Annotated in this window: 40 protein-coding genes and 1 other RNA gene; 26 read left to right on the top strand and 15 right to left on the bottom strand. The window is 40.7% G+C overall.

Annotated elements, in window-relative coordinates; all coding sequences use genetic code 11:
* Positions 1–229 precede the first annotated feature (229 nt).
* A complete protein-coding gene (gene olsF / locus CWB60_RS17100; RefSeq protein WP_138579983.1) occupies positions 230–1,936 on the bottom strand; it encodes a bifunctional ornithine lipid synthase OlsF in 1,707 nt (568 codons plus the stop codon).
* A gap of 162 nt (positions 1,937–2,098) precedes the next feature.
* Here olsF and CWB60_RS17095 point away from each other — a divergent pair, with 162 nt between their 5' ends.
* Complete coding sequence (locus CWB60_RS17095) at positions 2,099–3,019, top strand: 2-hydroxyacid dehydrogenase (RefSeq protein ID WP_138579984.1); 921 nt, start codon at positions 2,099–2,101, stop codon at positions 3,017–3,019.
* A gap of 96 nt (positions 3,020–3,115) precedes the next feature.
* A complete protein-coding gene (locus CWB60_RS20770) occupies positions 3,116–3,256 on the top strand; it encodes a hypothetical protein (RefSeq protein WP_024032281.1) in 141 nt (46 codons plus the stop codon).
* A gap of 148 nt (positions 3,257–3,404) precedes the next feature.
* On the opposite strand, the gene smrA is transcribed toward CWB60_RS20770, so the two are convergent.
* The 3 genes from smrA to CWB60_RS17080 form a co-directional block, all read right to left on the bottom strand.
* On the bottom strand, positions 3,405–3,986 hold the full coding sequence (smrA, locus tag CWB60_RS17090) for a DNA endonuclease SmrA (RefSeq protein ID WP_138579985.1): 582 nt from the start codon (positions 3,984–3,986) through the stop codon (positions 3,405–3,407).
* A gap of 129 nt (positions 3,987–4,115) precedes the next feature.
* Positions 4,116–4,361 (bottom strand): hypothetical protein, encoded by a 246-nt coding sequence (locus CWB60_RS21020; RefSeq protein WP_083901815.1) that lies wholly within the window; start codon positions 4,359–4,361, stop codon positions 4,116–4,118.
* A 106-nt stretch (positions 4,362–4,467) separates the two neighbouring features.
* Positions 4,468–4,905 (bottom strand): hypothetical protein, encoded by a 438-nt coding sequence (locus tag CWB60_RS17080; RefSeq protein WP_138579986.1) that lies wholly within the window; start codon positions 4,903–4,905, stop codon positions 4,468–4,470.
* 102 nt (positions 4,906–5,007) lie between these two features.
* On the opposite strand from CWB60_RS17080, the gene CWB60_RS17075 reads away from it, so the two are divergent.
* Positions 5,008–5,391: a response regulator gene (locus CWB60_RS17075; protein WP_004588354.1), complete on the top strand. Its 384-nt coding sequence runs from the start codon at positions 5,008–5,010 to the stop codon at positions 5,389–5,391.
* 111 nt (positions 5,392–5,502) lie between these two features.
* Here CWB60_RS17075 and rpsT read toward each other — a convergent pair whose 3' ends face one another.
* Entirely contained in the window at positions 5,503–5,763 is a 261-nt protein-coding gene (rpsT, locus tag CWB60_RS17070; RefSeq protein WP_004588355.1) for a 30S ribosomal protein S20, read from the bottom strand.
* A 294-nt stretch (positions 5,764–6,057) separates the two neighbouring features.
* On the opposite strand from rpsT, the gene murJ reads away from it, so the two are divergent.
* The 13 genes from murJ to CWB60_RS17005 all read left to right on the top strand — a co-directional run bounded on the left by murJ (position 6,058) and on the right by CWB60_RS17005 (position 21,092).
* A complete protein-coding gene (gene murJ, locus CWB60_RS17065; RefSeq protein ID WP_443197872.1) occupies positions 6,058–7,596 on the top strand; it encodes a murein biosynthesis integral membrane protein MurJ in 1,539 nt (512 codons plus the stop codon).
* Positions 7,597–7,680: 84 nt separating this feature from the next.
* On the top strand, positions 7,681–8,607 hold the full coding sequence (gene ribF / locus CWB60_RS17060; protein WP_024032277.1) for a bifunctional riboflavin kinase/FAD synthetase: 927 nt from the start codon (positions 7,681–7,683) through the stop codon (positions 8,605–8,607).
* A gap of 29 nt (positions 8,608–8,636) precedes the next feature.
* Positions 8,637–11,465 (top strand): isoleucine--tRNA ligase, encoded by a 2,829-nt coding sequence (gene ileS, locus CWB60_RS17055; protein WP_138579987.1) that lies wholly within the window; start codon positions 8,637–8,639, stop codon positions 11,463–11,465.
* A 12-nt stretch (positions 11,466–11,477) separates the two neighbouring features.
* The gene (gene lspA, locus CWB60_RS17050; protein WP_138579988.1) at positions 11,478–11,978 is read left to right on the top strand and encodes a signal peptidase II; all 501 of its coding nucleotides are present in this window, start codon (positions 11,478–11,480) and stop codon (positions 11,976–11,978) included.
* Positions 11,975–12,415 (top strand): FKBP-type peptidyl-prolyl cis-trans isomerase, encoded by a 441-nt coding sequence (gene fkpB / locus CWB60_RS17045; RefSeq protein ID WP_004588360.1) that lies wholly within the window; start codon positions 11,975–11,977, stop codon positions 12,413–12,415. The genes lspA and fkpB overlap by 4 nt, the downstream gene beginning before the upstream one ends.
* Positions 12,415–13,344, top strand: coding sequence for a 4-hydroxy-3-methylbut-2-enyl diphosphate reductase (gene ispH, locus CWB60_RS17040; RefSeq protein ID WP_029774112.1), 930 nt, complete (start codon positions 12,415–12,417; stop codon positions 13,342–13,344). The genes fkpB and ispH overlap by 1 nt, the downstream gene beginning before the upstream one ends.
* 40 nt (positions 13,345–13,384) lie before the next feature.
* A complete protein-coding gene (locus tag CWB60_RS17035; protein ID WP_138579989.1) occupies positions 13,385–14,419 on the top strand; it encodes a sensor histidine kinase in 1,035 nt (344 codons plus the stop codon).
* On the top strand, positions 14,416–15,120 hold the full coding sequence (locus CWB60_RS17030; protein WP_138579990.1) for a LytR/AlgR family response regulator transcription factor: 705 nt from the start codon (positions 14,416–14,418) through the stop codon (positions 15,118–15,120). The genes CWB60_RS17035 and CWB60_RS17030 overlap by 4 nt, the downstream gene beginning before the upstream one ends.
* 265 nt (positions 15,121–15,385) lie before the next feature.
* Positions 15,386–15,946, top strand: coding sequence for a type IV pilus modification protein PilV (pilV, locus tag CWB60_RS17025; RefSeq protein ID WP_024032271.1), 561 nt, complete (start codon positions 15,386–15,388; stop codon positions 15,944–15,946).
* 1 nt (position 15,947) lies between these two features.
* Positions 15,948–16,943, top strand: coding sequence for a PilW family protein (locus CWB60_RS17020; RefSeq protein ID WP_138579991.1), 996 nt, complete (start codon positions 15,948–15,950; stop codon positions 16,941–16,943).
* Complete coding sequence (locus CWB60_RS17015) at positions 16,931–17,434, top strand: hypothetical protein (RefSeq protein ID WP_029774108.1); 504 nt, start codon at positions 16,931–16,933, stop codon at positions 17,432–17,434. The genes CWB60_RS17020 and CWB60_RS17015 overlap by 13 nt, the downstream gene beginning before the upstream one ends.
* Before the next feature lies 1 nt (position 17,435).
* Positions 17,436–20,660 carry a PilC/PilY family type IV pilus protein gene (locus CWB60_RS17010; protein ID WP_138579992.1) on the top strand — a complete coding sequence of 1,075 codons (3,225 nt, stop codon included), beginning with the start codon at positions 17,436–17,438 and terminating at the stop codon, positions 20,658–20,660.
* A gap of 9 nt (positions 20,661–20,669) precedes the next feature.
* Positions 20,670–21,092, top strand: coding sequence for a type IV pilin protein (locus tag CWB60_RS17005; RefSeq protein ID WP_024032268.1), 423 nt, complete (start codon positions 20,670–20,672; stop codon positions 21,090–21,092).
* A 14-nt stretch (positions 21,093–21,106) separates the two neighbouring features.
* Here the strand turns inward: CWB60_RS17005 and CWB60_RS17000 are convergent, their stop codons facing one another.
* Positions 21,107–21,637: a GspH/FimT family pseudopilin gene (locus tag CWB60_RS17000; protein WP_096041389.1), complete on the bottom strand. Its 531-nt coding sequence runs from the start codon at positions 21,635–21,637 to the stop codon at positions 21,107–21,109.
* A 79-nt stretch (positions 21,638–21,716) separates the two neighbouring features.
* Positions 21,717–22,268, bottom strand: coding sequence for a GspH/FimT family pseudopilin (locus CWB60_RS16995; RefSeq protein ID WP_029774106.1), 552 nt, complete (start codon positions 22,266–22,268; stop codon positions 21,717–21,719).
* 179 nt (positions 22,269–22,447) lie between these two features.
* On the opposite strand from CWB60_RS16995, the gene CWB60_RS16990 reads away from it, so the two are divergent.
* Complete coding sequence (locus CWB60_RS16990; protein ID WP_004588371.1) at positions 22,448–22,786, top strand: P-II family nitrogen regulator; 339 nt, start codon at positions 22,448–22,450, stop codon at positions 22,784–22,786.
* 237 nt (positions 22,787–23,023) lie between these two features.
* On the opposite strand, the gene CWB60_RS16985 is transcribed toward CWB60_RS16990, so the two are convergent.
* A complete protein-coding gene (locus CWB60_RS16985; RefSeq protein ID WP_024032265.1) occupies positions 23,024–23,392 on the bottom strand; it encodes a hypothetical protein in 369 nt (122 codons plus the stop codon).
* A 57-nt stretch (positions 23,393–23,449) separates the two neighbouring features.
* Between CWB60_RS16985 and CWB60_RS16980 the strand changes: the two genes are divergently transcribed.
* Together CWB60_RS16980 and ggt are read left to right on the top strand one after the other, a co-directional pair.
* Positions 23,450–23,986, top strand: coding sequence for a GNAT family N-acetyltransferase (locus CWB60_RS16980; protein ID WP_138579993.1), 537 nt, complete (start codon positions 23,450–23,452; stop codon positions 23,984–23,986).
* Positions 23,987–24,081: 95 nt separating this feature from the next.
* Positions 24,082–25,755, top strand: a complete 1,674-nt coding sequence (ggt, locus tag CWB60_RS16975) for a gamma-glutamyltransferase (RefSeq protein ID WP_138579994.1) — start codon at positions 24,082–24,084, stop codon at positions 25,753–25,755.
* 44 nt (positions 25,756–25,799) lie between these two features.
* On the opposite strand, the gene CWB60_RS16970 is transcribed toward ggt, so the two are convergent.
* On the bottom strand, positions 25,800–27,002 hold the full coding sequence (locus CWB60_RS16970) for an aromatic amino acid transport family protein (protein ID WP_024032262.1): 1,203 nt from the start codon (positions 27,000–27,002) through the stop codon (positions 25,800–25,802).
* Positions 27,003–27,208: 206 nt separating this feature from the next.
* On the opposite strand from CWB60_RS16970, the gene CWB60_RS16965 reads away from it, so the two are divergent.
* Entirely contained in the window at positions 27,209–28,096 is an 888-nt protein-coding gene (locus CWB60_RS16965; protein ID WP_138579995.1) for a DMT family transporter, read from the top strand.
* 13 nt (positions 28,097–28,109) lie between these two features.
* On the opposite strand, the gene CWB60_RS16960 is transcribed toward CWB60_RS16965, so the two are convergent.
* Positions 28,110–28,988 (bottom strand): flagellar protein MotY, encoded by an 879-nt coding sequence (locus tag CWB60_RS16960; protein WP_138579996.1) that lies wholly within the window; start codon positions 28,986–28,988, stop codon positions 28,110–28,112.
* Positions 28,989–29,351: 363 nt separating this feature from the next.
* Here CWB60_RS16960 and rnt point away from each other — a divergent pair, with 363 nt between their 5' ends.
* A complete protein-coding gene (gene rnt, locus CWB60_RS16955) occupies positions 29,352–30,044 on the top strand; it encodes a ribonuclease T (RefSeq protein ID WP_138579997.1) in 693 nt (230 codons plus the stop codon).
* Here the strand turns inward: rnt and CWB60_RS16950 are convergent.
* Entirely contained in the window at positions 30,028–31,653 is a 1,626-nt protein-coding gene (locus CWB60_RS16950; protein WP_055253134.1) for a flagellar assembly protein A, read from the bottom strand. The two genes, rnt and CWB60_RS16950, sit on opposite strands and share 17 nt — an antisense overlap.
* A gap of 266 nt (positions 31,654–31,919) precedes the next feature.
* Here CWB60_RS16950 and ssrA point away from each other — a divergent pair.
* Positions 31,920–32,276: a transfer-messenger RNA gene (gene ssrA, locus CWB60_RS16945) on the top strand.
* 90 nt (positions 32,277–32,366) lie between these two features.
* On the opposite strand, the gene CWB60_RS16940 is transcribed toward ssrA, so the two are convergent.
* From CWB60_RS16940 to mnmC, 4 genes are all read right to left on the bottom strand, one after another.
* Positions 32,367–33,431, bottom strand: coding sequence for a hypothetical protein (locus CWB60_RS16940; RefSeq protein WP_138579998.1), 1,065 nt, complete (start codon positions 33,429–33,431; stop codon positions 32,367–32,369).
* A 355-nt stretch (positions 33,432–33,786) separates the two neighbouring features.
* Complete coding sequence (locus CWB60_RS16935; RefSeq protein WP_004588390.1) at positions 33,787–34,422, bottom strand: SDR family oxidoreductase; 636 nt, start codon at positions 34,420–34,422, stop codon at positions 33,787–33,789.
* Between the two features lie 169 nt (positions 34,423–34,591).
* Positions 34,592–34,915, bottom strand: coding sequence for a hypothetical protein (locus CWB60_RS16930; protein ID WP_138579999.1), 324 nt, complete (start codon positions 34,913–34,915; stop codon positions 34,592–34,594).
* A 269-nt stretch (positions 34,916–35,184) separates the two neighbouring features.
* Positions 35,185–37,194, bottom strand: a complete 2,010-nt coding sequence (gene mnmC, locus CWB60_RS16925) for a bifunctional tRNA (5-methylaminomethyl-2-thiouridine)(34)-methyltransferase MnmC2/FAD-dependent 5-carboxymethylaminomethyl-2-thiouridine(34) oxidoreductase MnmC1 (RefSeq protein WP_138580000.1) — start codon at positions 37,192–37,194, stop codon at positions 35,185–35,187.
* A 181-nt stretch (positions 37,195–37,375) separates the two neighbouring features.
* Here mnmC and fabB point away from each other — a divergent pair, with 181 nt between their 5' ends.
* The 4 genes from fabB to CWB60_RS16900 all read left to right on the top strand — a co-directional run.
* Entirely contained in the window at positions 37,376–38,590 is a 1,215-nt protein-coding gene (gene fabB / locus CWB60_RS16920; RefSeq protein WP_004588393.1) for a beta-ketoacyl-ACP synthase I, read from the top strand.
* Between the two features lie 112 nt (positions 38,591–38,702).
* Entirely contained in the window at positions 38,703–39,824 is a 1,122-nt protein-coding gene (locus CWB60_RS16915) for a 4-phosphoerythronate dehydrogenase (RefSeq protein ID WP_138580001.1), read from the top strand.
* A gap of 45 nt (positions 39,825–39,869) precedes the next feature.
* Positions 39,870–40,886 carry an aspartate-semialdehyde dehydrogenase gene (locus tag CWB60_RS16910; protein ID WP_004588395.1) on the top strand — a complete coding sequence of 339 codons (1,017 nt, stop codon included), beginning with the start codon at positions 39,870–39,872 and terminating at the stop codon, positions 40,884–40,886.
* 352 nt (positions 40,887–41,238) lie between these two features.
* Positions 41,239–42,739, top strand: a 1,501-nt coding sequence (locus tag CWB60_RS16900; protein ID WP_283234875.1) for a FimV/HubP family polar landmark protein, incomplete at its 3' end; no start/stop codon positions are given.

Below are 42,739 nucleotides of genomic sequence, written 5' to 3'. Positions count from 1 at the left end.
CACACTATATAGGCGATAACGCAGCATAAATGCCAAACATGCGCTGCCCTTCGGGTTCTGCCTAGGGGCGATAAACTCTTTGTTGCTCGGTTTTTACTTATTCTTACAGGGATGTAAGTCATTAGAATAACGCAGGAGCAGTTATCGAGCCCACTAGGTTACAAACCTCGCGCCGCGATTAAATCGCCCCTAGATTGAACAAATTTCAATCCGTAAAGTTCAACACGCCCTAACCTAAATAGCGCTTGGCTTTATTTTCTTTTACGTTTTGTAAATCTACCAGCACTAACCCATCAATACAGTTGTTAAAGTCGGGGTCGATACTAAAGCTTAAAAACTTTACGCCGCCAGGCTTGCACAGCTCAGTATATTGCTTAAATAGCGTAGGAACTTGTGCCCCCATATTGGCCAGTACATGTTTTAATTCTACAAAGTCTTCTTTTACATCGTTGCCACTAAAAACAGTTTCACACTGAGTGAGTTGTTGCTCGCTTAATTTAAACTCGTTATTGGGGGTGGCGAGGTGTTGCTCTGATTTATAATAATGTTGATAGTAATGCACGAGCATGGCTTTTGCCTGTTCAGGCAAGGCGTTAGAAACGCTCACCGCGCCAAATAAGTAACGATATTGCGGGTAGTTTTTAATAAATGCGCCAATACCGTACCATAAGTAGTCTAAGCTTTTACGCCCCCAATATTTAGGTTGCACAAAGCTGCGGCCAAGTTCTATACCTTGCTCTAAATACGGTTTCATTGCTTGTGTGTAACTAAATAAACTATCGGTGTATAAGCCTTCTCGGCCATGTTTCTCTATTATTTCCTTTGCACAAGCAAGGCGATATGCACCCACTAATTCTAGCTGCGTAGGATCCCATAGCACTAAGTGTTGATAATCCATATCATATTTGTCGATGTCGCGGCGTTTTCCGCTGCCTTCACCTACCGCTCTAAAGGCAATTTCTCTCAGTCGTCCAAGCTCTCTAAACACTGGAGAGCTACCAGTGTACTGGTATAAATGAATATGCATGCCATCTTGTGTTTTACCTAATAACTGACAACTCTCTATGGCTTTTTTAAGCTCTTTGCGGCACTCAGGTATTGCAATAGGGGTTTGGGTTTTAAGAGGAAGGGGCTTTTTAGTGGTAAGGCGATAAAGTTGTTTGCGAATGAGATTAACGATTTCTTTATCTTTTAAGTTTTCGATTAAATATGACTCAGGCGGAATGGAAGCACCAATTTCAAACTCTAATGACTTTTGTCGCTGCTTAAACATTTCTTTTACTAATAATAAGCTCGCAAGTGGTTTGTAAATCATTGAGGTGCCATAAAAAAGCGGGCTGTTTTTGGCCTTTATATAAATAGGTAAAACAGGGCTGTTTGCTTTTTTAGCCATGCGTAAAAAGCCACTGTTCCACTTGCAATCTTTAATACCGGTAGGGCTTAAACGCGAGACCTCTCCCGCAGGAAAAATAAGTAACGCACCTTCATCTTTTAAGTGTCTTTGTATATTACTTAATTCTTGTTTTTTACTGGTTCCCGATAAATTATCTACTGGCAACAGCAATGAATGCATAGGGGTGACCGACATTAGCATGCGATTGGCAACCACTTTTAAATCTTGCCTAACGCTGGAAAGTACTTTTATCAGCGCAAGTGCGTCGAGCGAGCCAATGGGATGGTTAGCCACAATAACCAACTTACCTTCGCTGGGTATGTTTTCAATTTGTTTTGGTTTGTAGCGGGTATCAAAGTCAAGCTCATCAAGCACTTGTTCAACAAACTCTAGCCCTTGTAAATGGGGGTAAGCATCGCCAAAGGCGACAAATTCTTGTTCATGTAATAAGTAGCCTAGCCCCTTTTTAACTAAACCTTTTACTTTAGGGGAGTTCTCTAATTGTGGTAAGTTTGCTGCTATTACTTTATCAACGCTTATCATATTAACCTCATTTACAATTTGGCCTATTCACCATCCTGTTTAGAGTAAAAAAAGGGTGTGACATTTACTTTGCAGTTGTGTGACTTTTTAAAGAGCACATAACGAGCTGCTCAGTTGTTTATTAGTGTAGATAAAATTTATTTAATAAAATTAGGAGCTTCTATGTCGGTATTAGTAGCCATTACCGGGCGAGATAATACAAAGCTAATTGCAAAGCTAAAAGAGCTATTACCCAATGAAGAGATAATGCAATGGCCAGAGTGTAAAAAGCTCAACAATGTAGAGTTTGTATTAGCCTGGAATGCACCAGATGATTTGTGGCAGCAATTACCTAACTTAAAAGCGGTGTCATCGTTTGGGGCGGGTGTAGATAGTATTAATATGTCTTTATTGCCTAAAGAGGTAGACGTGGTTCGCATTGTTGATACTGAGCTTGCTCAAGATATGGCAGAGTACGTGCTAGGCCATGTACTTGCGCACAAGCTGCGTTTAAAAGAGTATTTTGTTAAGCAATCACAATGCAATTATAAACCTAAGCGCGCATATAAATTTAATCACGTGGGTATTTTAGGGTTTGGTGAGCTAGGTAAAGCGTGCGCCAAAAAACTAACCCTGAATGGCTTTACGGTAAGCGCTTGGTCAAAAACTGAAAAAAGCGATGAGCAGGTGCGTCTATATTCTCAGCAGCAAGGCCTTAATGAAATGCTGCCTACAATTGACTACTTGGTATGCCTACTGCCGCTAACAAAAGATACTAAGGGTATTATTAATGCCGATTTATTAGCTAAGTTACCGGCCCATGCCTGTGTAATTAACGTTGCCAGAGGAGAGCACCTAGTAGAGCAAGATTTAATAAACGCACTTAACAGTGAAATGTTAAGGGCTGCCACGCTCGATGTATTTACCCAAGAGCCGCTACCGCACGACCACCCATTTTGGCATAACGCTAAAATAACGATTACACCACACTGCGCCGCGTTATCTGATTTAAATAGCGTAACAGCGCAAATTGCAGAAAATATTAATCGCCTAAAAAGCGGCCTTACATTAAATAATCGGGTTAATAGAACAAAAGGTTATTAATAGATAGCAAAACAGTTTAACAAACAGCTTGTTAACATTTGTAATTTTAATTATTGTGAAGTTTAGTCACTAAAATAAAAATAATAAGAGTAACGTATGAAATCAAGTCAAGGCGGAGTAAAACTAAGTTTAGTAGTGGTTTCTATTATAGTGCTAGGCGTGTCTGCTTGGTTTAACCAAGCAAGTGCCGATCAAGTGCCACAAAGCAAAAGTTCACAAACTTCACAAAGTGAATAAGTGCACTTGTAGACACATTATAAAAAGTGGGCTCTATTAATTTGTTTTTGGCTTAATAAAGCCAGATCATTAAAGAGTACCCACTTTTCATTAGGCCATTTAATTACTAAAGTGCGCTTCGTTACTGGTATTTAGTAAAATAAGTTAATTAGTACCGTTTAGCATGGATCTCTCGGTTTTCATGCTTTTTCTCATCACTTTTTTTAAGTAACACATATGTTGCGCCACTGCCACCATGGTGCTTTAAAGCGGTATGATACGCTAATACCTCGGGTAGAGCCTGTAGCCACTTATTAACATAGCTCTTTAGTATACCGGGCTTAGCTTTATTTTTTATACCAATGCCATGGCGAACTAATACAACGCGAATGTTTCGCTGGTGGCAATCAGTAATAAAGTTAAATAATGTTGTGCGTGCGTTTTTAAGTAATTGGCCATGCAAATCTAATGTGGCATCAACTTGGTATTTAGCTAAGCGTAAGTTTTTAAATACTGCGCTTTGTACGCCATCTTTTTTAAAACTGAGTAATGCATGCGGGTCTAAAAGCTCTACATGCTCAGATTGTAAGTAATTTTCGTCATTTGCAAGGCTAAGCTCGGCAGCTTTGCGTTTTTCTTGTTGGGCAAGAGTGGCACTGGGATTACTTGCAAGGGGAGTTACAGTATCGTGGTTTATAGGTTTTACATCTTCCATAGAAGATAAAAATAAATCGAAATCAGATAAAGACATAGTAAGACCTAAATGAGGATTAATACGAGATAAATCTTATCTTAGTTCAATCTGTTCCCCAAGCCTTTTAATTTTTTCAAATAAAAAAGCCCAGCAAGGCTGGGCTATAAAATATTCTAAGGAGAAATGTTAACTCTGCGTTACATTAAATTGTCCAAACGTATATACTTTGAACAAGTAAAATGTATTGATCAACACTAAACTCATATTCGAAATAACACTCGACGACATTAAATCCAAGCTAAAAGACAAAAATAACAGACCACATGCACTAATCGCTGCAACACGCAGTATTGTTATGTGGTTAATAAAGAATGCACCTAAACCTAGTGCAAGTAATACAGTGTTTAAAAGCCAATCTAGCTCGTTTAGCATGGTCGTTTCAATAGTTCAGTTGTTGAAAAAAGGAGCGCCATTATGTTGATCTTTTGCACACCTTTCAACCAAGTAATTTTAAATTTTCAGATTAGTTTTTTTAATGCTAAATGTAGCTAGCTAGTGCTGCAAAAAAGCCATTATTTTTTATTAGTTGGTACTTTTGACAGCTTTGCGGCGCCTTCATATCTGCGCATAAATAAAGGGCATTGCGCTTCTCGTCTAGCTGCGGGTGTAAGTTTGAATCAAGTAATGTACGGCCATACCCAAAGACCCCAGGCCAATAAATACTTTCGCTCACTAACCCTAATTTTTTATAGGTGAGCAAAGTAGGTTTTGGAAAAATAATGGCTACGGCAAAAATGATAGCCAGCGTAATAAGTAACCCTTTTTTAGATTTTACAGGCTGCTCTGCTGGGGTTGATGTTGGGTTAGCTGAAGATTGCGGTGCTGTTTGCGGCCTATTGCGGGGCTTTTTTACAGTTTTTTTTCTTTTTTGTGGTGTTTTACCAAGCAATGATTGTTTTTTTGTGTTGTTTGACATAAAGCAAATCTGGCCTTTTGAGCGTAGGTCTCTATAATAAAATGATTAAATATCTAGTTATATAATAACTTATACAATGCTTTTAGCCTACGAGGAAGATACATGGATACGCAGCTATCAATTTTAATAGTAGATGATGTTAGCACAGTGCGTAGTTTTTTGAGCCAAACGCTCATGCACTTAGGAATAGAAAACGTTAAAGAGGCTTCAACGGCTAAACAATGCATTAGCGAGTGCCAAGCAGCTAATTACAATATGATTTTTTTAGATATTGAACTGCCTGACGGCGATGGTAAAGAGTTAATCGCGCAAATTAATGATATTAACCCTGAAACTAATGTGGTGATGGTGTCGGCCCATTCAGCAGTAGAAAATGTTAAAGAAGCCATTGATAAAGGTGCTAAAGGATTTGTGGTTAAGCCATTTACGCCTAAAAAAATTGCGGCCATGTTGAAAAAGTTTTATCCCGATTTGGAAAACGTTTAACCAGCTTTAATAGTAATGCGTTAAATTAGCTTAAAGTTTAGCGGATTGCTAAATACCAAATTTTAGATATAAAAAAACCGGCCTAGGCCGGTTTTTTAATCATAAAACAAATTATAGCGCTTTAATTTTAGCTGCTAAACGGCTCTTATGACGAGCTGCTTTGTTTTTATGAATTAGACCCTTAGTTGCGTAACGGTCTAGGATAGGTGTAGCAACAGAGAAAGCTTGCTGTGCAGCTTCTTTATCGCCAGCTTCAATAGCAGCGGTTACTTTTTTGAAGTAAGTACGCATCATTGAACGACGGCTTGCGTTGTGCTGACGGTTTTTTTCGCTAGTGATAGCGCGTTTTTTTGCAGACTTGATGTTAGCCAAGGTTTGCTCCTAACAATCTTAAATAAAGCTTAAATTAAAGGCCGTGGAATATGCCTGTTTTTATCATGAATGTCAATTTAAATTTAACAACTCAAGAAAAACTGCTCCTTATAACGAACATCAATTTGCCGCTTTAGCAGTTAATATCGCTATTGTAACAAAGCACAGACGCCCAGCCTAGTGCTTTAAAGCGATTTATAAAAAAGACTGTGGCATAATTGCGCTAACTAAAGGTTTTTAAGTAGGTTTAAGGTGTCAAAAGGATTATTTCGCTCCGGTATGATTGTAAGTTGTATGACAATGATATCGCGTATTTTAGGGTTAGTACGAGACGCTGTCGTTGCAAACTTATTAGGTGCTAGTGCAGCTGCTGATGTTTTTTTGTTTGCTAACCGTATTCCCAATTTTTTACGCCGACTATTTGCTGAGGGGGCCTTTGCTCAGGCATTTGTGCCTGTACTTAGCGAAATTAAAGAACACCATGGCGATGATAAAGTTAAGTTATTTGTAGCACAGGCTGCCGGTACGCTGGGCACTATTTTGCTTTGCGTGACTATTTTTGGCGTTATTGCCTCGCCTGTTATTGCCGCGTTATTTGGTACTGGCTGGTTTATAGATTGGTGGCAAGGTGGCCCCAATGCAGAAAAGTTTGTGCTGGCAAGCTCCTTATTAAAGTTAACTTTTCCGTATTTGTTATTTGTTAGTTTGGTAGCACTTAGCGGTGCGGTAATGAATGTGTATAACCGCTTTGCAGTGGCTGCTTTTACGCCCGTATTACTTAATGTTTCAATTATTACCTGCGCCATTTTATTGCACGACAAATTTAGCGTGGGGGCGTATGCGTTAGCCATTGGTGTATTTGTGGGCGGGGTGGTGCAATTGTTGTTTCAGTTACCATTTTTATACCGAGCAAAAATGCTGGCTCGTCCTCGCTGGGCGTGGCAAGACGAGAACGTTAAAAAAGTGCGTAAGCTTATGCTACCGGCATTATTTGGTGTTTCAATAAGCCAAATTAACCTACTGCTCGACACCATGATTGCCTCGCTATTAATGACGGGCTCTATCGCATGGCTTTATTACTCCGATAGGTTAATTGAGTTTCCACTTGGTTTATTTGGTATTGGTATTGCCACTGTTATTTTACCCGCACTTTCTAAATTGCATAGCAGTAAAAAGCTCAGTGATTTTCAGCATACGTTAGATTGGGGTGTGCGTTTTGTGATTTTTTTAGGCATACCCGCCATGGTTGGTTTAATGGTTATAAGCCCGCTTATCATTACTGTGTTATTTGATCACGGTGCATTTAAAGACGCTGATGTTGATCATGTTAAAGCGGTAAGCTTAGGGGTGGTTGCCTACTCGGTAGGGTTAGTTAGCTTTATGCTTATTAAAGTATTAGCGCCGGGTTTTTACTCGCGCCAAGATACCAAAACACCTGTGCGCATTGGTATTATTACGCTGGTGCTTAATATGGTATTTAATATTATGTTAGCCCCGTTTATAGGATATTTAGGGCTTGCTTTAGCAACGTCTATGTCGGCCAGCTGCAATGCTTTTTTACTTTACAGGCAACTTAAAAAAGAAAACGTGTATCAGTTTTCTGCAATGAGCCTGCGCTTTAGCGTAAAGTGCATAGTAGCAAGCTTGGTAATGGGCGCTTTAACGTGGTACGTCAGCAGCCTTTATTATTGGGCTACATGGCATTTTTATGAGCAAGTAATGTTGTTAATTGTATTGCTAGTGATTGCTGCAATAAGTTACTTTGCGGTGCTGTTTTTACTTGGTGTAAGACTAAATACGATAAAAAGTGTAGCAACTACTGAATCAAACTAAAAAAAAGATTATAATCGGCAGCCCTGTGGTTTTGAACGATTTTAAAGTCGTTAATAATACTCGCTGAAAAAGGCATTAGGTGGCATGGAGTTAATTAGAGGTATACACAATATTCGAGCGCAACATTATGGTTGTGTGTTGACTATTGGTAATTTTGACGGTGTGCATTTAGGCCATGGCGAAGTATTAAAAGGGCTGTTAACAGATGCCAAAGCACATAACTTACCCAGTACTGTGATGTTATTTGAGCCGCAGCCGCAAGAGTTTTTTGCTAAAAACAATGCGCCAGCTCGACTTACTCGGTTACGCGACAAACTCAGATTACTAAGTAACTTAGGTATTGAGCGGGTTATTTGTATTAGCTTTAACCAACAATTTGCCAATATGCACGCTGAGCAATTTGTTAGTGATATTTTAATTAAAAAGCTAGGCGTTAAAGCACTCACAGTAGGTGATGATTTTAAATTTGGTAAACAGCGCCAAGGGAATTTTAATTTACTGCTCAGTATGGGCAAACAAGCGGGCATGGATGTAAAAAGCACCGCGAGTTTTCGCCAATTAAATGCTAGAGTAAGCAGCACACTAATACGTGAAGCATTAGCCGCAGGCGACTTAGAAAATGCTAAGTTAATGCTAGGGCATAATTATGCTATTTCAGGGCGTGTAATACATGGTTGGAAAAGAGGGCGAGAGCTTGGTTTTCGAACTGCAAATATAGCGCTTAAACGCCAAGTTTGCCCTGTAAATGGGGTGTTTGCCGTAAAAGCAAACATTGCCGGAAAACACGTTTATGGGGTAGCCAATATTGGTAACAAGCCCACTTTTAATGGAACTCGTGCTTTGTTAGAAGTTCATCTTTTTGACTTTGCACAAGATATATATGGACAGTTTATGCACGTGGAGTTAATAAAAAAACTTCGCGATGAGAAAAAATTCGAGACATTAACACAGTTAACGGCACAAATTGCAACCGATGTTGCCGCCGCAAAACAGTGTTTTGGTTTAAATTAGGTAGCCGATAGATACGGAAAGTAGGATTAATGAGCGACTACAAACATACTTTGAATTTACCGGAAACACAGTTTCCAATGCGTGGCAATTTGGCACAACGTGAACCAAAAATGCTTAAAGCATGGTATGAAGACGACCTGTACGGTCAAATTCGCAGCGCTAAAAAAGGTAAAAAGACCTTTATTTTGCATGACGGCCCTCCGTATGCAAACGGCGATATCCATTTAGGCCACTCAGTAAATAAAATTTTAAAAGACATAATTGTTAAGTCTAAAACTTTATCTGACTTTGATGCACCTTATGTGCCTGGTTGGGACTGTCATGGTTTGCCAATTGAGTTAATGGTTGAGAAAAAAGTAGGCAAGCCAGGCGTTAAAGTAACCGCGAGCGAGTTTCGTGAAAAATGCCGTGCTTACGCTAAAAAGCAAGTTGAAGGTCAAAAAGTAGACTTTAAACGTTTAGGTGTGTTTGGCGATTGGGACAAACCTTACTTAACAATGAACTATGACTTTGAAGCAAACGCTATTCGCGTGCTTAGTCGTATTATTAAAAATGGCCACCTTCATAAAGGTGCAAAGCCTGTGCATTGGTGTACAGACTGTGGCTCTGCATTAGCAGAGGCCGAAGTAGAGTACCAAGATAAGCAATCTCCAGCGATTGACGTACGTTTTACATTTGCAGATCAAGACGCAGTTGTTAACGCCTTTGATTTAGCCGATGGCCATAAAGGCCAAGGCAGTGTAGGTACTGTTATTTGGACTACAACACCGTGGACCTTACCCGCTAACCGTGCGGTAGCAGTGCATGCAGATTTAGAGTACGCCTTAGTACAAGTAGATGATGAAGGCTCACAGCAACGTTTAATTTTAGGCTCAGAGCTTGTTAAAGATGCAATGGACCGTTATGGCTTTAATCATTTCCACGTACTAGGTTATGTTAAAGGTGCAGCACTTGAAAACTTACACGTTGCTCACCCATTTTACGATTTTGATGTACCGGTAATTGTAGCTGACCATGTTACTACTGACTCAGGTACGGGTGTGGTACATACCGCGCCAGGCCATGGTCAAGAAGATTTCGCGGCAGGCTTAAATTACAATCTTGAAGTAGCAAACCCTGTGGGCGCGAATGGCGTTTACCTGCCTGATACAGAATTATTTGCTGGTCAGCATGTATTTAAAGCAAATGCCAGTGTAATTGACGTACTAACAGAGCGCGGTGCTTTAATGCATCATCATGCGCTTACGCATAGCTACCCGCATTGTTGGCGCCACAAAACGCCTATTATTTTCCGTGCTACACCGCAGTGGTTTGTAAGCATGGATCAGGCTAACTTACGTCAAGACTCGTTAAGCGAAATTAAAAACACCCAATGGTTGCCAGAGTGGGGCGAAAGCCGCATTGCGAACATGGTTGAAGGTCGCCCAGATTGGTGTATTTCACGCCAACGTACTTGGGGTGTGCCAATTGCTTTATTTGTTGATAAAGACACTGGTGCTTTACACCCAAATACGCAAGCGCTTATTGAGCAAGCTGCAGAGCTGGTAGAAAAATCAGGCATTCAAGCATGGTATGACCTAGAGCCTGCCACCTTGTTAGGCGAAGAAGATGCCAAGCAATACATGAAAGTACAAGATACGTTAGATGTATGGTTTGATTCGGGCGTAACACATGCGTGTGTTGTTGATGCACGTGAAGAGTTAGTTGGCCCAGCCGATTTATACCTAGAAGGTTCTGATCAGCACCGTGGTTGGTTTATGTCATCAATGATGACCTCAGTTGCTATTAACGGTCACGCACCTTACAAGCAAGTACTAACGCACGGCTTTACCGTAGATGAAAACGGCCGCAAAATGTCAAAATCGTTAGGCAACGTTATTTCACCACAAAACGTGATGAATAAACTTGGCGCTGACATTTTACGTTTATGGGTAGCTTCTACCGATTACACCGCCGAAATGACGGTATCGGATGAAATATTTAAACGCTCTGCAGATCGTTACCGCCGTATTCGTAACACTAGCCGTTACTTGTTAGCTAACTTAAGTGGTTTTGATCCAAAAACAGACCAAGTTGCTGTTGATGATATGGTTGAGCTTGATAAGTGGATTGTTGGCCGTGCAGCCCAATTACAAGAAGAAATTTTAGCAGCTTACGATAGCTACCAAATGCTATTAGTAACGCAAAAGCTAATGAACTTCTGTACAGGTGAGCTTGGTTCGTTCTACTTAGATGTAATTAAAGACCGCCAGTACACAGCAAAAAGCGACAGTCATGCACGTCGTTCTTGTCAAACTGCGCTTTATCATATTGCTGAAGCAATGACTCGTTGGATGGCGCCAATTATGAGTTTTACAGCTCAAGAAATTTGGGAAGCACTACCGGGCGAGCGTAGCGATTACGTATTTACATCGGTATGGTACGACGGTTTACATGCACCGACAAACAGCCAATTTAGCAACGATGACTGGCAAGCGATTCTAAATGTACGTGACGAAGTAAACCGCGTACTAGAAGCAGCCCGAAAAGAAGAAGTGATTGGTGCAACATTACAAGCAAGCGTTAACTTATACGCCGAAAAAGCACTGGCTGATAAGTTAGCAGCATTAGGTGATGAACTGCGTTTTGTATTACTAACGTCTGCGGTCACTGTATCTGCAGTAGATAGCCAGCCAAGTGATACACAAACAACCGAAATTGAAGGTTTGTACATTAGCGTAGCAGCCACAGATGCAACTAAATGTGAGCGTTGTTGGCATTACAGCGATGATGTAGGTTCAGAGCCTGCACACCCTGAAATTTGTGGTCGTTGTGTAAGCAATGTTGACGGCGAAGGTGAAAAGCGTCAATTCGCTTAGGAGCTTTACTCAGTGAGCAAACTAGCCCAAAAAAGTGGTTTAGTGTGGCTTTGGTTAAGTCTATTACTGCTTGTAATAGACTTTGCCACTAAAACACTTGTTGTAAATACCATGGCTTATCAAGAGTCGATTAATTTACTGCCTGTTTTTAGTATTACCTACGTACATAACTATGGAGCGGCCTACAGCTTTTTAAGTGAAGCGGGTGGCTGGCAACGTTGGTTTTTAAGTTTTATTGCCATTGCTATTAGTGCGCTATTAGTGTGGTGGTTAAAGCGTTTACCAGCGACAAATAAAATATTATGTAGTGCTTATGCGTTAGTGCTTGCTGGCGCTATTGGTAATTTACATGACCGTGTTGCTTATGGTTATGTAATTGACTTTATACATGTGTTTTATAAAAACTCGCATTTTCCAGTATTTAATATTGCCGACTGTGCAATTTGTATTGGTGCCGCATTATTATTATTTGATGCCTTTACAGGCGAAAGTCCGAAGGAGCATAAAGCATGAGCCAAGCTGTAATTGGTGAAAACTCAGAGGTTATTTTTCACTTTTCTATTAAACTAGAAGATGGCTCTGCCGCAGACTCAACCAAGGTGCATAATAAACCAGCCAAGTTAACGATGGGTGATGGCAGCTTAACGGCTAATTTTGAAAAGTGCTTACTAGGTTTAAGTGCAGGCGAAAGCAAAACGTTTGAGTTAGAACCAGAAGACGCCTTTGGCCAACCTAATCCAGATAATATTTACTATGTAGAACGCAGTAAATTTGGTGCAGAAACGCCAGCTAAAGTCGGCGCAATTATTGCCTTTACTCAGCCTGATGGTACTGAGCTGCCAGGACTGGTACGCGAAGTACAAGGTGAGTCGGTTACTATAGATTTTAATCATCCGTTAGCAGGTCAACGTTTAACGTTTGAAGTAGATATTATTGAGGTGCAAGGCTAATGGATATTTTATTAGCGAACCCGCGAGGCTTTTGTGCAGGGGTAGACCGTGCAATTAGCATAGTAGAGCGCGCTTTAGATATTTTTGAAAAGCCAATTTACGTACGCCACGAGGTCGTTCATAACCGCTACGTAGTAGATGGTTTAAAAAACCGTGGTGCTGTATTTGTTGAAGAGCTAGACCAAGTACCTGATGACAGCATTGTTATTTTTAGCGCCCACGGTGTATCGCAAGCGGTACGCTCAGAAGCTAAGCGCCGCGATTTAAAAGTATTTGATGCAACATGTCCATTAGTTACTAAAGTGCATATGGAAGTAACGCGTGCGAGCCGTAAAGGTATTGAGTGTATTTTAATTGGTCACCATGGACACCCAGAAGTTGAGGGTACTATGGGGCAGTATGACAATAACGACGGTGGTATTTACCTTGTAGAAACCGCAGAAGATGTTGCCAAACTTAACGTTAAAAATGCTGATAACCTATTTTATTGTAGCCAAACAACGCTTTCGGTAGATGACACTGCAGATGTAATTGATGCGCTGCGCGAAAAATTCCCAGCAATTGATGGCCCGCGCAAAGATGACATTTGCTATGCGACACAAAATCGTCAAGATGCTGTGCGTGATTTAGCAGACAAGGTAGATGTGCTATTAGTTGTGGGGGCAAAAAACAGCTCTAACTCTAACCGTTTACGTGAACTTGCAGATAAAATGGGCACAACCGCTTATTTAATCGATGATGCAACAAATGTTGAAGCACAGTGGTTTGGTGAAACTAACGCTGTGGGAGTAACTGCGGGGGCTTCTGCGCCAGAAGTGCTGGTACAACAAGTTATTGCACGCTTAAAAGAGCTAGGCGGCAAGCAGGTAGTTGAAAACCCAGGTGAAGAAGAGAATATCGTATTTGCCGTTCCTGTTGAGCTGCGTTAATCTATATAAATTAATTATTTAGATTACAAGGAGAGCCGTTATGAGCAAGTTGCCGCAAGGTGAAACATTGCTTTTTTCGGCTCTTTTTAATGAGCGCGGGGTACTTGCCACGCTTATTGTTACCCAAGTTGTAGCTACCATCTTAGCGTTTGCTCCTTTTGTTGAAGGGGATAGCTGGCAAAGCCTTGGCGTAATTAGTTTATTTTCTCATATGACCGTTTTGGTCAGTATTTCTGCTTTATACTCTTTTCGGGGGGGTTTACAAAAAAAGCCGCAAACCACCCAACTTTTTGCTTTTTTTATTTCCTTTTTAGTCAGTACCGCTTTATTTAGTGTGCTGTGTGCCCGCTATTTTTTAGATATTACAAATAATGAAACGAGTTTTTATTTTGTATTACGAAACTGCTTAATTGTTTTTTTGATCACGGCTTTATTTGTACAGTTTTTACTGATTTATTTTGAAAAAGAGCAGCAAACAAAAGCGCTCGCGCGCGCGGAGCTTGATGCTTTGCAAGCCAGAATTCGTCCTCATTTTTTGTACAATAGCCTTAATACCGCCGCCGAGCTAACACATCATGATGCCGATGCTGCAGAGCAAGCAATACTTGCGCTTGCGGCGCTGTCGCAAGCGGCTATGCGCTCGGGGCAGCGCGTTTCTCTCGAAGATGAGCTGACCTTGTCAAAACAGTATGTTGCGCTGGAAACATGGCGCTTTGGCAGTCGTTTAAAGCTTAATTGGCAAGTGCCTGCTGATTTACCAGATATTAGTATTCCGTGCTTAACCCTTCAGCCGTTAATAGAAAATGCGGTGTGTCATGGGGTAGAGCCCAGTGAAACAGGGGCCGTTATTAGTGTAGAGCTACACGTCACAACAGGGTATTTAACATTGATTGTTTCTAACCCTATCACTCATAATGAGGCGTTAAAAAGACCAAATAACGGCATGGCACTTGAAAATATTCGCCAGCGATTGTTTATATATTACAAAGAAAAAGCACAACTAACGATCACACAAAAAGAGGATGTATTTAGAGTGAAAGTGGTGATCCCTAAGCAGTTTGAGAACCCCCAATGAATGTTGTAATTATTGATGATGAACCGCTAGCTCGCGCTAGAATAAAGCGGCTACTGCAGCACAACGAGCATATTTTAGTTAAAGGCGAAGGTGATAACGGCGCGCAGGGGCTTGCCATTATCAAGCAGGTTCATCCCGATTTGGTTTTTTTAGACATAGATATGCCGGGTATTAATGGCCTAGAAGTAGCACAGCAACTAAATACGCTGAGCGTGCCACCGGCAATAGTATTCGTAACGGCTTACCCCGAGCATGCACTTGATGCGCTACAGCTCAGTGCCGCAGGATACTTAGTAAAACCCGTTACTGAACAGGCATTAAATAAAGTGTTAGCGCAAGTAGGGCGTTTAAATAAAGCGCATATGCAAAAGCAGCAATCTACAAAAATTAGTTATCAGCTTGGTGGCACAATAAAAAGTATTGAACTTGATCAAGTGTATTACTTTATTGCCCAAGAAAAATACACCAATATGGTATTTAAAGAGGGCGAGGCCCTAATTGAACAAAGCTTAAAACAACTTGAGCAACGCTTCCCAACGCAATTATTACGTATTCACAGAAACACGCTCATAAACAAACAAAAGCTTGTTGCCTTGCATACTCAAAGCCCTGGTGTACATAGCGTAGAACTAGCCGGATGTAAGGAGCAATTAAGCGTAAGTAGGCGAGAGCTAAAAACAGTAAAAAATGCGCTAAGTTAGAGCCTGTTATGTTTTAGGTTGAATTTTTAGTAGGTTGCTTGGCTTTTTAAGTAAGGCAGAGGCCGCTATTGAGCCCACTAAATTAGCAGCATTGCGCTGGAGTTTAATCACTTCTAGATAGAGTAATTTTAATCATCAATTAGCTCAATTGGCTTGATGCTGTTAACCGTTTATCAACAAATTTAACCGCTTGTCCTAGTATATATTGCATCTACATTTTCAATGCATAAACTTATAATCAGATAAAATTTATTTGGTTTTTACTATGCATTCACCTCACAAAAAACCTCAAAAAGGCTTTACCTTAATTGAAGTGCTGATTGCGTTTATTATTTTAAGCTTTGGCTTATTAGGCGCTGTTGCACTGCAAGCAAAAGCTAAGCAGGCAAGCTTTGACTCTATGCAGCGCGCAGCCGCGGTGGCGTTAGGAAATGATATTATTCAGCGCATTAGAGCAAATGATACCGCACAGCTAGTTGCTTTATATACGCAAACTTTTACCAGTAAAACATCAACGTCTACCTCTACGGCTTGTTTTAGTGGGTCATGCACTGCAGCGCAAGTTGCAGCCCTTGATTTACAGCAATGGAAACGCGCCATTCGTGCACGCGAAAACACCGGCTCTCTCGATGATGCCACTGTATGTATAAACCCTACGGCTGCAGCAGGTACGGGTGGGCGTGGGTTCAATATTGAAGTAATAGTGTCTTGGCAAGGCCGCCAAGAGTTTAATGCCAATGATGAAACCAAAGCGCTTAAATGCGGTACTGACGATAAAAAACGCCGTTTGGTTGCATTAAATAGCTATATATACCTAAGGAGCTAACATGAGAGATAAAGGTTTTACACTAATAGAAATGATGATTTCATTATTTATTGGTGGGCTTATTTTAGGTGGGGTGATGTTTACCTATATTGGCATGAAAGTAACCACAAAAGACACAATGACAATAGGCGAGTTACAAGAGTCAGGCCGCTTAGCCATTAATATTATGCAGCGTGATATAGAGCAGGTGGGCTTTTGGGGAACTTATTATGATGATTCGTTTACTGCAGCAAACACACAAACGTTAGCTAACCCTGGTGGTGATTGCTTCGAAGGGCTTAATAACGGCAGCTTTCCAGATTTAGCATCTTCTAGCAATTTCAGAACTATTTATGCAAAAGAAGCCAGTTCAACAAGTGAGCTTAACTGTATAAGTAAGCCAATTGCAGGGACTGACATTTTACAAATCAAGTTTTTACAAGGTGAGCAGCTCACGGTAGATGGCGCCACTAACGAAACACAAGCGGATGAAAACTATTTTATAGCTGAGCAAGAAAGCGCAGAATTTACCCGAGGCGTTGTAGCTGCGGGTAGTTTAAACGTTAATGCCACGGTGTGGCCTTATAGCCATCATGTTTATTACCTCGCAGAGCAAACTTATACGGTAAATAATAAAAGCCTTACAGTACCAGCATTAATGCGTAAACGCTTAAATGGCGCCAACATGAAGGCCGAAACCATAATGGAGGGCGTTGAAAACATGCGCTTTGTATTTGGTTTAGATACAGACAGTGATAGCCGTGTTGATTCGTACCGAAGCATTGAGGACATGCAGCACTCTGACTGGGAAAACCGCAAAAGTATTCTAACAGTGCAGGTTTTTTTATTAGTTAGAGCATTGCAACCAGATCCGGGCCTTAAAATAAAAAATCAAACATATATTTTAGGTGAAGATGAAGACTCCCGAGAGCTTACTTTTACCGATACTTACAGAAGAACAGTATTTACCACCACCATTCGTTTAAATAACGTGGGAGCAAATTTATGGCGTATCTAAGTAAACACGCAAATAAACAACAAGGTGTTGTGCTTATTACAGCCCTTATTATGGTTATTGCTGTAACGGGAATTGCCGTTACACTAATGAGCAGCAGTAGTGTAGATATAAAAATTACCAATGCAGCTCAAGAGCGAGAAGTCGCTGAAAATGAGCTTATTGGAGAAGTACAGCGAATGATTTCTGATGAGGCAAGCAAAGGTGCTGCTAATCAGTTTTTTTTAACGCCAGATGAAGTATCAACTCATGCAGGCGCAGATGATGAAGGGATGGTAATAGCCACGCACGACGATATGCAAAGCAAAATGGTAAACCTAAATCAGGGGGCGCTTGATTTAGAATGCCCACGCCGATTTAATTTTACTGCCGGTATATCGTGTAACATGTTGCAAGTTTCTACCACTATTCAATATGGCTCTAAAGCAAAGCACGAACTTACAATTGTAACAGGTGTAGCTCAAGAAATGGCCAGTATAAGTAAGGGGATTTAGAATGAAATTTAATCTTAATAAGCCATTGGTCTCTTTACTTGGTTTAGCACTGAGCGCCTCAGTAGTTGCTGAAGATATAGAGCTTTATGTAAATCATGATTTAGATTTAGATGAGAAACCAAGGGTTTTACTCATATTTGATACATCAGGCAGTATGGCGTTTTCATCCTCTAATGGTAATAGTTGTGGCTTTAGCAACCAAACTGGTTACTACTTATGTGCAGATAGTCGCCTTGCGGCAGCACAATTTGCAATGACAAAAGTGGTATCAGATAACGAAGACTCTATTGATTTTGGTTTGATGCGATTTAAAAGTGATTCTGAGGGCGGCTATGTTGTGAATGGTGTAGGCAGTGATGCTGCAGTAGTGCGCAGCTCCATCGCAGCTCTCCCAGCCAATGGTGGCACACCACTGACAGAGACACTTTGGGAAGCATATTTATATATTACTGGGCAGAAGCTTGAATATGGTGAAGACGCTTCAACTGTAGAGCGTGATACAAATGTAGAGTTACGTACAGGTAGCCAATGGACAGATGTTGAGTGTGATTGGGTTTGGAATCGCCGTCGAGGTTGGGTGTATGAATGTGAAAATATAGTGAGAGATAATTACGAGTATACTTATATATCGCCCTTTGCAGACAGTGAAGCTGAAGCGGCTCGTTGCGATAATTCAATCAACATTATTTATATGACTGATGGCGATCCGTCAAACGATAACGGCAGCGATAGTGATATTAGTGATGAACACGAAAAGTACTTTGGAGAGCCATTAAACTGGAATACCGATAGTTATTACAGTAACTACTTACACCAAATGGCTAAAATTATTCATGGTACAAGTGATGTTACCGTTGATTTATATCCTGCCACTGCCGATATCCACGAAACAGGGCGCTTATACACTATAGGCTTTGGTTCAGGCATGAGTGCAAGCGGGCAAGAACTGTTAAGACGTGCTGCCTTATTGGGTGGCGGTGAAAACTTACCAGCAAGCACCCCAGATGAGCTTTCTAACTCGCTCAATAGTGCTATTTCTCGTATTCGTGAAGTAAACGATAGCTTCTCTTCGCCTTCGGTAGCAAGTAACAACGTAGACCAAACACGTAGTCGTGATGCCATTTACTTTGCCATGTTTTACCCAGAAACAAACACCCGGTGGGGTGGGAATTTAAAAAAATTAAAAGTATCAGGCAGTGAAATAGTTGACTCTGCAGATAATACAGCGCTTGATTCTGATGGTTTAATCGACACCGATGCTAAAACATTTTGGTTGCCAGATGGCCAGTCTGCCGATGGTAACTTAGTTGCACAAGGGGGTGTAAACTATCATTTAGCTACACTCACGGGGACTCCAGCTGAAGACAGGCGCAACCTCTATACAGATAAGCAAGGCGATATAGTTGAGTTTACTACTAATATTGTGAGCGATATTTTAGATTTAGTCACCAATAACCCGATTAGCCTAGCTAGTTCAGATATAAAATGGGCAATGGGGATAGATGTTGACGATGAAGACAACGATGGCTCAAACACCGATCAACGCAGCGATATTTTTGGCGACCCTTTACATTCTAAGCCAGTGGCAATCGACTATGGCAATGACGACATACGTATATTGATTGGTACTAATGCCGGCTTTTTACATATGTTTAAAGACGATGATACCAATAACCAAGTGAGCGAAAGCTGGGCGTTCATTCCCTCTGATCTTTACGATATAATTCAGCCTTTACGCAATGAAGACACCGGTAAACTCTACGGGATGGACGGCCCAATCAGTGTTTACTTTAGTGATAAAAGCTTAAATGACGAAGGCATTAACGATGGTATTGTTGATGCAAGCGATGGTGATGACGTGTGGGCATTTGCAGGTATGCGCCGTGGTGGAAAAAACTATTACGCCTTTGATATTACTAACCCCGATCAGCCTAAAAAACTATGGGATAACCCTATAGAAGGCGGTACTGGCGATTTTAAAGAGCTAGCTCAAACGTGGTCAAAACCCCAAATAGCGTATATAAAAGCATTTGGCGATAAGCCATTACTCGTTTTTGGTGCAGGGTACGATACAAATAAAGATGCCGTGGTTAGAAGTGAAGACTCTGTTGGTCGCGGTATTTATATAGTAGAAGCTGAAACAGGTAAAAAAGTGTGGGCTTTAACGCCAAACGAAAATGGATTTAAAGGTAAGCACTCGATTGCAGCAAATGTTTCTACGCTTGATTCAGATTACGATGGTTACATTGACAGAATTTATGCTGCCGATACCGGGGGCGATATTTGGCGTATAGACATGCCAGGCACAAGCACCAGTAATTTTACGCACTTTAAACTTGCAGAGCTAGGTAGCAGTTTAGCAAGCCAAGACCGTCGCTTTTTTTACCAGCCGTTAGTGGCACGTACACTTTATAGCAAAGTAAGTGAAACAACGATTAATGGTGAAACAGTGATTACACGTTTAGATACGCCGTATGACGCTATTGTAATAGGCAGCGGAAATCGCTCAAAACCAACAGGTACAAATGAAGACGATCAGCTGTTTATGATAAGAGATGAAAATACAGTAACTCAGTCATTCACTAGCGCCCCTACAGCGATTAAACCAGCAGATTTAATGCTAATGAACAGCGACCCGTTTGGTAATGCACTTGATGATGTAGATGAGTTTGTTGATTTAGAAGTCGATTTAGCTAAATTTAAAGGCTGGCGCTATGAATTAGGCACCGGTGAAAAATCTTTAGCAGCAGCCACAGTGGTGGGCGGTGTCGCTTACTATACAAGCTTTACTCCATCATCAGAAACCTCTACAGAGAACCAATGTTCGTTAAGTGGCGGTGGCGGCTCGTTGTATGCGTTCCATTTACATTATGGCACCAAGGTATATGACGACTTAAAGTTTACCACTAGCTATGATGTACCTGATACACCACAATTGTACTTTGGTGAAGGCCCTTCTTGTGCCGATGGAAATGGCGACGGCTTTTGTGATGATAACCCAACCATTGAAGTGACCGAAGAAAGCCAGTTTTACCTAATTGGGCCGGGAATAAAAGGCGAAGATGCACAAAACCCAATGAAACCAGTAGAAATAATGGGCCCAGGCTTAACGGTTGTAGATGGTACCGTACAATTAGTGAATGACGATGATAGTGTAGGGTTTGGCTTTAAAACCCAACAAACCTATATTTATAAACGTGAAGAAAATGATGAAATTGATGATTAAGGAATATTAATGAATAAACAAGCACGCGGATTCACGTTGATAGAGTTAATGATAGCCGTAGCTATTGTAGGTATTCTAGCCTCAATAGCACTGCCTAATTATACTGAGTATGTAAAACGCTCTTCTCGAGCCGAGGCCGCAGCGGCGCTTTTAGACGCTGCAAACAAACAAGAGCAGTACTTCGTAGATAATCGTGAGTACACAGAGACATTCTCAGACTTAGGTATACAAGAGACCACAGAAAATGGCCATTTTGAGCTGTCGATTGATGTGGATGATGACGATAATACGTTTACAATTACTGCAAAACCTATTGCGGGTGCTGTAAAAGGCGACGGTGACTGCACGCAAATTACAATTACTGACACAGGCTATAAAGGCGCAAAAGGCAGTAAAGGTAATTCAGATGTTGAGTATTGCTGGGGACGTTAACTTAATCGGGTTAACTAGTCGCTCTGACATTTGTCGGTTGATTTAATTCGTATACGGCCTGTTTGACTGACAGATAAAGCCAGCCCCTCAAGGTTGGCTTTATCTTTATTTGGGCAATATATAAATGTTCCATTTTGAAAACCATTTAAAGAGCCATCGGGCCGAAAGGTAATTGCACTTCGGGGGTATTGCATAGAATCTGCATCATGGATTTTTTCAAATGTGCTTATTAATAAGTCGTCGGTGTCTAATGACGTAGACTTGTCGTTATCAATAAACAGCGACATTTGCCCATCCCACTCATCTTTAGTGCATTGATTATCTTTTAAAGCACACAAAGTAACATAAGTGCCATTTTCAATGGCGTAAAGGCGGCCATAATTAATGTTTCTGTGCAGCAAACTTACATGATTATCGGCTCGGTTTTTCGCTAAAAAGTCAGGAAAAACCGATAGAGAAATTTGGCTAACAATACTCACAATAGCAATAGATGCCATTAATTCTAAAAGCGTATAGCCAGCCTGAGTTTGGGTAGATAACCTCATCCCTGAAGCCCTGAGTCAAAAAATGTATTAGCTCAGTGTAGTAAATGATAAAAATATGACAACTTAAATTGTATGTTTTTTAACCGCATTTAAGTGCGCTGTCACCGGCATAAAAAGCAGTACCTGATTGAGATAAAGTAAGCGCTTTATTATTTTCAGTGCCACCATTGGGGCAAAAAACAAAGTCACCTGGGTTTGTGGTAATTCGTCCACTGGTATTAAAACGCAAGCGACGCTCATTTCCTGTAAAGGTTAACTTGTCGTTATCTGATATTTCTTCCATGACTCTAAGCAGTGTATCGGAAGCGCCATTATAGTGCCCATCGTTATCTACATCGATAAATACAACTATAATTTTATTCTCATCCCACTTTTTGTTGCAGTTGAAAGTGTCTCTGCTGTTTTTAATCTTACCTTGGCCAGTAGGGCACAAAACAACAATTTCATCTGTACTGGCAGCTTGTGAGCGAGCAAAGCTAATATTGCGCTTTAGTTCAAGCAAGAAGTTCTCAGCGCGGTTTTCTTCAAGCATATCGCTACTGTCCCAAAGAGCTATAGAGGCGATAATACCGACTATGGCTACTGCCACCATGAGCTCTAATAAAGTTAAACCGGTTTGGAATTTTTTCATATTATTTATACCTACTACATTTGTTATTATTATAGCTAGTTGAGAAAGATTTATAATTCAGACTTATAAGTAATTATACCACGCTTGGTTGTTTTATCATCGAATTCAATTGCTTTGTTTGCTATGAACTCCATGATTGTCTAAAATCGAGGCAACTAAAGCTTTAATAAGTAGTGAGCATGAAAAAAATAGAAGCAATCATCAAACCGTTTAAGTTAGACGACGTACGCGAAGCCCTATCAGATGTAGGTATTACGGGTATGACTGTAAGTGAAGTAAAAGGTTTTGGTCGTCAAAAAGGTCACACAGAACTTTACCGTGGCGCTGAGTACATGGTGGATTTTTTACCTAAGGTAAAACTTGATATTGTGCTAACCGATGAAGATGTTGAACGCGCTATAGAAGTAATAGTAAAAACAGCGCAAACAGGAAAAATTGGTGATGGTAAAATATTTGTCACAGATGTTGAGCGTGTAGTACGTATACGCACCGCAGAAGAAGACGAAGAAGCGATTTAATTATAGTAATAAGCGCATAAATAAAAAGGCTGCAAATAATGTTATTTGCAGCCTTTTTTTGTAAATACTATTTAATACCAATCAGCAATAATAATTAAGTATTTTAAGGGGCTAAGCCTCACACTAAGTGCGTTAAAACCGCTTGTTAAGAACACCTAAATAGCAATTTTTTACTTACTAAACGATGTTTTTACCCCAAAGCAAATTACTTAATTAAATGAATTAGTATCAATAATATTACTGTTTTTCAGCATGTTCTTCACGCGCTTCTTCAATTTCTTCAGCGATTTCTTGCGCTTTTTGCTTTGTTTTTTCGGTTAATTCACCGGCTGCTTCTTTGCTTTTTATCCATGCATCAACGGCAATTTCTTTGCCATCGTCGTACATGTCTAAGCCCATTGCTTTACTTTGTTCAAGCAGCTCATTTAATGACTCATCATTTTTAAGCTCTGTGGCTTTATCTTTTACATCGTTCCATGTATCACCAAGCTGCTCTTGCATTTGCGCGCTTTTATCTTTTGCATCTTCTTGTACTTCCTGAGCATCTTCACAGCCCGTTAGTGTAATTAAAGTGCCTAATAAAGCTAAACCTGCTAATTTGTTCATGTGCTATCTCTCCTTAGAGACAAATAATTAATTCCACTTAATAATAGAACAGCGAAGATGAACACACCTGTAACAACACGCTTAAATTTCAAATTAATGAATGAACACGATTGGCCGCTGCTGCATGAACTAGATCAAGACCCCGCGGTAATGAAATACATAAACCGAGGAACGCCTTCGACATTAAAACAAATTAAAGAAATAGGGATCCCCAGAATGCTTGCCTATAAAAATGCATACAAAGGCTGGGGGCTGTGGAAAATCACCCTTAAAAAAGAGGACTCTTTTATAGGGTGGGTGCTTGTTAGGCCTATGCACTTTTTTACTCAAACTCCCGATTTTACAAATATTGAAATAGGGTGGCGCTTTAAGCAATCTAGTTGGGGACAGGGTTATGCAACGGAGGCGGCTAGTGCATTATGTAACGCCTTAAAAATGCAGCCAGAGATAAAAACACTATCGGCAATGGCACTGGCCGATAATAAAGCTTCAATTAGCGTCATGCAAAAGCTGGGGTTTACCTGGGTTAAAAACTATATACACACTGATGAACAAGGCGATTTGGATGCCGTTTTATACGCAAAGGCGTTATAGCATACAAAAAATTACTTGTATAAACATTGACCTAACATTCTATGGTATGCATAAATGAGCCAAGCGAGATTCAAATAATAAAGTAAGGATGTTTTATGGGGTTATTCTTTCGACCAAGCAGGCTCATTGTTAAGAGTGTGTTGATTGCACAATTTTGTATATTTAGCGTGCAGGCGGAGCAAGTTACTAAAAGCGCTGTCGCAATGCCTGACTCGTTTAGTGCAGATACAGCACAAGCTATTTTAGAACAAGGTGGAAATGCTGTTGATGCGGCTATTGCTGCGCAATTTGTATTAGCGGTAACGCTTCCCGAAGCCGGAAATATTGGCGGGGGAGGCTTTATGCTTATACAAAAAGAGGGAAAAGGGGACTTTATAGACTATCGCGAAACGGCTCCCCAAGCAGCGCACAGAGATATGTATTTAGATGCCAAGGGCGATGTAATTAAAAACAAGTCAATTTATGGTATTCACGCAAGTGGTGTACCAGGGAGCGTAGCCGGTATGTGGCTGGCCCATCAAAAACACGGCACCTTAAAATGGCAAACATTAGTACAGCCAGCGGTTACCTTAGCAGAGCAAGGCTTTAAAGTGCCGCCCAAATTGGCTCAAGGGGTCGCACAATACATTGCTCATCTAGACAAACAAAATATAAATGTAAATTTTAAACACTATTTTGCAGATATAAAAGCAAATCAGATTTTTAAACAGCCCGAGCTAGCCGCTACTTTAAAACGCATAAGAGATAACGGCCAAGACGGGTTTTATAAAGGCGAAACAGCCCGCATTATTGCCAACTTTATGCACCAGCACGGCGGCATTATTAACCAAACTGATTTGGCTAATTACACGGCTGTGTCGCGCACGCCGATTAAAGCTAACTGGAACGGTTATGAAGTATTAACCTCTCCACCACCAAGCTCTGGCGGAATAGCTATTTTGCAGTGGCTAAAAATGTTTGAGCTTAAAAAAAGCGAAATGGGGCTGGTACATAACTCTACTCAATATGTACATTTACTTGCTGAAATAGGTAAACGTGTGTTTGCCGATAGAGCAGAGTACTTGGGCGATCCGGACTTTTTTGATGTACCAGTGACTGAGCTTACTCATATTGATTACCTAAAAGCGCGCAGTAAAGATATTTCTTTAACAGCTATTTCAACCACCGAAAACATAAAACCAGGCCTCAAAGAAAGTGAACAAACCACGCATTTTTCTATTATTGATAAAATGGGTAATGCAGTGGCCAATACCACAACGATCAATTTAAGCTTTGGTAGTGGCGTTGTGGTTGAAGGTGCAGGCTTTATATTAAATGACGAAATGGACGACTTTAGCGCTAAACCTGGGGTAATGAACGCCTTTGGTGCGCTCGGCGGTAAAGCCAATGAAATTCAGCCACAAAAGCGTATGCTTAGCTCAATGTCGCCAACCATACTGCTCAAAAACAACAGCGTTAAAATGGTCACAGGCTCGCCTGGGGGCACAACAATTATTAGCTCGGTGTATCAATCTATTTTAAATGCGGTTGAATTTAACATGGGCGCCAACGATATTGTTAATAGCACGCGGTTTCATCATCAGTTATGGCCTAAAAACGTGATCAGAACACACGCAGGGCTCAGTGAAAACACTCAAGCTGAACTTATAAAAATGGGCTACACACTGGATGAGCGCCGTTTTGGCGATTTGCAGGTTATTGTAAATAAAGACGGTGAGCTACAAGCAGCTTCTCAGGCTACAGGCCGTGGTGAGTCTCGGGTATTTTAACATTTTTAACTAACCCCTTTAAGCTAAAGGGGTTAGTTTTGTTATTAACCAATAGCGGGTACTAATCCCAACATTTGCATAAATTGGGCGACAATAATTACAACGCCGCACAGCCCTGCCACCGCTAAACCCATATTACCACTTCGCACTTGGTATCCCGTTTGAGGGCCCGATTTACGCTGCTTATACACCATAGAAACCGGTAAAAATATTGCTAATACCACAAGGGCGATGGCTGCATAGCCTAGCGCCATTATAAATCCCTGAGGGTAAAATAACGCAAACCCTAAAGGGGGAATAAAAGTAATTAGTGCGGTTTTTATTCTTTCTGATTTGGTGTCGCCTTTATTAAATGCATCAGCAAAAAAATCAAATAACCCTAAGCTAACACCTAAAAAAGAGGTGGCCAATGCTAAGTCGGCAAACAGTGTAACAGCGCTTGTTACCTGCGGATTATGCGCAATACTTGCCACACTCTCTACAAAGCCTGTTAAGCCATTACTATTGAGTAAATCACTTTGCTGCATAATCCCTTGGCTAAGCAGTTGCCAAAAAATATAAATCACTAAAGGTAAAGCAGCCCCTGCAATCATTACCTTACGCAATACTTTTGTTTCTAGCCCCACATACTTAACAATTGACGGAATAGAGCCATGAAAACCAAATGAGGTAAAAATAACGGGTAAGGCAGATAAAATCAGCCCTTGCTCAACGGGCATTTCAAGTAAGTGCTTACCTTGTACATAGGGTGTAAGCATATAAAACAAGCTGCCTAGTACTAAAATTTTAATCGTAAATAACACGCGGTTAAGTTTATCTACTTTACTGGTGCCTAAAGTAACCACGCTACCTATTACAATGGCCAAAACAATAGAGGCAATTTGCGGCGCTATGTTTATGCTCAAATCACTACTAATACGCGACTGCAACTGCGCGCCACCCCCGGCTATATAGGCTGCGCACAGGGCGTAAAACAAAAATATCATCGAAAAGTTAGCAACGTACTGGCCGCGTTTTCCTAACCAGCGCTTTGCTAAGGTGTTTAACGTTGCATCTCTAGGGGCGTATTGGTGGAGCTCTAGCATTAATAAAGCGGTGTAGGTCATCAGTAACCAGCTGGCTATTATCAGTGCAAGCGCGGTATTAAACCCAAGTCCTGCAGAGGCTATTGGCAATGCCAGCATACCTGCGCCTATGGTGGTGCCTGCAACAATTAACATGCTGCCTATTGTTTTATTTTTAAGCACTTAACTATCCTAAAATGTGTGAGAGGCACTCAAGATATAACTAGTTACTTAAAACATAAATAGTTTTGTAATAAATGCCGGTAAATAATAATGTAACTATGAATTTACAGCTGTATTTAGACGTTTATATATGTACTGCGTATTACTTTCGCGCGTATAATTTACTTTAATAGGGTTTCTACCTCCTCAGTGCAAAGGAATGGCGTGTGCCAGTTAAATTATCTTATTTACTACTTGTCATTATTTGGTGTACTACGCCATTAGGTATTGTATGGAGCAGTGAAACTGTAGCACCAACCCTCGCCGTTTTAATGCGCATGATTATAGGCTTATTTGTTGCTGGGTTAATTGTTGCTATAGCCAATATTCGTGTCCCTTGGAGCAAAAACGCGTGCACGTTATATGCATACTCCAGTTTGGGTATTTTTGGTGGTATGTCATTAAGTTACATGGCTGCTACCACAGTACCTTCAGGTATTATTTCATTAGTGTTTGGCCTTGCGCCTATTCTCTCTGGTTTTTTAGCACAAAGGTTACTTAATGAGCCTAAATTTAGCCCTATTAAATTAATAGCGCTGAGCTGTGCATTAATAGGCCTTTATTTTGTAAGTTATAACCAGCTACAAACCTCACAAACTCAGGGCATAGGGCTGATGTATGTGTTAATGGCGGTTACTTTATTTAGTCTTAGTGGGGTGATGATCAAACGTGTAAAAATTGCTATTCACCCTATGGCAACCACTTTTGGAGCGCTGGTTTTTGTTACTCCTTTATTTGGGCTGCTGTGGTGGCTGGTAGATGGGCAAATAAGTATGGATTATTGGAGTGCTCGCTCGTTATGGAGTATTGCGTATTTAGGTATTTTTGGCTCGATTGTAGGGGCTTTAGCGTATTTTCATGTATTACAAAAGTTAAACGCCAGTACTGTAGCCTTAAGTAGTTTAATTACACCAAGTTTTGCATTAGCGCTAGGCGCATTACTTAATAACGAGCCTTTAAGTCAGGAGCTTATTATAGGAGCCATAATTACATTTTTGAGTCTAACGTTTTTTCAGTTTGGCGATAAGCTCATAAAGCGGCGCAGCGGTAGTTAGCAGTTTAGGGCGGTTACATTTTTGCTATTTGAATAATTAAACGACGGTTTTTATTTCGCCCTAAAATATTTTCGTTAGTATCAACAAAACGTTTTTCACCTAGGCCTGTGGTTTCTACTTTGCTCTCATCAACACCTAAGCTGACCATATAATCTTTTATAGCTTTAGCACGCTTACGCGATAAATCTAAGTTATTCCAACGGCCACCGTAGCTATCGGTATACGAATCAATACTTATAGACTCAATACTGGTATCATTTTTTAAATACTCAGCAATTTTATCTAAGCGCTTTTGCGACTCTTTAGTGAGCTTACTGCTATTTGATTGGTAGTTCATTACAGTAAATGAAATATCTTCAAAGCTGTATGGTAAAAGTTCATCGCGGCACTGCAAAAACGCCCAATAGGCTTGTTTAAAATTAACGCTTGAAATACCAACGGCAATTTTGTCGGCACTATTTTGCCAGTCCTGGTAGTAAAAGGTAGGATGAAACCCTTTTTCAAGTTCAGTTAGCATTTCCCATGCGGTTTTATTACCAAGCTCACCATCAAACTTTTTAAGTAACTTCATCGTGGTCATATCACGCGCGGGCAGGCCTGAACGCCATGCTGGTGGCACCGCCTTTAAACCGGCTATATCGTAATTGTCGGGGCGCACAACCATATCTAGATTAAAAGTTAGGTTTTTGTTTTTACTGGCCGATGCCTTAAATATGGCCTCACCGTAGTAGGGCACTTCGTGGTTTAATTGACACTGTAAGCGCGTTGTTTTTATAACTTCCCAATTGGAGTTATCTTGATTTGCGCTGTATTGGCGCATAGCCGCTTGCGATGAATAACTCATCAAGGCGGTGCCAAGGCTTACGCTAATAAAAAACAACTTACACTTCATAAAACGCTCCGGTTAATCTACTAAGCCAATATTTTGGCGTACGGCTAAAGTAGGGCTCTATACCAACTTAATTAAAAACATAATCTTTGTATCGTATTAAATAGCCCACTCACTGCGTTAAACTTACTGATGTAAAACAAAGCTATAAATAATTTTCGCCTTGTTATTGCGCTATTTTCTAAGCGCCATACTGGTATCCGTAATTTAATGCGATGGGGATTAATAACAGCCAATACAATTAGCAGTTATTTAAAAGCAAATAGCATGCCTACAATATATTAATTAAATAATTTATAAAGCCCTAGCCGAGTAGCCCCCAATTTTGACATAATAGTGAGCTTATCCTCATAAACCAAGAAGACTATGGCAAATACTGAGCAAACACTTTTCGCACAACGCTTTCGCGGCTTTTTTCCTGTTGTTATTGATGTAGAAACCGCCGGCTTTAATAAAGAAACCGACGCCTTACTTGAAATTGCCGTATCAATTTTAAAAATGGATGACGAAGGGTTACTCAGCATAGATCATACCGTTCATTTTCATGTAGAGCCTTTTGAAGGCGCTAATATTGAACAAGCCGCAATTGAATTTAACGGCATAGACCCGTTTAGCCCGTTGCGCGGCGCTGTACCAGAAGACGAAGCAATTAAAGAAATTTGTAAAGCAGTACGTAAAGCGCAAAAAGCTGCTGGGTGTCAACGCTCAGTTGTAGTGGCACATAATGCCGCTTTTGATCATGGCTTTTTAAATGCAGCCATTGAGCGTAACAATATTAAGCGTACGCCATTTCATCCATTTGTGAGTTTCGATACAACCTCGCTTGCAGGGTTAGCTTTAGGCCAAACGGTACTAGCTAAAGCATGTAGAGCCGCGGGGATTGAGTTTGATAACAGCCAAGCACACTCGGCACTTTACGATACAGAACGCACAGCAGAACTATATTGTTTAATAGTAAACCGTTGGCAAGAGCTAGGGGGCTGGCCATTAGCGCCACTACCTGAAAGTGACGCCCAAGAAACTGAAAACACCGAAGAGGGTACTAAAACGACTGAGTGATTTTTCCCTCAGAAAGTTTTACTAAGTGGGGTGGGTAAATACGCGAAAACTGTTTTGTGTCTTTTGCTATTTTAAGCTCCACACCTGGGTGCATTATTTCGTTAATTTTAAGTCGGCTAGTTGCCAATAGCTGAGAAATTTTTTGCTTCACCAATCTTTTTTGACGTTGTACGTGCATAGCGCGAGTTTTTATATGCTGCTCATTAGCGGCAATTTTATCTAGTAGCTGTTGGCGTTGAGCAGCAACTGGAATTTTTATCGCTTTTTCTTTAGCTTGTTTAAGTGCAGATGTTTTACTTGCTAACACTTTTTCAAAATCAATTATTTGAGACTGCTTTGAGCGCAGTTCATGCCAGTTTTGAGCTAAAAACACACGGGTCTTAGTCCCAGCCGGCGCACCTAGTTCACCTGTTTCTATACGCATAGCATCAAGAATATTTCCCCCAATTATTTTGCCGCGAGGGTTACCTGCTTTACCAACACGTATTAAGCGCCTTGCACTTAAATTACAATGTAATGCTTGGCGTTCTATAAATAAATCTTGCGCACTTTTAATATTACAGTACTGGGCATAGCCAATAGAAATAGTACGCTGGGCTGAAATTTCACACGTAAATGCTTCTTCATTTTCACGCTTACGGCCAATAGCGCCGAGCATAATAGTTACCGCGCTTTGGCTTTCAATCGTGCCTGATTCTACAAACCCTAATACAGTAATATCGCCATTGGCTTTAACCCGCATACCATCTTTTACATCACCAGATATAATTACACTGCCATCAAAATCAACGTGGCCTGTACTTACATCTACATTATGAAAACACAAAACATCGTCAACCCGCATGCCTCTAGGTAAGGCCACAGGGACACCTTTACAATCGGCAATGAGCATGTTTGGGTTATTAGGGTCTATTTTTGTGCCTTCAAAGGGCTGTAATTGATGTTCTTTACCAGGCGTTGCCTTGATCATATCGCCAAAAACCGTATAGCCATCTTCACCTGGAGTAGCAGCTACTCGCTGCATTAAAGGGGTGCCGGGCTTTACCGTAATAATCGCGCCAAGGTCTTTCATATCGACCTTGCCACCTTCTTTTGCTTGGGGGCTAAGTACGCGGTCTTGCGCAGTAGAGCAAAGGCGAACAAACCTCGCATCACTACCTTCTTTAGGGTTTCGGCCATGAGCCACAATAGCGCTGTATGATGTACCTGCAGGGTGAGAAAACTGCTGACCTAAAAACGTATCAAGTGCGCGAGGGCTAATGCCTTTTTTTACACCGGCTTTAACTAAAGCTGCTTGAGCTGCCTCCATTGAGAGTAATGCGCCGCCTTTGGCCGTGGTAAGCGTAGCCTCTGCAACCATGTTTTTTTCATCAACGTTAATAACAATGCTCGCGTCCGTGGCTTTGGCAATTACTAATGATTCTTGCTGATAATTTTTACTCGGTGAAAATAACTTACCAATATTGCTAGAGAGTACTTCAAACTCGCAATAATCCGACTGTTCAAGCAGCTCAATAAGTTGAGCACTCGTTACCGGAAATCCATTATCAATAGGGTGTGCAGATAACGCCAGCTCACCCGTTTGTTCATTAAATAAAAAAACCGACATTTATAAATTCCCTACGTAATATGCCTGTTATTATGATTATTACTTTTACTACTAAAGCCTTATAGCTAGTGTAAAATTTAACTCCTTATTTGAGCACAACTTGACCGGTATGTTAAGTAAATGTTCAGTATTTGTTTGCTTTTTTACAAACTTGTGCTTGTTTACTGTTCAGTTGATTCAGTTAGCTAAAATAAAAGTGTCACACCCCTTGAGTATCAGTCGTTTACTCAGTTATACTGCCCTCACTGAAAGAAATTCATATTTCAGGGGCTGATTAGGATTCGACGGAATTCAAGAAGCCTGAGGTGCATGTCGAGGTGCGGTTTGCCTCGTAAAAAAGCCGCAATTTAAAGTAATCGCAAACGACGATAACTACTCTCTAGCAGCTTAGGCTGGCTAGCGCTCCTTCCATGTATTCTTGTGGACTGGATTTTGGAGTGTCACCCTAACACCTGATCGCGACGGAAACCCTGGCCGGGGTTGAAGCGTTAAAACTAAGCGGCCTCGCCTTTATCTACCGTGTTTGTCCGGGATTTAAAGGTTAATTAAATGACAATACTAAACATGTAGTACCGACGGTCGAGGCTTTTCGGACGGGGGTTCAAATCCCCCCAGCTCCACCAATACAGGTATTTAAGTTCGTTACTTAAAAACCATAAAAAAACCGCCAATTTGAGCAATCAGATTGGCGGTTTTTTTATGGTTTTAATTTATTATTTGCTTGCAGTGGCTAGCTTCATTTTTATCGATCTTACTTTCATTTTAATACTAATAATAATAAGCGTTAAAAACGACATTAAGCTAATTAGTAGAGTTAAATCTAATATCGGTGACTTGGCGAGTTGTGTGTTTGTAGGTGTGACGGGCAAAGCGTCAGGCTTATTTTGTTGTTGTCTAATGTAGCTTTGGCTTATCCAATCAACGGCGTTTATCCATTGAATTTTATCAGGGTTATCATTACCAAGCTTGCTCATTACATGGGCGTCGTTATTAAGCGATTTAGCAAGGTTAATTAACTGCTCCCAAAATACATGTTCAGTGCCTAGCGCATCTATTTCTTGTAGGTGCTGCTTTAACCTTTCTGCGCCCATACTGTTTATATTTGGTTGCTTTAGAATTTTTGCGTAACTGTTTATATGCGTTGAAAAACGAGCAAAATAGCTATCAATTTTTCGCTGCGCCCCTTGGTTAAGCTCATCTGTGTTGTGGGTGTTAGGCAAGGTGACTTCTGGGTGCTTTTTTTGATTTGCTAAGTACTGCTTATAATGAACGTAATTTAATGTTGTTGAGGGCGAAGCTGATGAGCTGTCTATCATACTCATTTTAAGTGTGTTAAAGCTTATTACTGCTGAGCAAATAAGGCAGATGAATAATAAGCTATAACAAAAAAATAATGCGCTTTGCAGTGCTAATTTGGGCAAGGCGGTTGGGCTATTTACGCCGGACTTTTTAATGCTGGTTATTGTATTAGCTATGTTTTTTACTGCTGGCTCATTGTGAGCAACAATCAGTTTAGTACCCGCGGCTCTTTGGGGGCCCCTTACACTTGCGTGCGGTTCTACTTTGGTGATTAAACCAAAACTTTTTAGTTTAGATTCTGTTTTAACTGCATCAATACTCGATAGGTCTTTGACGAGTGCGTAGGCTCGGCCATCAAATAATTTTACAGCGACATTATGGGGAATTTTTAAAAACTGACAAAGTTGCTCTTGTACGGTACTAATGTCAGCATTTTGGTGTAACTGACCATTAAAAATAATTTTAAATGAGGCGCTCACGCTATGTCCTTATTCGTGCAACTTCCATTGAGGAATTTTTATTATTGTTTTAACACGCTGTTAATTTACCAGATAAAATAAGGGGTTTCTAGTATTTAGCCTTATTAAACTAGTAAAAAAGCCTGAACAAAATTTACTCTGTTGAGTTTTTAACGCATTGTTTTGTGGTGATTTTAGTGGAAGTACTTGTTTTTCATGTTGTTTTATTAGGAACGCGGTGTGTAGGCTTTTATAAAGCGATTTAAACGTGTTGTTTACATTTAATAAATATAGTGAAGCAAGGGAGGGCGCGTGCGATTTAGCATTTAAATACGTTGCCCTTTGTAAGGGGGTTTACAAAGGGCAACCAGAGTGTTTATTTTACGGCTGCTTTAATGGGCGTTTCGCCGTCAAATAGTTCAAAAACACGGTTGCCATTAAATGCGTTAGTAGCAATATGTAATAGGGCATTGGCAACATTTTCGCGGCTAATTTTAGCTTTAGAACGATCGTTTGGACGCTCGGTGGTTACTTTCATTGAGGCGCTTTCATCGGTCAGCCCACCTGGGCGCACTATGGTGTAGTTTAAGCCACTGTTGATAAGGTGCTCATCGGCCATATGTTTGGCAACTAAGTAAGGTTTTAAGTCGCTTTCTATTGAGTCTGGATCGTCAGCGCCAATCGAGCTAATCATAATAAAATGCTTTACGCCATGCTCTTTAGCATACGTTGCTGCTTTGGTGGCTGCCCATAAATCAATTAGCACGGTTTTATCTGTGCCTGTACTTCCGCCAGAGCCAGCAGCAAAAATAACTTGATCGCAATCTTTTAGCGCACCAGAAAAATCTCCTTCGAGATCTTGCTCCACAATAGTTAAAAATGGACTATCTAAATCATCTAACTTACTTTTATCACGCACTAATGCAGATACATTTTGCTCATTGTTTAAAAGCAACTTGGTTGCCATTTTACCAATTTGTCCGCTAGCGCCAATAATTAGGGTCTTACTCATAATTAATTCCTTCTCAATTTAGTGTAAAGGTATTTAGTACAAATAGACCTTGGGGTAGGCATTCGTTTTTAAAGGGTAAAACGCTGTTTTTCTCTACAAAGTGGTTATTTAAAAGTAAATAAAAATTGAGTCTGAACTGAGCATGAAAATTAGCCGCTTTTTACTGTGTTTATTCAATCATTATGCTGACTTCGGTAACATAATTATGATGGTATAAACTGATGCGAACAGCATGGTTTTGGTAGTTATAGTAAAGGGTGCGGTAGTTATTATCGCCTTTGCTGTTAATGGGATCACCAAGGGCCTGCTGATAAAATTTAGAAATAGCATCAATAGAAGCAGCTAAATACCCTGTTCTAACCAGCGGGTATTCGCCAGTTACATCCATGGTGGTGATGAATTCTTCAGGTAAGGGGATGGCGGTTACGTCTTGGCTAAATGTGTTAAACGATATAGCGGCGAGTAATATTACAGCACAAGTTAAAGCTTTCATTGTTATCCTTTTATTGATACCCATCCGCATTCATACATATGGTGCGCATTGGTTATATAATACCATTGCGCAATAATACTTAATCATTTTGCGGTGCTAACCGTGTCGTTACCTGTTTTAAAAAATTTTTATTTAGAACAACTAAATAGCGAACTTTTTTCTTAGCCATCAACAGGTTTTTCCAGCCTCAAAATTGATCACTTAATTAAGCGGATTGGTATAAATTCCTTTTATAGTTATTATTTTACGCAAAAAATGAATGATGTCATTTAAATTTTATTTCGTATTAAATCACGCACTATAAACCGCGCAGGGTGAATGGCCTGGCTTACACGCTCGCTGAGTGGGCGTGGTTCATTATTTAACGTGCTAATAAAGTGCTCGCTTAATAACGGTGCGCTGCATAATGCGCGCGCTCCAAATCCGGTAAAAATATGTAAGCCTTGTTGTGGCTTGCATAGAGGTGAGTATTGATAGCGTTTACCTAGGCGTAAATTAGCAAAGGCGGTGCTGTAATCGCTTTGCTCACACCATTGTCCTGCCATTGGCAAGTGATCTATAAATGTGCAGCGCACAGCTGCTTTAGCACAGGTAATGTCACCTAATGTGGTGGCAAAGTCGCTTTGATGGTAAAAGCTAAGTAATTGCTCGTGGTTTAGCTGGTTGTCTTTTTCTGTAACGGCGCGACTTTTTGTGTTTTTTTCAAATGTAGCGCCCATACAGTGCTTACCTAAATAGGCGGGTGTAAAATATCCTTTATGGCACAACACGGTTTTAAGCTGCTTAGATTGTTCACTCGCTTGAATATGCGATACTTGACCACGCACCCCTACAATAGGTAATGCGTTTGTTTGTTCAAACGCATCGCTATGCTCACCTGCACATATTATTACATCACTAAAAGGGCCATATTGGGTATGCTTGTGGGTTAAATACCAGCCTGCATCGGTTTTAGTAAGTTGCTGTATATGGCAATTAAAATAGCTATTAATAGGGTTAAGGCTATTGGCTGCTTTTAGCATTGCCTCAACTAGCTGGGGTGGGTTTACCCAACCGCCTTGCTCAAAATAAACGCCGGAGTAGCCGGTTTTTACGCCTGCCAGTTTATCTCCTTGCTCTACAGTTACATTGCGCATTAAGGCTTGAGGCCATAACTGTTTTTGTTCTAAGTTTTGATGTTTATCGGCAAGAGGCTTTTTTACCGCATGTTGCAGCACACCGCACCAGCTATAATCAAAATTAAAGCCGTTTTTTAGTAGTTGCTGGTAACTGCGTTTAGCGTATAAAAAACTGTTCGCAAATAATTCACTATGAGGTGAGTTTTTAGCTTGCAGATGGGGGTAAACCGCGCCTTGTACGTTATGTGAAGCACCCATAGCTGGTTTTTCATCTTGGCAAAATAGGCTACTTTTAATGCCACGCTTAGCCAAACTGTGCAAAATACAGCTACTCGCAATCCCGCCGCCAATTACAGCAACATGCTCTAGCTTGGCAGGGGGTTGTTCAAAGTACGGGGGTGATGACTGTGCACTATTAGCGTGTGCTAATTGGCCTATCAGCATTTCGCGTTTACGGCCAAAGCCTTTCGCTTTTTGCATGCTAAAGCCTGCAGCTGTTAAGCCTCGGCGTACAAAACCTGCAGCGGTAAATGTGGCAAGTGTTGCATGCTTGCGCGATATATCAACCATGGCATTAAACACACTTTGTTGCCACATGTCAGGGTTTTTACTCGGTGCAAAGCCATCTAAAAACCACGCATCGACCACCCCTGATTGCGGGTAGCTCATTGCATTTATTGAATCAAGCACGTCGCCAAAATACAAATCAAGAATAACTTGGCCGTTATTAAATTCTATGCGATGACAGCCGCCTAAATTTATAGGGTAATGTGTTATTAATTCATCACTGAGCTTGTTTAATGTTGGCCACGCTTGCAGTGCTTTTTTTAGATCATCAGCATTAAGCGGGTATTTTTCAAACGAAATAAAATGCAATCGCTTAACCCGTTTGTCTACTTGATTTTGAACTTGTTGATTGGCAAGGTGGTCATTAAAGTGTTGCCATGCATTTAAAAAGTTTAAACCAGTACCAAAACCGGTTTCGGCAATAACAAAATGCGTTTGGTCATGATTTTGTAACCGCGCCTCTATATTGTTTTGTTGATAAAACACGTAATGCGATTCAGCAAGGCCGTCGTCATTAGAAAAATAAACATCGTCAAAGTTATCGGCTACCGGTGTGCCTACTTCATTAAAGTGTATTTGGGCGTTTTTTATCATGACTTATTAAATTTTTAGACAGTATTTTTTAATTATTTTACGGGTTTTCTTTGAAATAGTCTGGCGTTATTTATAAGCTATTAAATTCAGAGTACAGGTGTACGCTAGAAAGCTGACCACTTAACACCTAAAAACAGCGTAAAATACACAGTAATTTAGTATCAAGCTAAGGGAATTACCCATGAGAAGAGCCGTAATTACGGGTATCGGTGTTGTATCAAGCATCGGTAATAACAAACAAGAAGTATTAGAGTCACTAAAAGCGGGCAAAAGCGGTATTGCTTTTAACCAAGAATTTGCCGATTACAACTTACGTAGTAATGTATCGGGCAAAATTGATATTGATGTTAAAGAACACGTAGACCGTAAAGCAATGCGCTTTATGGGTGATGCTGCTGCTTACTCTTATATTTCTATGAAGCAAGCAATTGAAGATGCTGGCTTATCAGATGAGCAAGTATCTAATGAGCGCACGGGTTTATTAGTAGGCTCAGGTGGTGGCTCTTCAAAGTGGCAAGTAGAAGCGGCCGATATTTTGCGCGAAAAAGGCGTAAAGCGTGTAGGTCCTTATATGGTTCCGCGTACGATGGCAAGCACGACATCGGCTTGTTTAGCCACGCCATTTAAAATTAAAGGCGTTAACTATTCTATAAGCTCTGCGTGTGCAACATCTGCACATTGTATTGGCCACGCTGTTGAGCAAATTCAATTAGGCAAGCAGGATGTTATTTTTGCCGGTGGTGGTGAAGAGCTCCACTGGACTCTTGCAATGGAATTTGACGCAATGGGCGCGTTATCTACCAAATATAACGAAACACCAGAAAAAGCATCTCGTACGTACGATGCAAACCGCGATGGTTTTGTTATTTCTGCTGGTGGCGGTATTGTTGTAGTAGAAGAGCTTGAGCATGCACTTGCTCGTGGCGCACATATTTACGCAGAAATTGTAGGCTACGGTGCTACATCTGATGGCTACGACATGGTAGCACCTTCAGGTGAAGGCGCAGTACGCTGTATGCGCCAAGCAATGCAAGGCGTTGATACTCCAATTGATTACTTAAACACGCACGGTACCTCTACGCCAGTAGGCGATGTTAAAGAGCTAGGCGCTATTCAAGAAGTGTTTGGTGGTAACTCACCGCTTATTAGTGCGACTAAATCATTAACGGGTCACGCACTAGGTGCTGCGGGTGTTCACGAAGCTATTTTCTCAATTTTAATGATGGAAAACGACTTTGTAGCGCCATCTATTAACGTTGATGAGCTAGATGAGCAAGCACAAGGCCTTAACATTGTAACTGAGCGCCGTGATGCACAGCTTAATACTGTTATGTCTAATAGCTTTGGTTTTGGTGGTACAAACGCCACATTAGTTATGAGCAAATATAAAGGTTAATTCGTTTTCTCTTTATAGTGATTAAAAGCCGAGCATTGCTCGGCTTTTTAGTTTGTGTAATGGCTCGGTTGTTCGTTACAATAGCGCCTCATTTTGCCATACGGACTCCCCAATGAAGATTCTTGCCGATCAAAACATGCCTTTAGTTGAGCAGTATTTTGCAGACTTTGGTGAGGTAACGCGCTTTGATGGACGAAACTTAACACCCGATGCGTTAATTGATGTTGATGTATTACTTACGCGTTCGGTTACTAAAGTAAACAGTGACTTGCTTGCCCACGCTAATAAATTAAGCTTTGTAGGTACCGCCACTATTGGTGTTGATCATATAGATACACAGTTACTAAACGATAAAGGCATTGCCTTTAGTAGTGCCCCAGGTTGCAATGCAGTGGCGGTGGCTGAGTATGTAATAAGTAGCTTGTTTGCCTTAAGCCAAGAAAACGCAGCCCCTTTAAGTGGTCAAACAATAGGTATTGTTGGGGTGGGTAACATTGGCAGCTGTTTAGCACAAAAACTAAAAGCACTTAATGTTGATGTTTTATTATGTGACCCAATTAAACATGAGCAGGGCTTATTAGCCGAGCATGTTGAGCTTGACGAACTACTTGAGCGCGTAGATGCGGTTACCTTTCATGTACCGCTGATTAAAACCGGTGAGCACAAAACGCATCATTTAATTGATGAAAAACGCCTTAAAGCGTTAAAGCCTGGGTTAGCAGTTATAAATGCGAGCCGCGGAGAAGTAATTGATAATCAAGCTTTGTTATCGGTTATGGAGCAAGGGGCAGACTTAGATTTGGTTTTGGATGTTTGGGAAAACGAGCCTAACATTTTAATTCCATTGCTTGATCATGTGCGCTATGCCAGCGTGCACATTGCCGGCCATACCCTTGAAGGAAAAGCCCGCGGCACACAAATGCTGTACCAAGCATTGTGTAAATTAGAAGGCGTAACCGCAGAAAAATCTCTCGCTGATTTTTTACCACAACCTGCTGTTACAAGCCTAAGTTTACAAAGCAGCTTTACTGAGGCTGATATTGCGCGTTTAGTGCATTTAATTTACGACGTACGCCGTGATGATGGCATTTTGCTGCGCAACTTAGCAAAAGACGGGTTTGATAGTTTACGTAAAAACTACCCTGTAAGGCGTGAGTTTAGCACTTTAACGGTAAAAGGGAGTGCACAGCATACAGATGCACTCGCTCAGCTTGGCTTTAACACCGCAAACTAATTTAACTAGTAGTGTTGTTTTAACACTGCTTAAAGAGGATAAAATATGTCGCAAAAATATAACGTTGCTGTACTTGGCGCTACAGGCTTAGTAGGTCGTCAAATTATTGAAACCCTGGAAGATCGTAAATTTCCGGTAGACCAACTTTTTTTACTAGCCAGTAGCCGCAGCGCAGGTGAAGACATAAAGTTTCGTGGTGAAACCATTGAAGTACAAGACGTAGAAGGCTTTGACTTTAGCCAAGCACACATAGGTTTGTTTTCAGCTGGTGGCAGTGTATCAGAAAAATACGCGCCAATTGCAGCCGATGCGGGCTGTGTTGTAATTGATAACACGTCACATTTTAGAAATGATTTTGAAGTACCGCTAGTGGTACCAGAAGTTAATGCAGCAAGCCTTGAAGACTTTAGAAACCGCAATATTATTGCAAACCCTAACTGCTCTACTATTCAAATGATGCTAGCGCTTAAACCAATTTACGACGCCTACGGTATTGACCGCATTAATGTATCTACATACCAAGCCGTATCTGGTGCAGGCAAAGAAGCCGTAGATGAATTAGCAAAGCAAACAGCTAATTTAATGAATGCTCGCCCAATGGAAAACGAAATTTTTCCTAAGCAAATTGCATTTAACGTTATTCCTCAAATAGATACCTTTGAAGATAACGGCTACACGCGCGAAGAAATGAAAATGGTAAACGAGACGCATAAAATTTTGGGCGATACCACTATTGCTGTTAACCCAACCTGTGTACGTGTACCTGTATTTTTTGGCCACTCTGAGTCAATCAACATTGAAACACGCATGCCGTATGACTTTGAACACGTTAAACAGCTTTTAAATGATGCCCCAGGAGTCGAGCTTATTGAAGATGAGGGCGATTACCCAACCGCGGTTTCAGACGCTAGTGGTAATGATACAGTTTACGTTGGCCGCTTACGCGCCGATATTTCGCACCCTCATGGTTTAAATATGTGGGTTGTAAGTGATAACACCCGCAAAGGGGCTGCCACTAATAGTGTGCAAATAGCGGAAGAGTTAATCGCTAACTACTTATAAATACCCGCTAATATTGTGTGTAAATTAAGCGGCAAACTTTTATAGTTTGCCGCTTTTGTATTTAAGGGAGCCAAATTATTGCCGCTTAGCGTTGCTACTAAACTAAACGCCTTGATCTATCACGATAAAATAGTATTAAGAATAAAGTTTTAAGGTATTTATTTTCAAAGCGTTGCAATGGATATTAGGCCGCAACTGGTTTATAGTTTGTAACTGGAATAGAGCTTGCAATAAAAATAGATTGTAATAACAAATGTAGATCAGCTATTTGGCTGGTTACGGCAAGAATAATTAATGTTGAGCAGCTAAATAAATAGCAAAGCATTTAACATTTACACATTAAAGGATCAGCATGCGCGGTTTAGCTTCACTTATTATATTAGCGTCTGCATTGGTAGTAACTCCAATTTACTCTCAAGACAGCACCCAATTAAAGGGGCCAAAAGGCGCTGACTATGGTGCGCAAGGGCGATCAATAGGGCCTATAAAGCCAACCGATACACTATGGCGTATTGCTGCCAAAGTACGCCCAGATAACTCAGTTAGTATCTACCAAGTTATGCAGGCCTTGTATAACAAAAACCCTAATTCTTTTTTAGAACAAAACCTAAACCACATGCAAAGTGGTGCATATTTAAAAATACCCACCTTAGCGGAAATTAGACGCGTAAATCCACAGCTTGCTAAACAACGCTCAGAGCAAGATGACGCGCTGTGGGAAAAAAAGAAAAATGGCACACTAACCACCAGTGAAATTAACGCCGCGCAAACTAAAGTAACACAAGCTCGTAAAGCCGATGTTGACGACGCTAAAAAAGAAATTCAAAAAGAATTAAATGAAATAAAAACGCAGCAAGGTAATAAGCTTGTAGAGCTGCAGCAGCAATTTAAAAGCTCGGTTAATAATGTAGAAGAAATATTAGCTGAGAATAATAATCTCAAAAAACAATTGTCGGGTATTTCAAAAGAGCTCGCCAATGTAAAAGAACAGCTAGGCCAAGACAGCGAAATTCAAAAACAGCTAAAAGAGCTAATAGAAAAACAAAACGAAATAATAGCTCAGCAAAAAGTGCAAGAAGTACCAAAAGAAGAACCTTTTGACCTAGGCGCTTTAATGTCTAACCCACTTGTGCTTATTTTATTAATGACCATTCCTGCGTTATTAATTATTTTTGCTGTGGTGATGTTTTTACGAAAGCGCGCCAACAAAGACGAAGAAACTCAAGATGACGATGATTTTCTGCCACAAACGCCCAGCTTTACCGAAGACGAGCCGCAAAGTAATGATGCGTTAGACGATCCAATCATTCCTGACCCTCTTGATGATTTAGATATTCAACTAGATGACAATCATAGCAACGATATTTTGACAGAGGAGGATATTGCATTTGATGATTCTCTCGATGATGCGTTAGACGATGAATTTTCTGATTCAGAAAACTTGCTCGATCAAGACGAATTAGAAAGCCTATTAAGTGATGATATTGTTTTTGATGACGAAGGCAGTGAAGGGGACGAGTTAGACGTTTTCATGCAGCAGGGCTTTGATGAACCTGTAGATGAAAAACAAGATGATGAAATTGACCTTGATTTAGATGATACAAAAGATTCGGACGATATTTTAAGCAGTGACGACCTAGACGATTTATTTGATGAGGACGATAGCCTGCCTGAAATTGACTTGCCTGAGGTTGAGCAACCTACCGCAGATAGCAGCTTAGAAAGCAATGATGAGTTGGCCGCGTTAAGCGAAGAGCTAGCCCAAGAAGAGGATGATGACTTTGATATTGATGAACTATTAGATCAACAAGCTGATAAAGAATCACCAAAAGACGATGACTTTGATTTAGACG

The sequence above is a fragment of the Pseudoalteromonas sp. S327 genome (assembly GCF_005886415.1).
In the GTDB taxonomy this organism is placed as follows: Bacteria; Pseudomonadota; Gammaproteobacteria; order Enterobacterales; family Alteromonadaceae; genus Pseudoalteromonas; species Pseudoalteromonas atlantica.
The sequence above is the reverse complement of the archived record's forward strand: the minus strand, read 5'-3'. Positions and strand labels throughout refer to the sequence as shown.

Bases quoted from the DNA above. Each gene is read 5' to 3' on its own strand.
- CWB60_RS17010 (WP_138579992.1), top strand. From the start codon at position 17,436: ATGAAATTTAATCTTAATAAGCCATTGGTCTCTTTACTTGGTTTAGCA.
- CWB60_RS16960 (WP_138579996.1), bottom strand. From the start codon at position 28,988: ATGAAGTGTAAGTTGTTTTTTATTAGCGTAAGCCTTGGCACCGCCTTG.
- CWB60_RS16910 (WP_004588395.1), top strand. From the start codon at position 39,870: ATGTCGCAAAAATATAACGTTGCTGTACTTGGCGCTACAGGCTTAGTA.
- CWB60_RS21020 (WP_083901815.1), bottom strand. From the start codon at position 4,361: ATGCTAAACGAGCTAGATTGGCTTTTAAACACTGTATTACTTGCACTA.
- ribF (WP_024032277.1), top strand. From the start codon at position 7,681: ATGGAGTTAATTAGAGGTATACACAATATTCGAGCGCAACATTATGGT.
- CWB60_RS17005 (WP_024032268.1), top strand. From the start codon at position 20,670: ATGAATAAACAAGCACGCGGATTCACGTTGATAGAGTTAATGATAGCC.
- CWB60_RS16935 (WP_004588390.1), bottom strand. From the start codon at position 34,422: ATGAGTAAGACCCTAATTATTGGCGCTAGCGGACAAATTGGTAAAATG.
- fkpB (WP_004588360.1), top strand. From the start codon at position 11,975: ATGAGCCAAGCTGTAATTGGTGAAAACTCAGAGGTTATTTTTCACTTT.
- CWB60_RS17095 (WP_138579984.1), top strand. From the start codon at position 2,099: ATGTCGGTATTAGTAGCCATTACCGGGCGAGATAATACAAAGCTAATT.
- ggt (WP_138579994.1), top strand. From the start codon at position 24,082: ATGGGGTTATTCTTTCGACCAAGCAGGCTCATTGTTAAGAGTGTGTTG.
- CWB60_RS16985 (WP_024032265.1), bottom strand. From the start codon at position 23,392: ATGAACAAATTAGCAGGTTTAGCTTTATTAGGCACTTTAATTACACTA.
- pilV (WP_024032271.1), top strand. From the start codon at position 15,386: ATGCATTCACCTCACAAAAAACCTCAAAAAGGCTTTACCTTAATTGAA.
- CWB60_RS16915 (WP_138580001.1), top strand. From the start codon at position 38,703: ATGAAGATTCTTGCCGATCAAAACATGCCTTTAGTTGAGCAGTATTTT.
- CWB60_RS17015 (WP_029774108.1), top strand. From the start codon at position 16,931: ATGGCGTATCTAAGTAAACACGCAAATAAACAACAAGGTGTTGTGCTT.
- CWB60_RS17080 (WP_138579986.1), bottom strand. From the start codon at position 4,905: ATGTCAAACAACACAAAAAAACAATCATTGCTTGGTAAAACACCACAA.
- CWB60_RS17075 (WP_004588354.1), top strand. From the start codon at position 5,008: ATGGATACGCAGCTATCAATTTTAATAGTAGATGATGTTAGCACAGTG.
- rnt (WP_138579997.1), top strand. From the start codon at position 29,352: ATGGCAAATACTGAGCAAACACTTTTCGCACAACGCTTTCGCGGCTTT.
- ispH (WP_029774112.1), top strand. From the start codon at position 12,415: ATGGATATTTTATTAGCGAACCCGCGAGGCTTTTGTGCAGGGGTAGAC.
- murJ (WP_443197872.1), top strand. From the start codon at position 6,058: ATGACAATGATATCGCGTATTTTAGGGTTAGTACGAGACGCTGTCGTT.
- CWB60_RS17030 (WP_138579990.1), top strand. From the start codon at position 14,416: ATGAATGTTGTAATTATTGATGATGAACCGCTAGCTCGCGCTAGAATA.
- smrA (WP_138579985.1), bottom strand. From the start codon at position 3,986: ATGTCTTTATCTGATTTCGATTTATTTTTATCTTCTATGGAAGATGTA.
- CWB60_RS16995 (WP_029774106.1), bottom strand. From the start codon at position 22,268: ATGAAAAAATTCCAAACCGGTTTAACTTTATTAGAGCTCATGGTGGCA.
- fabB (WP_004588393.1), top strand. From the start codon at position 37,376: ATGAGAAGAGCCGTAATTACGGGTATCGGTGTTGTATCAAGCATCGGT.
- CWB60_RS17035 (WP_138579989.1), top strand. From the start codon at position 13,385: ATGAGCAAGTTGCCGCAAGGTGAAACATTGCTTTTTTCGGCTCTTTTT.
- CWB60_RS16980 (WP_138579993.1), top strand. From the start codon at position 23,450: ATGAACACACCTGTAACAACACGCTTAAATTTCAAATTAATGAATGAA.
- CWB60_RS16990 (WP_004588371.1), top strand. From the start codon at position 22,448: ATGAAAAAAATAGAAGCAATCATCAAACCGTTTAAGTTAGACGACGTA.
- CWB60_RS17020 (WP_138579991.1), top strand. From the start codon at position 15,948: ATGAGAGATAAAGGTTTTACACTAATAGAAATGATGATTTCATTATTT.
- olsF (WP_138579983.1), bottom strand. From the start codon at position 1,936: ATGATAAGCGTTGATAAAGTAATAGCAGCAAACTTACCACAATTAGAG.
- CWB60_RS17000 (WP_096041389.1), bottom strand. From the start codon at position 21,637: ATGAGGTTATCTACCCAAACTCAGGCTGGCTATACGCTTTTAGAATTA.
- ileS (WP_138579987.1), top strand. From the start codon at position 8,637: ATGAGCGACTACAAACATACTTTGAATTTACCGGAAACACAGTTTCCA.
- CWB60_RS20770 (WP_024032281.1), top strand. From the start codon at position 3,116: ATGAAATCAAGTCAAGGCGGAGTAAAACTAAGTTTAGTAGTGGTTTCT.
- CWB60_RS16930 (WP_138579999.1), bottom strand. From the start codon at position 34,915: ATGAAAGCTTTAACTTGTGCTGTAATATTACTCGCCGCTATATCGTTT.
- mnmC (WP_138580000.1), bottom strand. From the start codon at position 37,194: ATGATAAAAAACGCCCAAATACACTTTAATGAAGTAGGCACACCGGTA.
- CWB60_RS16950 (WP_055253134.1), bottom strand. From the start codon at position 31,653: ATGTCGGTTTTTTTATTTAATGAACAAACGGGTGAGCTGGCGTTATCT.